The following is a 49,130-nucleotide window of genomic DNA, read 5'->3' on the forward strand; positions in this document are numbered from 1 at the left end:
CAGTAGATTTTTCACCTAAAAGATCTTTGGTTGCTGGAGGTGCAGATGGATTATTATTTGGTTTTCCTCCTGCAGAAGTAAATCCAGGCGCTATTGCAGACTCAGCATGGTCATCCTACGTGGTTTTACCTAGTGGTGTAGTAATTAATGCCCAAATGGTAGCAAATAGCACAGGAATCCACGATAGAATTCCTCATCCAGATGGTAATACAGCTGCTCAAGAAGATGATTTAAACAATCCAAATCTTGCCGCAGATCAAGCATCGGTAGTAATGCAACTTTTAGATGGATGGCAAGACGGAAAACCTTATTACTTTCATATCGTAACCGATACTTCAGACCCAGGTCCAGCTACTATTGAATTAGGAGTATTTGCTCCAAGATTAGCAGAGTTACCAACATTTGGATTATTTCCTGGAGGTTCTATGTTACCTTTCAGTCCAACAGCAAATGGAAGAACTACAGATACTGGTGACGGTTTTGGAGTACAAGGCTTAAATTCGGCTTCTTTAAGTGATCGACAGGTACAAGATCCAACAAATACTTTCCCTATTGATCCTAGTGATGAACGTTATGCTCCAATGTGGGATGCACATATTACTGAATTTACAGTTCCTGAATCAGAGCGCCCAATTCTAAGAAGTTTTGATCAAATAAATCAACTTTTAGCAGATGGCACTTTAATTCCTTTTAGAGGTAATGCTAATCCAACTCCTTTAGCAAACTCATTATCTGATTTACTAACTGCTACAGGAGCAATTATTAACTGCCCAGTAATTACACAACCTGAAGCAAGTGTAATAGGCACCCAAATCGGTTCTCCTCGAAATAATTAACACTAATAGTAATTAAGAAAAGGGCTTTTCTTAATTACTATTAGCATTTTGAAAAAGCTTAGTTACAATATCTGCAACTAAGCTTTTTCATCATTTATTCAGATCCAACTCCATCTGAATATTGCAACGAGCATAGGGAGTAGGATTACCTACAACTTTATTAAATCCTAATTTTTGGTACAAATTAATCGCTGGAGTTAATACAGTATTACTTTCTAAGTAAATCTTCTTAGCATTTTGAGACACAGCTTTTTCAATTATAGCTTTTCCTAATATCCAACCAATTCCTTTTCCTTTGGCTTCTGGAGAGACTGCCATCTTTGCCAGCTCAAAATCATATTCAGAATCAGTCATTTTTATCAAAGCGCATACACCTACAGGTTTTTTATTATATAAAGCAATTAAAATATGACCTCCTTGATCCAAAATATAACTTTTAGGATTTTCCAATGCTTTCAAGTCCATTTCTTCCATCTTAAAATAATGATTTATCCATTCTTCATTTAACCGTTTGAATACCTCTTTATATTTTTCTTCATAAGACACAATCTTTACTTTTCCAGACTCTCGTTTCTTCTTTTGCTCAACAACCCTTTTTAATAACGATTTATTGTCAAGTAAAAACTCAAATTCCCCAATCGCATTCCACATATTATGCTTTGTCTGATCCAATATATCATCAACTGCACTTTGTACATCAAAGCATTGATCCTCCATTCTTATGGCTAAACTCTTACCTTTGGTAGTAAGCATTATGTTATTCTTTCTTCCGTCATTTTCATCTTTCTTTTCAGAAACAATTCCATCCCTAGACATCTCTCGAACTATTTTGCTAACAGAAGGATGAGAATGCCCTATTTTCTTAGCAATAGCAGTAATCGACATCTCATTATTTTGCGACAAAACGTAAAATACTGGAAACCATTTTGGTTTTAAACCTACTCCGTACAACTCATAAACTTGTCTGGCATCTTCAGTGATTCTCTCACTTAGCATTCTCAATCGACTTCCTATTGCCATCGTGCCTATTGTATCAAAAAAATCCATATCTAAATCTATTTACGTAACCAATTACGTAAATGTATTGATTTATTTATTATTCTCAAAATGCGTTTCATTTTTCAATTAATAATATAGGGTACTTTTGATAGTTGATAATTCTGGATAACTTTTAGCGCTTCTAACCTATCATTTTACCTATTTTTGAAAATCGCTTCCACTGGAAGATGAAACTTTCTCGAAACTGATTTTTTATGTATTTAATTTTTGATACCGAAACTACAGGTCTACCTAAGCGTTGGGATGCTCCCATAAGTGATTCAGACAACTGGCCAAGATGTATCCAGATTGCCTGGCAGTTACATGATGAAATGGGAAACTGCATTGAACATCAGGATTACTTGGTAAAACCAGAAGGTTTTAATATTCCTTACGATGCTGAAAAAATTCATGGGATCTCTACAGCATTGGCAGATCAAGAAGGTATCACTTTAGCTGAAGTTTTAGAGAAATTTAATATTGCGTTATCCAAAACCAAATTCGTTGTAGGTCAGAATGTAGGTTTCGATGTTAACATTATGGGAGCTGAGTTTTATCGGCTTGGTATCCAAAATCAACTACAAGAACTACCTGTTCTTGACACTTGTACAGAAACCACTGCTAGTTTATGTCAGATTCCTGGAGGTCGTGGAGGAAAGTTTAAACTTCCAACGTTAACAGAACTACACGAATTTTTATTTGGAACTGCATTTGGAGAAGCCCATAACGCAACTGCCGATGTAGAAGCTACTACAAGATGTTTTCTGGAATTAATTCGTAAGCAGGTATTCACACAAGAAGAACTTGATGTATTACCTGATTATTTTCAGAATTTTAAGGAGGTTAACAAAGAACCTATTCAATTAATAGGACTTAAACACATAAACCTAAAAAAAGCCTCTCAAAAAATCCAAGAGGCATTAGATCAACAAGGTAGCTCTGATATTTCTCAGCAAGAAATCAAGGACAATATTGCAGCACTAGATGCTGTTAACTTTGCACATCTTCACAATCATACTCAGTTTTCAGTGCTACAATCAACAACGAGCATTCCTGATTTAGTAAAAGAAACAGCAAAGCATAAAATGACTGCAGTTGCGATGACCGATCATGCCAATATGATGGGTGCATTTCATTTTGTATCTGCAGTTACTAATCATAATAAAAGTGTAAAAGCAGCCAATCAAGAAGCTGTTGAAAATGGAGAGGAACCTACAGGAGTAGAAATAAAGCCTATCGTTGGTTGTGAATTCTTTGTTTGTGAAAACCATACGGATAAATCTAGAAAAGACAATGGTTATCAAATTGTATTACTCGCAAAAAATAAAAACGGGTATCATAACTTAGCAAAAATGTCTTCTATAGGTTTTGTAGATGGATTCTATTATCTACCAAGAATTGACAAAGAGGTTATCAAGCAGTATAAAGAAGATATCATTGTACTTACTGGTAATCTATATGGTGAAGTTCCTAGTAAAGTATTGAATATTGGTGAAAAACAGGCGGAGGAAGCTTTGTTATGGTGGAAAGAAGAGTTTGGAGATGACTTATACATCGAGATTATGCGTCATAATCAAGAAGATGAAAATCGTGTAAATCAAGTTTTGATAGACTTCTCCAGAAAACATAATATAAAAACCATCGCTTCGAATAACACCTATTATTGCGAGAAAAAAGATGCCAATGCACATGATATTCTTTTATGTGTAAAAGACGGAGAAAAACAAGCAACTCCAATAGGGAGAGGAAGAGGATATCGTTACGGATTACCTAATCAAGAATATTATTTTAAGTCTTCTGAGGAGATGAAAAATTTATTCAAAGATCTTCCCGAAGCCATTATCAATATACAAGAGGTAATTGATAAAATAGAACCTTTTGTGCTTGCTAGAGATGTTCTATTACCCGCCTTTGACATCCCAGAAGAATTTCAATCTGAAGAAGATAATATCGATGGTGGTAAAAGAGGAGAAAATGCATACCTAAGACATATAACATACAAAGGTGCTAAGATAAGATATGGAGAAATTACTCCCGAGATTGATGAACGATTAGATTTTGAGCTTAAAGTAATAGAAAACACAGGATATCCAGGATATTTCCTGATTGTGGAAGACTTTATTCGAGCGGCCAGAGATATGGGCGTTTCTGTAGGCCCTGGACGTGGATCTGCAGCTGGATCTGCGGTCGCGTATTGTCTATGGATTACCAATCTGGATCCTATTAAGTATGACTTGCTTTTTGAGAGATTCTTAAATCCAGATCGTGTAAGTATGCCTGATATTGATATCGATTTTGATGATGAAGGACGAGGACGAGTAATGGATTATGTAATCGAAAAGTATGGAGCTAATCAAGTAGCACAGATTATTACCTATGGAACCATGGCGGCAAAATCTTCTATTAGAGATACTGCGCGAGTATTGGATCTTCCACTTGGAGATGCGGATAGAATAGCAAAGCTAATTCCTAATATGTCCAAACTGGGTAAAATCTTTGGGGTAGACGAAGCTGTATTAAAGAAAAAGTTTAGAAGTGACGAATTAGAAAAAGTAAATGAATTACTCAATATTGCAGAAGGTAGCGATCTCGAAGCAGAAACACTGAATCAAGCCAGAGTACTGGAAGGCTCTGTTAGGAACACAGGTATACATGCTTGTGGAGTTATCATTACACCAGATGACATTACTAAATTTGTTCCTGTTGCGTTAGCAAAAGATTCTGACATGTACTGTACTCAGTTTGATAACTCGGTAGTAGAAAGTGCAGGTTTACTAAAAATGGATTTCCTGGGATTAAAGACGTTAACTTTGATCAAGGATACCGTTAAAATTGTAAAAGCAAAACATGGAGTAGAACTTGATCCAGAGAATTTTCCTTTAGATGATGAAGAAACCTATGCTTTATTCCAAAGAGGAGAAACAGTTGGGGTTTTCCAATATGAATCTCCTGGTATGCAAAAATACATGAAGGAATTAAAGCCTACTGTATTTGCAGATCTTATTGCAATGAATGCTTTATATCGACCAGGACCACTAGAATACATTCCGAGCTTTATTAATCGAAAACACGGTACAGAAGAAATAATATATGACCTTGAAGCCTGTGAAGAATATCTAAAAGAAACCTACGGAATCACGGTATATCAGGAGCAAGTGATGTTACTGTCTCAAAAACTTGCAGATTTCACTAAAGGTGAAGCCGATGTACTTCGTAAAGCGATGGGTAAAAAGCAGAAAGCTGTTCTGGATAAAATGAAACCTAAATTTATTGAGCAAGCTGCTGCCAAAGGTCATGCAGAAGATAAATTAGAAAAAATCTGGAAAGATTGGGAAGCTTTTGCAGCCTATGCCTTCAATAAATCTCACTCTACTTGTTATGCATGGATTGCTTACCAAACGGCATATCTAAAAGCTCATTATCCTGCAGAATATATGGCTGCCGTGCTTTCTAATAACATGAATGATATCAAACAGGTTACTTTCTTTATGGAAGAATGTAAACGTATGAAATTAGAAGTGTTAGGACCTGATGTTAATGAATCCTATAGAAAATTCTCGGTAAACAAAGATGGAGCCGTACGGTTTGGTATGGGCGCGATTAAAGGTGTTGGTACAGGAGCTGTAGCCACTATTGTCGAAAACAGAAAAGAAGATGGCCCATATAAATCCATTTTTGATATGGCGAAACGTATAGATTTACGTGCTGCCAATAAAAAAGCTTTTGAGAGCTTAGCACTAGCTGGCGGTTTTGATTCTTTTAAAGAAACTCATAGAGGTCAATATTTTTATCAAGATGGAGATAGTATTACATTTCTTGAAAAAGCCATGAAATATGGATCCAAATATCAAGAAAATGAAAACTCTTCTCAGGTAAGTTTATTTGGTGAAGCTAGCGATGTTCAGATTCCCGAGCCAATTGTTCCTCCTTGCGAAGAATGGGGAACGATGGAAAAACTTGCTCGAGAAAAAGAAGTTGTGGGGATTTATCTCTCTGGGCATCCACTTGATGACTTTAAATATGAAATGAAATATTTCTGTAATGGAACTTTGCTAAATTTTGCTGATTTAGAAAACAACCTGAATCGCGAGATATCATTTGGTGGTGTAATTACTGGAGTAGAACATCGAACTTCTAAAAACGGAAAAGGTTGGGCTACTTTTATTATTGAAGATTATAATACAGCTCATGAGTTTAGAATTTTTGGAGAAGATTATTTGAAACATAGGCCATTTTTAGTACAAAGTACGTTTGTCTATGCAAAAGCTTTTATTAAAGAAGGATGGGTAAACAGAGATACTGGCAAAAAAGGTGACCCAAGAATACAATTTAATAGTTTCCAATTATTACATGATGTGATGGAAACCTATGCTAGAAAACTAACTATACAATTAGATATCAATACACTATCTGACAAAAGAATTGATGACTTAAAAGAACTATTAACAGAACATTCTGGAAACCACACCTTAAACTTTGTGATCTTCGAAATGGCTGAAAAACTTAAATTACATATGCCAAGTAGAAAACAGAAAGTAAATATATCCCCAGAATTACTTGCAGCTCTTGAAAATGATTCTGTCTATTATAAACTTAATTAATAAAAAATACTAAAAGCCGGCATCAAGTTGTTGAATCACAACTTACGATGCCGACTTTGAAAAGAGGTGAATCTATCTTTTTTATTGACAAGCTCTTACTTTTACTTCAAGCACGTCTCTATAAGATTCAAAGCAATCTTCATAATCATGGACATGACCACCAATATTATCGACTAATTTGCTCTCATAACCACTATCTCCAAACCTATCTCTTTCTACATGGTAAAATATATCATAGGCTCCATTTGGCGGAGTAATTGCTGTTTTAGCTCCGTCGGTTGTATTAAATTTCCAATCAATTTTATCATAAGAGACATCGTTAGTAAGATTGTTCTTATACTCTATCCCAACTCTAAAATTATCTGCCAAATTATTTGTAAATATTATTTGATTGTGTGTAACACCTACCTTAGTACAATTTAAAGCTACATAATTTGTTGAATATCCCATTTTTGCTAAACTATTATCTTTTAAGAATCGTATGGTATATGCAATAGGAACTCCTGGATTATTTCTACTGTATGTTGCATTTTCACCTTTTATGATGGTTTGCAGGTCTCCAAAATTTTGTGCAGACACGGCTTCAGAAGCTACTGCAGCATTTCCTCCTATAGTAACGGTAGTAATATTAGATTCATTCAAGATTTCTTTATACTTTGCCTCTACGGTTCCAGAAGCACTGGTTACACCACTAGCATAGTTAAAAGCACCTGTTAATTGAGCCTCTGTTGCTTCTGCCGTAGTCTCCATTCTAAACATAATAATCCTACCGTAATTTACCGAATGTACATATGCTGGTGGTGTACTAGAATTAAATGCATTCTCAACTTGTGCTAATGATACATCCGCTCCAAATACAGCTGCTGGATTATTTGGTGTATCCATCGTTATTGTATAAAAAACTTGCTTAAATACCATGATAGCTACTCTTCTGGTCGAAGTGGTTTCATAATTAAATTGCGCAGATACATCTCCAGTCGCCCACTCTGTATTCATACCTACTTCTAAGCTCATTTGTTTAGAACTATACGAAGTGCTTGCAGCATAAGAAGAATTAGATGGGTTTGTGTATCCTTCGTCATAGGCATTGGCATTCCAATATTCTAATGCTTCATCAATTTTAGCTTGTACATTAGAATTTATTGGATCTTCTACTCTAATATTTCCTGCTTCACCAATACCTGGCAGATCTAAACGGATTGTCATTGGTGCCCTACCTAAGGTAAATGCTTCTGGCAAACCATCTCTCATAGATTCATTTCCAACCACTAATGCTCCTGGCCAAATGATTCCTCTAGTTGGTCGTAGAATTGCCACATCCTCAAAATTCGCTTTAAGATTATAATCTACACGAACACAGGTTGTTCTTTCGCCTTCTAAAGAGGTTACATCAGTAGTTGTTTCACCTGGCGTTTTCAATAATGCTTCTCCACCAGTTTCTTCAACACCCAATAACTGATTAGCATCATAATCAAGATTATTAATAAAATCATTAATAGTATTCGCTTCGGGATTAATTGGTTCTCCTGGAATAGGATCTTCATCCTTACTACAAGAGCTGCACGCAATACAAGAACATATTAAGCTAATTAATATAAACGCTTGGGGCATTTTTAAAATTGAAGTTTTCATGATTTATGTTTTTATTGATTCAACGAGTCAAAACTATCCGAAAAGTTGTGTAACCCCTAATTTTAGGTATGGACAAAGTATGGACAGCCTCTAAAAATCAATCAATTACATAAAACCACTTACCACATTCAATTACGCACTTACTTTAAATGTTTTCTTAGTATTTTCAATAGGTAGCAAGAATTAATAGTGGGGAAAAATCAATTTCAACAACCTTTTCACTTTAAAAAAGATCATTCCTAATCTGGACAACCCTCTATTATTATAGTAATTTATTAAGTAACTTAGATGGTAACTAAACGACCATTTTTATGAAATCTTCAGCTCTAATAAGTGTAGTTTTTCTTTTATTTTTTCCAAAAGTAGTCTTCACCCAAAATCAAAAAATGATTGACAGTCTTATTAAAGTTTATGATTCGCTGCCTGATAGTTATGAAAAAGTGATGACTTCTGCCAGATTGTATTATCAGGAAGTATATACAAACCCTCAAAAAGGCGAAAAACATGCGAGAAACTCGATTAGCATATCAAAGAATATAGATTATCCTTCTGGAGTAACTGTTGGTAATTATCATTTAGGTGTTTATTTCTATTTAATTCATCAACTCGACTCAGCAAAATTCTATTATAACAAAACATTAGATCTTGCAAAAGCATCAGAAGATCGTGTCATGATCTCTAAATCGTATTCTGAGCTTGCTCAAATTGCTCAGGATGAAGGAAATTTTGACAAAGCACTGGATCTTAGGGATTTTGCTAACGAAGAATTTAAAAAAGCAAATGATTATTTAAACTATGGCATAGGTATAGGAAGTAAAGCTATCATCTATAATGACAAAGGCGACTTCAAAACAGCTGTAGAACAGAGTTTATTAGCATTAAGAATATTAGACACGATCGATCGTGAGCCATATAGAAAAGCAGATATAAACTCCCAAATAGGAGATATTGAAGCAAGACGACACAATCTTCTTCAAGCAATACAATATTATCAGGATGCTTTAAAAATCTATACAGAAACTAATGATAACATTTATATAAGTAATACGCATATTAAAATTGGAGAATCTTACCAAAGTCTTGGCAAACTGGACAAAGCAAAAGAACATATCGAATTGGGTTTACATATAGCCATTAAGTATAATATAAAAGATAATATAATGAATTCTTATGCTGGGCTTGGAGAACTACTTGCGCAGGATGGAGATTACGAAAAAGCACAAGATTATTTAAAAAAGAGTCTGAAATTAAGTGTAGAAAATGAGTTTTCGACGAACCATATATCTATTCTTAATACAATGGGGTTTATCTTAACCAAAAAAGGAGACGGTAAAAAGGCGTTAGAATTTTTAGAAAATGCAATCCAAAAAGCAGATTCAATGGGAGCAAAAAACGAACTTAAAAACGCCTACCAACAAAGAGCAGATACCTATGAATTATTAAAAGACTACAAAAATTCCTTATCAGATACGAAACAATATATCCAGTTATCAGATAGTCTAGATAATGTCGCTAAATCTAAACAAATCGAAGAGCTAAAAATTACTTATGAGACTGAGAAAAAAGAAGCGGCAATTGCTTTACAAAAAGAAGAAATAAAAAATCTAAATCAACAGGTAGAAATCAGTAATCTTCGTAAAACGTTATATGCAGGAGGAATGATTTCATTTATTGCAGTTTCGGGATTGTTATTCTTTGGATTTAGACAGCGTATAAAAAAGAATAAAATAGCACGTGAAAAACAAGAAGAAATATACAAACGAGAAATTGAATTTAAAAAGAAAGAGCTTACTTCACAAACACTCCATTTAGTACAAAAAAATAGCTTTATTCAGGAATTAAAAGAAAACCTCGAACGCATTAAAAATTCTCCTGAGCTTTTTAAAGTAGAATTTAGACGTTTAGTGCTACTTCTAAAAAAAGAAAGTGCTGAAGACAAGGATTGGGAAGTGTTTAAATCATACTTTGCCGATGTACATAATAATTTTGATCATAAACTTAAGTCGATCTATGATCAAATATCTGAAAAAGAAATACGACTAGCCTCTTTCTTAAGAATGAACCTTACTACTAAGGAGATTGCAACCATGCTCAATGTTTTGCCTGATAGTGTTCTGAAATCAAAATATCGATTAAAAAAGAAACTAAACCTTGATAAAGAAACAGATTTATACCAATTCTTAAATACTTTATAAACTAGCCTGCTTTAAAATTATCTTATCTTGTAGAAAAACCCATATCATATAATATGCAAAAGAATACTTTATATACTATACTGATAAGTATTATCATTCTTGGCATCTTATCTTATTTCGTTTTACGGACAACAAAATCGAATACTGTTGAGTATATAGCTATTACTCCAATAGCAACTCATTCTAATGGAATGGAATTTATTGATTCTTCAACGTGCGTAGATTGTCATCAAAAAATAGTTGAGGAGCATTATAAAACCGCTCATTTCAATTCTTTCCAACCCGTAAACAAAAATACCATCAAAGGAAGTTTTCAAAAAGGTGAAAATACATTAATTCTGAATAAAGATGTTACTTTTCACTTCGTAGAAAAAGATAGTGCCTTTTATCAAGAACCTATATTTAATAATCAAAATACGCCTTTTTATTCAGCTAAGATGGATATTGCGGTAGGATCTGGGACCAAAGGACAATCATATCTGATGTGGAACAATAATCATTTATTGCAATTACAAGCTTCTTATTTCACTCCTACAGACAGTTGGATCAATAGTCCTGGCGCTCCAGATCAATTAGCTCCAGCTAGACCTGTATTAGAACGTTGCCTAGAATGCCACACTACCTTTGTACAAAATATTTCTGGTAATAAAAAAGGCAATCAGTTTCATAAAAAAAACATAGTATATGGGATTGATTGCCAACGTTGTCATGGACCTGTACAAGATCATGTGAAGTATCACAAACAACACCCTAAGGATAAAACAGCTAAACATATTATACAATACAGTTCCTTATCTCGTCAACAACGATTAGACGCTTGCGCCCTTTGCCATTCTGGTTTAAGAACAGAAACAACAGAGCGAGCTTTTTCTTATATGATCGGGGATACACTAAAAAAGTTTTCATTCCCTGATTATGATGAATCTAGTTTAGAAGAATTAGATGTACACGGAAATCAATATGGTTTATTGAAAGCTAGTAAATGTTTTACAAAGAGTAATGCTCTTGATTGCATCACTTGTCATGATCCACATAAAAAAGAAAGAGGAAATTTCTTATCATTTAATCAAAAATGTATGAATTGTCATGCTTCATTGAAAAAAACTGTACAATGTTCTGGAGACAAAAACAACATTGAGAAAATGAACAACAACTGCATACAATGTCATATGCCTTTGGTAAAAAGCAAAACAATGAAAATACAAATCCCTAAAGGAGATGAAATCTCAGTAGATGTAAGAACGCATTTAATAGGGATTTACAATAAAGAAGATCAGCATTAATCTTTTCTTGAAATTCTATTATTAAAAACTAAAAGATTAAAGCAATTGTTCTTTAACAGCATTATTTAATACTATATTTGGTATCAATAAATTTGATGACCCTATAGTCAAAACAAATATTCTGACTGTAAGCTTTAGAATAATTATTGACTAATTTTGTGAAATTAACATAAAACAAGAATTTTAAAAAATAGATAACTATGGCATTAGAAATAACAGATGCTACTTTTGATGAAGTAGTACTAAAAAGTGACAAACCAGTATTAGTAGATTTTTGGGCGGCATGGTGTGGTCCTTGTAGAATGGTAGGTCCAATTATTGAGCAAATCAGTGAAGAATATGATGGAAAAGCTGTGGTAGGTAAAGTTGATGTAGATGCTAATCAGGAATTTGCCGCAAAATATGGTGTGAGAAATATTCCAACAGTATTAGTTTTCCAAAACGGAGAAGTAGTTGGTCGTCAAGTAGGTGTTTCTCCTAAAAATGTATATGCAGAAGCTTTAGATTCATTAATCTAAAACTGCCTTAATAATTTCAAAAAACGGTTTGGCTTATAGTCAAACCGTTTTTTTATGAAATAAATTAGTTATCCGTATATTGTTTCCATTATTAATATATAATATAAATCTTTTTACAAAAGGACAGTTGGGGTTATGAATATCCAAAATGAAATTAATAAAACAGGAGGCTTTACCAATCTTGAACTTTTAGCTAAACAAGTAGTAGAAGGTTTTATTTCAGGAATGCACAAAAGTCCTTTTCATGGATTTTCTGCAGAATTTGCAGAGCACAAAGTCTATAACAATGGTGAGAGTACTAAACACATCGATTGGAAACTCTATGCCAAAACAGATAAACTTTTTACAAAAAGATATGAAGAAGAAACTAATCTAAGATGTCATATTATCATTGACAACTCATCTTCTATGCACTATCCAAAGGTACAAGAGCACCATCTGGGATCATTAAACAAAATTAGCTTTTCTGCACTGGCAACGGCATGTTTAATGAATATTCTAAAAAAACAAAGAGATGCTATTGGCCTTAGTATTTATAGTGATACATATGATTACTATACTCAGGAAAAAGGTAGTGAAAGACATCATCAGATGCTATTAAGTAAACTTAGTCAAATAGTTACCACTACTACCAAATCCAAGAATACAGACACCTATACTTTTTTACATCAGATAGCAGAAAAAATTCATCGCAGATCGCTAATTTTCTTGTTTACTGATATGCTACAAGCTACCTCAAGTCCAGAAAAATTGTTTGAAGCATTAAGACATCTTAAATATAATAAACACGAAGTAGTGCTCTTCCATACATTTGACAGTACTAAGGAATTAAACTTTGATTTTAATAATCGCCCTACTCGATTTGTGGATGTAGAAACTGGTGAGCATGTAAATCTGTATGCGGACAATATCAAAGAAAATTACCAAAAAGCTGTTTCCTCTTATTTTTATGATCTTAAATTGAAATGTTCTCAATACAGAATAAAATATGTAGAAGCAGATATCACTAAAGATTTTGACAAAATTCTTACCACCTATTTAGTTGAAAGGCAGAAATTTGTATAAAAGAATAAAAATTAAGTCAAAAAAAATCGAAAAAACATTTGTGAGTATTAAAATGAGGTGTATATTTGCATCCGCAATAAGGCAATGGTCTGGTAGTTCAGTTGGTTAGAATACCTGCCTGTCACGCAGGGGGTCGCGGGTTCGAGTCCCGTCCAGACCGCAAAATTGCAAAAGCTTCAACTACCATTGAAGCTTTTTTTTGCAATTAACAAAGTTGTGTTGTCCCACGCCTATTGCGTGGGTGGTTTAGTAGTAAACCGATGAGAAGCTTTTCCTGAAAACGGAGAGGCTTTTTTTAATTTACATATATCCCTTCTTCAATACTGTATCCTTAATTATGAGATTACAAAACTCAGCAGCTATTTGATCACCTCATTATACTTTTATTTCGACCACCAAATTATAAACCGCAAAAGGGATGTCCAAAATGATGTTATAACAGAATTGTAGTATTAAACCTACAAATATTTACAAAAACCCTCCTAAATATGTTAAAATGCATTTTTTCATAGATAAAATACACAAAAAGTTTGGTTGTTACGATTTTTATTGTATCTTTACAAAGTGAAAATGAGTTAGTGCTTTCATTATCCCCAAGATGAAAGTTTTTATAAAAAGTGAGTTTTAATTTTAGAATAAGCCCCTAAATTAAGATGATTTGTGTGAAGAAAAAGAGCGTGGAGACGCTCTTTTTTGTTTAATGCTATTTTTAGGATCAACGAGATCATTTTAGAACAACTCTCCCCAATATTCCCATACTTTGTTTACATACAAAATAACAAAAGCGATAGACACGATAAACTTTACAAAGGTCCCTGCAAGAAAACCTAGAAAAGAACCAAAAGCCGCTTTTAAAGCCTTAGAAGCATCATTACTGTCTTTAATAAGCTCTCCGATAAAGGCCCCAGCAAAAGGACCAATAATAATTCCAAATGGACCTAAAAAAAGTAACCCTAAAATAAGTCCTACCGAACTACCGATCATTCCATACTTTGTTCCTCCGAAACGTTTTGTTCCCCATGCAGGAACAATATAATCAAGAATCCACACGAATACTGCAATACCCAAAGTAACTCCTAAAAACGTCCAATTTTGTGGGATAACTTTGGTAAAGTGTAAGATTAATAACCCGATCCAAGAAGTCATAGGGCCTGGTAATACTGGAAGAAAACTTCCTACAATACCCACAAGGCACAAAATAAAACCAATAATTACTAAAGCTATATCCATAATTACTTAATTAGACTACACTTATTGCATTTTGTTACTAATTCTACAATATTAGTTAACACTCGTTTTTAATCAAACTTTATTTTTTTAACTAAAAAGTTAGTTAAAACGAAAAAATGTTTATATTTGCTATTCAACTAAATTCTTAGTTAAAAAATAAAATTGTCTAAGTAATAATATTGGGGTCGTCAATCTGAGTCTGTTTATCCTATATAAAATGATACTAATACACAGACTCAGTATTGACTAAAACTCTGATAATTTTTAACCAAAAAAAAGATATGCTTCAATACATTATTCAAACCGTATTATTTCAGCTAATATTTTTATTAGCCTATGATTTGTTTCATAAAAAAGATACTTTTTTTACTGTTAATAGAGTATATCTTTTAATTAGTTCATTACTCTCAATGATACTACCATTACTTAAAGTAAAAACTATTCAGGAAACCATCCCGGATAACTATGTAATTGATTTACCTACTGTTTTTATTGGAGAACGTGCCATAAGTAATAATACCATAGAAGTTGCTAATTCAGCTTTAACCCCAACCTTAGACATCAATTGGTGGATAGTGCTTTATACAATTGGTGTTTCGGTTATGATATTTCTGTTTATTAGAAAAGCCTTAATCATTCGATCTTTAAAGAAAAATTCTATCAAAGGGAGTATCAACAACTATCCAGTAAGAGTATTAAAGAACAGTAAAGATGCCTTTACTTTTTGGAACACCATATACGTCGGAGATCAACTATCTGATACTGAAAAAAATCAAATTCTGGTTCATGAGATTGTACATCTTAAACAAAAACACACCCTAGATCTTATTTGGTTTGAGATCATTAAGATCTTTTTCTGGTTTAACCCTATGGTGTATATCTATCATTCCAGAATAGTCACTTTACACGAGTATATTTCTGATGCGTCTGCAATCAAACTATTAGGAAAACAGGAATACTATGAACAATTACTTAATGCAAATTTTCAAACCAAAAATGTAAAGTTTGCTAATAACTTCTTCAATCATAAATTACTTAAAAAAAGAATCATCATGCTTCAAAAAACGAAATCAAAAGCTAATGCTAAACTTAAATATTTAGCAATAGTTCCGTTATTGGCTATTATGGTAACATTTACTGCTTTTTCGCAGAAAGCAATATCTCTTGCCAACATTTCGAGTGAAAAAATCAAAGAAGAAATACAGGAATTAACCAATAAATTTTCTAAAGCAGAAGAAAACGCTAGAATTCTTCAGAAAGAAAAATTAGCTGCTAGTACTGAGGTTGATAATACCAATAATGAAGAAACGAATACCAAGGTGGTAGAAAAAAAGTCGAATCCAGCGGTTATACAGAAACCTACTTCTATTCAAACAACAAAAGATTCTTTATCTAAGTCAGATCAAAAAATTGTAAAGAAACTTCTTGAGATCAAAGAAGATGTTATCAAAAACGGAAAAAGTTTTGCCAGCCGTGCTGTGTTATATTCTGAAGATCCAGGATCAAAAGGTAATGGAGGATACTATTTAGTAAATAAAGACGATCCTTTTCATGAGAGTTTCAAAAATGTTGTTTTCAGTCTTAAAGAAGGAGAGATATCTGATCCTTTTAGAACACCATTTGGATGGCACATTCTAACAGTAGAAAAAATACAGTCAGAAGGAGTCGGTATTCGACATATTCTTATGCTTTTGGAACCAGAAGATGTTCCTTTTGCAGCAGTAGATAAAGTACCGACTACCGAAAAATGTAAGGATCTTACAGATAAAGAGTTAATTAAAAAATGTGTATCTGATGAAATTAGTCAATTTGTAAATAGAAACTTTAATATCAAAATTGCAGAAGAAATTGGATTGTCAGGAATAAATAGAATTTACGTGCGATTTAAAATTAATACAGAAGGACAAATAGTAGATATCCAATCTCGTGCTCCTGCGCCAGAATTGGAATTAGAGGCCACAAGGGTAATAAAATTACTTCCTAAAATGAATCCTGGAGAGTCCAAAGGAGAAAAGGTTAATGTCTTGTATTCATTACCTATCGTATTTAAAATAGCACCAAAGTCTAAAGAAACTATAGAAAAGGAACAAGCAAGTGTTACAGAAAATGAAGTCTTGACCGAATCTTTGTCTTTTATGACGGGCCATGAGGTGAAAAACGGATATTATCTGGTTACTAATATTTTTAAACGCAAGAACTATTTTGAAAGAGGAATGGCTAACCTAAAAAAGAAAAAGCTTGACCCTAAGTTTTTTAGAAACCCAAAAGACAGATACATTTATGTGTATTTAGAAAGATATGATACTCTAGAAGAAGCAAAAAAGATGTTGTTTTCTGATTTCGACAATCGATACAAAGGAGACATGTATATCCTTAAAATTCAATAATCAAAGAAAATAATATTTAGACAAATGAAACAACTCACCAAAGCAGAAGAAGAAGTAATGCAACTATTATGGGAGCTTGGAGAAGGTAATGTAGCCGCTATTATAGATAAAATGCCAGAACCAAAACCAGCCTACAATACAATTTCTACGATCATTCGAATTCTGGAAAACAAAGAATTTGTTTCTCATCGCAAACAAGGCAAAGGGTATGTATACTTTCCTCTAGTTAAAAAAGAGGAGTATAGTAATCAATCATTAAACAAATTAATGAACAACTACTTTAATGGATCTTTTAGGAATATGGTCTCCTTTTTTGTTAAGAAAAATGATATGAATATTGAAGATTTGGAAACCATTCTTAAAGAGATTAACAAGAAAGATAATGGCAGCGTATAATCCGATAAAATTCCATTTTTTAATAATTATTTTATTAGTTTTTATAGAAACTGAAGCACAATCTTCAGCTTTAAAAACGGCAGATAATTTTTATGCACTTGGTAATTATTCGGAAGCGATTAAAAACTATGAAAAAATAATCCCGAAGGATCAATATATATTCTTACAAATAGCAAAGGCTCATAAAGCAAAAGGCACCTATCTTAACGCATTAACATATTATGAAAAAGCTGTTATTAGTAATCCTTCTTTAAGCTCTGCAAAACTTGAATACGCTAAATTATTGATGACTACCAATAAGATTCAGAAAGCTGATAGTGTATATTCAGAATTGGTCCTGCAACATGATAAAAATCCCAATTTTCAATATCGATTAGGGTTGGCAAAGAAAAAGCTTAAAGATTCTACCGCAATCACCTATTTTGAAGAAGCTTTTAGACTTGATAGTACACACCAAAAAAGCTGTTTTGAAGTTGCTATGTATTATCTCAAAAAAAGAAAATACAACAAGGTTTTCGATACCGCAAATAAAGGATTGGCATCTTATCCCGAAAATCCCGAATTGATCAATGTTCTTGGTCAAAATTACCTCTTGAGACAATATTATGAAGAAGCAATTCCTTATTTTGAGAAATTAATCTCATTAGGATATAGTAACGAATTTATACACGCTTCACTGGCCTTATGTTATCATAAAAACTACGATTATGAATTAGCGATTCCGCAATATCAAGAAGCGTTAAATTACAATGATAAAATCCCTATTAGATATACGCGATTAGCAGAAGCTTATACAGCGGTCAAAAATTACGAAATGGCTTTAGATAGCTATAGAGCTGCAATAGCCTTAAAAGATCTACCAATAGAAGAAGATTTATTAAACATTGCGATGATGTACAGACACCAAAAGCAATGGGAGAAGGCAATACAGCAAGCAAAAGTTGCACTTAAAGAAAACCCTAATTATGCTAGAGCACAGTATCAATTAGCTGCATTTGCCGATGCATACTATAAAGATCCACAAGTCAAATTAGATTACTACAACGTATTCATTAAGAAATTTGGTGAGGATACTAGTAAAAAGAATTATTTTAATTTCATTGTTAAAAGAAGAATCGCTCAACTTGAAGAAGAAATAGAAACCAGCAAAAAAAAAGCTGAAAAGAAATAATATTTTTCAAAAACCCATTCTTTTTTTACAACAACACACAAATCATTATTCCATACGTTGTTTTGAATAAAAAACTTTAATTTTATACCCTCTGAAAATACATACTATATTTTTGCAGTGCATAAAATTATCTATGATTAAGAAGATTTGTTATATATATGTTTTGATTTTCGCAACGTATTCTTGTGACAACATAGTTGTCAAAAAAGAGAGTAAGGAAACATTTATTGAAAAAAAATGGGCAGAAATTGACACTAATGACGTAGAACAACCTCCCTTATTTAAAGCATGCAAATTTGTATCAGAAGAAGAGCTAGAATCTTGCTTTAGAAATACAATTACACAACGAATTATGGGTCATTTATCAGATCAAACAATCGTTGTAAATGAAGCTATCAATGATACTGTTTGGATTCCTTTAATCATTACTAACAAAGGTAAAATAACATTGGATAATTTTACTTTGCCCGAAATTATTACTTCTCAAATTCCAGATTTCACATACTTAATAGAAGAAAGCATTGATAATCTCCCTAAAGTTGCACCTGCACATACGCGCGGTACTCCAGTAACTACGAGATATAAGCTACCTCTTGTAATTAGCATCGATTAGAACATATTTCTTGTCGTTAATTGTTTAGTTTTGTAAAAACTCATGGGTAATTGGAAAACGAAAAAATAATATTAGGTATTGACCCAGGAACCACAATTATGGGGTTTGGATTGATAAAAGTAGTTAAGAAAAAAATGTCCTTTCTACAACTTAATGAGTTGCAGTTGGGTAAATATGACGATCATTACCTAAAGCTTAAATTAATTTTTGAGAGAACCGTAGAACTGATAGACACCTACCATCCAGATGAAATTGCAATAGAAGCGCCATTTTTTGGTAAAAATGTACAATCTATGCTTAAACTTGGTCGCGCTCAAGGAGTGGCTATGGCTGCTGGATTAAGCAGAGAAGTTCCTATTACAGAGTATTCTCCAAAAAAAATAAAAATGGCCATTACTGGTAATGGTAATGCTAGTAAAGAGCAGGTAGCAAAAATGCTACAAAATCTTTTACAACTAAAAACATTACCGAAAAACTTAGATTCTACAGATGGATTAGCAGCAGCTGTTTGCCATTTCTACAATATGGGTCGAGCAGATATTGTTGGTAAAAGTTACACGGGTTGGGCAGCTTTTGTAAAGCAAAATGAAAAACGTGTAAAAAAGTAATTATTAATTATGATGTATGGTTCTTAGAATTAATAGCATACATCCAAACTCTAAAACCTAAAATTATCAGCGGTATCTATATACATATCCCATTTTGTAAACAAGCCTGTCATTATTGTGATTTTCACTTTTCTACTTCTATAAAAAAGAAAGATGAAATGGTTTTTGCAATATGTAATGAAATTAAATTACGCAGATCAGAAATTGATGATCATGAAGAGATAAAAACCATATATTTTGGAGGAGGAACACCTAGCATGTTATCCGTTTTTGCGTTAAAATTTATCATCGACACAGTTTATGAAAACTATCTTGTCTCTAACGATGCAGAAATAACGATAGAGGCCAATCCTGATGATCTTACCAAAGAAAAAATAGAAGCTCTTGCAGCTACTCAAGTAAATCGACTTAGTATCGGTATACAGTCATTTTTTGAGGAAGATTTGATCATGATGAATCGGGCTCATAATGCTGAGGAAGCAAAAAAATGCTTGTCTTACGCGAGCAAGTATTTCGAAAATATATCTGTTGATTTAATATATGGTATTCCGGAAATGTCTGCTGATCGATGGAAAAAAAATGTAACTACAGCTATAGAATCTGGAGTTCCGCATATTTCCAGCTATGCACTAACTGTAGAGCTCAATACTGCCCTATCGTCATTTATTGAAAAAGGAATCATAAAACCTGTTAAGGATGAATTAGCACAGCAACATTTCGAAATTCTTATAGAAATGATGCAAAAAGCAGGATTCGAACATTATGAATTCTCTAACTTCGGGAAAACTGGTTATTTCAGTAAAAATAATACTGCGTATTGGCAAGGCAAACGATATCTGGGAATTGGTCCTTCTGCACATTCTTATAATGGAAAAGAACGCAGTTGGAATATTAATAACAATCACAAATATCTCAAAGCACTACAACAAAATACACTTCCGCGAGAAATCGAAAAACTCACCATCACTGATCAATACAATGAATATGTAATGACAGGATTACGAACAATTTGGGGTATTTCTTTACAGAAAGTAGAAGAAAATTTTGGACGTACTTATAAGGAATACTTATTAAAACAATCCCAAAAACATATCGATGAACACTTATTATCTATGGATGGAGATATCCTAACAATTACTAAAAAAGGGAAGTTTTTAAGTGATGGGATTGCAAGTGATCTTTTCTTGCTAAATTTAGGGTAGTCTATTAGTCTTCAAATAATTTGGTTATGCACGAAAAATATGACCTTATAGGAACCAACTATAATACAACGCGTAAAGCTGATCCTTACATTTTTAGTCGTTTACTGAATCTTCTTAACCCGTCAAAAAATGGTATGTATTTAGATATTGGATGTGGAACAGGTAACTATACCAAAGAGTTTGATAAAAAAGGGTATCGTTTTATTGGGATAGACCCTTCTTTAGAAATGCTTAATAAAGCTAAAAAAGGAGACAATAAGGTGAAATGGGAAATTGGAAAAGCAGAAACACTAAACCTTCCTAATAATAGTATTGATGGGATTGTTGCGAGTTTAACACTTCATCATTGGTCTAGTCTGGATAAAGGTTTTGCGTCTCTACGCAAAGTATTAAGGTCTAATGGAAATCTTATAATCTTTACAGCTTCACCAAAACAAATGCAGGGATATTGGTTACATCATTATTTTCCAAAAATGTTACAAGATTCTATGATTCAAATGCCTTCGTTTGAAGAAATTAAAACGAATTTAAATAAGAATGGACTTACTATAGTGAACACCGAAAAATACTTTATCAAACCAGATTTAGAAGATCTTTTTTTATATTCGGGGAAACACAATCCTAAACTATACTTCGAATCAAAAGTAAGACACGGAATATCCTCTTTCTCATCTCTTTCTAATGCTTTAGAAGTAGAAAAAGGGTTAAAATCGTTAGAAAAAGACATCGCCTCTGGTAACATAAACGATATTATAAAAAACTATGAGAATACTGATGGAGATTATCTTTTTCTGGTAGTCAAAACAATAGATTAAAAATTTAATGATCGCAGAAATACAATATCAAAATACAACGTACAAGGTTGACTTATCTCAACCTATTGATTTATCTATCCCTTTGAGAGGTACAAAAGAGAATGTTAACGCCTGGTATATTACTCCTCCAAAAATAGAACCTGTTACTCAAGGAAATTGGATAGGTAAAGTTTCTGAAGGCGCTTCAACCAATTTCAATAACATTTATTTTAATCCTCACGGACATGGAACTCATACTGAATGTGTAGGTCACATTACTAAGGAGTTTCATAGTATCAATGCTGCTTTAACACAATTCTTTTTTGTTGCAGAAGTCATCACAATACTTCCAGAAAAACAAGGAGAAGACTATATAATAACCAAAGATTTAATAAAAGCTGTTGTCAAATCTAATCCAGAAGCATTAGTTATCCGAACACTTCCGAACACATCAGAAAAGCGGAGCAAGCAATATTCTCATACCAATTGGCCCTATTTGACAGCTGCAGCTGCTGTATACATCAGAGAGTTAGGAATAAAACACCTTTTAATAGATCTACCTTCTGTAGATAAAGAAAAAGACGAAGGCAAATTGTTAGCGCATAATGCATTTTGGAATCACCCCAATGACATCAGGTATGAAGCTACAATCACCGAAATGATTTTTGTGAAGGATCAGATTACAGACGGTAACTATATTTTAAATCTGCAAATTGCATCTTTCGAAAATGATGCTTCTCCAAGTAAACCAATTTTGTATAAAATCAAAGATTGATTATGAAAATTACGCTACAACTAGAAGAAATAGCGATGCTCGGATTAGGAATATACCTGTTTAGTTTATTGTCTTTCTCCTGGTGGTTATTTATTATCTTATTTCTGGTTCCTGATATTGGAATGTTAGGATATTTAATCGATACTAGAATAGGCGCACTTTGTTATAATATATTACATCATAAAGGCTTGGCGATTCTAATTTATTTTATTGGGTTGTATGTATCAAATGAAATTCTATTACTAGCTGGAGTTATTCTATTTTCTCATGCGGCCTTCGATCGGATTCTGGGTTATGGTTTAAAATTAGAAAAAGGGTTTAACTTTACACACCTCGGCGAGATCGGTAAAAAGAATTAATATGGAGTTATTATTTGTTGGATTATTAATGGGTGCAATTCTGGCATATTTCATTTTTGCTAGATTCAGTGCTGTTAAAAGAAAATCTGGTGTACAGGCACAATCCACAATCCTTATGGAAAAAATAAGAAGTGTTTGTAAATTGGTAACTGTAGAGGGTGATTTTGCAGAAATCTATCATTACGAAAGCGTAAAAGAAAAGTTTTTTAATATCATTAAAGGAAAGAAAAAAGCATTAATCCTTATTGATGCCAAAGCACATGTTGGTTTTGATCTTTCTAAAATAAAATTAGAAAGCGATATTAAAAACAAACGAATTATCTTAACTCATTTCCCTAAACCTAAATTATTAACTATAGAAACCGATTTTAAGTATTATGATAAAAAAGAAGGATGGTTAAATCCAATGACTTCTACTGACTTGACCGAAATAAATCAGGAAGCTAAACAATTTATAATAGATAAAATCCCTGATAGTGGATTAATAGAATCCGCAGGAAAAGAATTACTTACAGTAATCTCATTGATGGAAACTGTAGCCGAATCTATAGGATGGAGCTTAGACTATTCCTCTCTAGAATCAGATAACTATACTGATCAAAAGTTTTTAGAATAAAGCACATGAGTATCATTATTTCAACAGACAAAGAAAAACTGGATATTGACTTCATTCATCAATTCTTGACCAATGCATATTGGGCCAAAGGAAGAACTAAAAAAGAGGTTGTCACTACAATAGAACATTGTCTTAATTTTGGAGTCTATATAGATGATAAACAAATTGGTTTTGCCAGAGTTCTGACGGATTATACTGTTTTTGGATATCTGATGGACGTTTTTATTATTGACGAATATAGAAGGAATGGATACGCTAAAGAATTAATGAAAACCATAATGCAACATAAAGAACTTCAAAGAGTTCAACGATGGATGTTAGCAACTTCGGATGCTCACGGATTATATACACAGTTTGGGTTTGATGCTTTATCAGATCCCTCTAAGATAATGTGTAAGCTGATAAACAATTGAAAACGGCATGAATATAGAAGCATTTAGAGATTATTGCTTATCAAAAAAAGGAGTTACTGAAGAATTTCCTTTTGATAAAACGACACTGGTATTTAAAGTCATGGGAAAAATGTTTGCACTTACTGGATTAGACAATATTCCTTTTAGTGTAAACCTAAAATGTGATCCTGATAGGTCTCTAGAACTTCGAGAAATTCATTCAGAAATCCAACCAGGATACCACATGAGTAAAAAACATTGGAATACTGTTAACTTTTCTGGTAGTTTAGCTACTGATATGTTATGCGAATTGATTGATCACTCATATGGTTTAGTAGTAAGTGGTCTTACCAAAAAAGCAAAACAAGAATTAGAAAATTTATAGTTAACACTAATAATGAATACCAAGATTTTAGGATACCCAAACTCGTATTTAGAAGTACAGCTGGAGGAAGGAGAAGAATTTATTGTAGAAAAGGGAGGTATGATTTTAGCAAACGGTAGCTACGAATTAGAAACCAAAATTGAAGCAAAAACTGTTAATAATTGGGTTGCCAAGATTGTAGGAGGTAAAAGCTTGACATATAACATCTACAAAGCAAAAAGCGCCCTTACCATGTTATTTTCTCCTGGTAAAAATGCTGATCTTTTCGAAATCGATGTACAAGAAGAAGATTCAATTCTTATAGAAGCAGATGTACATTTCGGAAGAACCAAGAATCTAAACTTAGTACTTGCGAAACAAGGCTTTAAAAACACCTTAAATGATGGACTTAAGCTTAGAACTATTGGATCTGGAGCACTTTTTTTGATTGGATTTGGAAAGATTTTAAAACACAATATTGATTCAGACACTCCTATTTTAGTAGATCAAGATGCACTTATTGCGTATGATGAGCGTTTAGAAGTAAAGACAGTATCCAAAGGATTAAAGGAACTAGTCACTAGTGGTGAAGGATATCTCTTCGAAATAAAAGGAAAAGGAAGAATATGGTTACAAACTCGTGAAGAAGAAAGTAAGTCAGGCGGAGGTGGAATCATCAGCTCTATTCTCGATATATTTAGATAATAATTAAAACAATAAGGTTGATTAGTATGAACAACCCAAAAGAATTTTATAGATCACAAATCGATCTTCATAACATATCCCTAAAAAAGGTAAAAAAACAACTGGCTTTTTCCAGTACAATTCGAATAGTAACATTTCTGGCAATTATAGCAGGCGTTTATTTTGGATATCCTAATACCCAAATTATAATAGGAAGTATTGTCCTTGGGATTGTGGCGTTTATTGTATTGGTCAATCGCCATACAAACCTTTCTTATGTTAGAAACAAACTTCAGAAATTAATTGCTATTAACAAGCTAGAGCTTGATGTTTTTAATAATGATTATAGTAAACTGGCAACAGGAAAAAAGTTTATTGACCCTACGCATCCATACAGCCATGATATCGACTTGTTCGGTAATCGATCATTTTTTCAATATACTAACAGAACTACTACCCAAGAAGGGAAAAAAAACCTGGCTTCGATTTTAAGAAGTAATAACATTGATGATATACAGAAAAAACAAGATGCTATTAAAAACCTGTCCAAACTACCTAAATGGCGACAAGAATTTAGTGCTATAGCATCATTGGTTGATGTCACCGTTCCTATACCTACTATTCGAAAATGGTTACAAAATTATATCCCTGTTGTTCCTAAAATAATGAGTGTACTTCCTGCAATAGTATCTGGAATTTCTGTACTCATGCTCGTGCTATTATTTTTGAACATTATTAGCTTCAATATCTTTTTGATCTGGTTTTTCATCGGTTTAGGCATAACAGGATCTCAATTAAAAAAAATAAATACACTATACAATTCGGCCAACAAAGTAAAAGATACTTTCGAGCAGTATTATAAACTAGTACATCAAATAGAATGCAGTGAATTTGATGCTTCCTTGCTTAAGGAGAAACAACAAAATGTTATTAATCAAAAAGAAAAAGCTTCAGTCATACTTAAACAATTTGCAAGCATCCTTAATGCATTTGACCAACGAAACAATATGATGTTTGGGGTCTTGGCTAATGGTTTATTTCTTTGGGATATTATTCAATGCTACCGAATAGAGAAATGGATTGCTGCGCATCACAATAAAGTAGATCAATGGTTTGAGGTAATTGCATTTTTCGACTCGTATAATTCGTTAGGTAATTTTGCTTTTAATAATCCAACTTATGTATATCCTCAATTAACTAAAGAAAACACCATACTAGATGCCAAAGATTTAGGGCATCCTATGCTACAGACTAAGAAACGAGTAGATAATGATATCACCATTAAAAATGAGCAATTTTTCATCATTACAGGAGCGAATATGGCTGGCAAAAGTACGTTCCTAAGAACTGTCGCATTACAAATCGTAATGTCTAATATAGGGTTACCAGTTTGTGCAAAATCCTGTACCTACCGTCCAATTAAATTAATTACGAGTATGAGAACCTCAGATTCTTTAAGTGATGACGCCTCTTATTTCTTTTCAGAATTAACCCAACTAAAAAGAATTGTTGATGCACTGGAAAAAGATGATTACTTTATTATTCTTGATGAAATCCTAAAAGGAACAAATAGCAAAGATAAAGCAGCTGGATCCAGAAAATTTGTAGAAAAATTAGTCAAAGCACAAGCAACTGGAATCATTGCAACTCATGATTTAAGTCTATGCGAAATCGCTTCAGAATTAGATATGGTCAAAAACAGATTTTTTGACGCTCAGATTGTAAATGATGAGTTATATTTTGATTACAAATTTAAAGATGGAGTTTGTCAAAATATGAACGCTTCGTTTCTTTTAAACAAAATGGGAATCGTATAAAGTCTTTTTATATTCTGATGGTGTAACACCTTTGATTTCTTTGAATTTTCGATTAAAATTTGATAAGTTTTTAAATCCACTATTATAGGAGGCTTCCGATATAGTCATTTCAGGTTCTTTTGACAGTAACCTGCATATGTTTTCAATCCTAACTTCAATCAAAAACTGAAAAAAGGTCTTATTTGTCCTTTGTTTAAAATAACGACAAAAAGCATTTGGTGTCATATTAGCAAGATCTGCTACTTCCTTAAGAGAAAAATCACGGTTAAACTCGTTCATAACCAGTTGAAAAACTTTTGCCATACGTTTTCCTTCGTTATCTGTATAAGCTCTCCTTGAAATAAAAGAAGATATCGTCTCAACATCGGCAGCTTTCAGTAGCTTTAAAATCTTCAAAAAAACCGTAAAACGATCAAACCTTGTTTGTTTCTTTAGAATCTTTAAAAACTGTTTTTTAAGTTTTTCTTTTTCAGATAGCACTCTGATTCCATATATAGAATTCCTAAAAAACTCCGATAAGTCTTCAAACTCTGGCAGCTCAAAAAACATCTTACCAAAAGATTCTTTAGTAAAAAAAAGAGAAATCATATAAGATTCTTTTTCTGAAACCGCACTCTTTAGTACATGCGGAACATTGCTGCCAAAAACCAAAATATCGTCTGGCTTATAATCTGTTATGGTATCACCTACAATTAAACTTCCTTCTCCAGAAATAATAATAGAAACTTGTATTTCCTCATGTTGATGGAATTTATCATATAAGACAATTTCCTTATCTTCTTGAACAATTAACGTATCTGTTGTAGATTTCGGTATTTTAAATGGTAATACTTTCATGTAAAGCAATATATACCTCAATATTAATCATAATTACATAAATTGATGCAATATGGGGTAATATAGTATTAGTATTCGATAATTTTCAGATATAGCTACGTTTAAATTGATAATATATTTGACTCAAAATTAAAAAGGATGAACATAGAATGGAAAGGCGTTATGCCAGCAGTTACTACAAAGTTTACAAATGAGGACACTTTAGACCTGGAAATGTTTAAAGTAAATATTCAAGCACAGCTTGATGCAGGTGTTCATGGTATCATTTTAGGAGGTACCTTGGGTGAAGCTAGTACATTAAGTAATAATGAAAAAAGTATACTGGTACGTACTACTGTTGATTTTGTTGAAAACAAGGTTCCTGTGATTATAAATATTGCAGAACAAAGTACAAAAGGAGCAATAGAAGCTGCTCGCAAAGCTAAAGAAGACGGTGCAAGCGGATTGATGATGCTTCCTCCTATGCGTTATAAAGCAGGAGATCTAGAAACAGTGACTTATTTTAAGGAAGTTGCAAAAAGTACAGATTTACCCATTATGATCTACAATAATCCTGTAGATTATAAAATTGAGGTAACTTTAGATATGTTTGAAGAACTCATAAAGTGTGATAATATTCAAGCCATAAAAGAATCTACCAGAGATATCTCTAATATAACTAGGTTAAAAAATCGTTTTGGAGATCGATTAAAAATTCTTTCGGGAGTAGATACTTTGGCTTTAGAAAGTTTGCTAATGGGTGCAGATGGCTGGGTAGCTGGTCTAGTATGTGCTTTCCCAGCAGAAACAGTTGCAATTTATGAATTACAAAAAGCAGGAAGAATCCAAGAAGCCATAGCAATTTATCGTTGGTTCTTACCATTGCTAGAATTGGATATAAACCCTAAATTAGTCCAAAACATAAAGCTTGCAGAAGTAGCAACAGGTATAGGTACCGAAAATGTACGAGCACCTCGATTACCACTATCAGGAGAAGAGCGTAAAAACGTATTAGAGATTATCGAAAATGGGTTAAAAGCAAGACCTTCTCTACCTGAATACAGATCATTAGCTTATTAACGAATTCAATACATCATTACTCATGATAACTGGTAAAAACTATATAGGAAATCAGCTTTCTGCAAAAGGGGCAACAACATACACAACCTTTAATCCAAAGCTGAATCTCGAAAACTCACATACTTTTTTTGAAGCCTCCACAGAAGAAATAGAAAAAACTGTGCTATTGGCTTCTAAAGCTTTTGAATCGTTTAAAAAAGTTTCTGGTCCTAAAAAAGCTGAATTTCTTAATGCTATTGCCGATGAAATTTTGGCATTGGATCAAACACTTGTTGAAACTTATATGTCCGAGACAGGTTTACCAGAAGGCAGAGCAAAAGGAGAACGTGGTAGAACTATTGGGCAATTAAGAATGTTTGCCGAACTAGTTGAAACTGGATCTTGGGTAGAAGCTACTATTGATACAGCTGATTTAGATAGACAACCTATTCCAAAACAAGATATTCGTAAAATGCTGGTTCCCTTAGGTCCTGTAGTGGTATTTGGAGCTAGTAATTTTCCATTAGCTTATTCTACTGCTGGAGGAGATACAGCTGCTGCATTAGCAGCAGGATGTCCAGTGATTGTAAAATCACATCCCATGCATGCAGGAACAGGAGAATTAGTATCGTCTGCCATTATAAAAGCAGCTCAAAAAACTGGAATGCCGAATGGTGTTTTTTCTAATCTTAATAGTTCTGGAATCGAAGTTGGTGTTCAATTAGTAAACCATCCTAAGGTAAAAGCTGTTGGTTTTACTGGCAGTATCAAAGGTGGTAGAGCACTTTTTGATCTAGCATCTAAACGTCCAGAACCAATTCCTGTATTTGCAGAAATGGGCAGCATTAATCCAGTAGTACTCTTGCCAAAAGCAACTGAATCAAAGGGAGAAGATCTCGCCAAAACATACGCTCAATCTATCACATTGGGGACTGGACAATTTTGTACCAATCCAGGATTAATTTTAGGAATAAAAGGAGCAGCATTAGATACTTTTGTTCAGGTGCTGTCTGATGAGATTCTAAAGATAGAACCATCGTGTATGCTACATCCTAATATCATCGGTAATTATGACAAAAATAAAGCAACTGCATTACAGCAAAACGGCTTAACAATTACTGCTGATTATAACAATGATATAGCTACTAATCATGCTAGACAAACAGTAACAACCGTAGAAGGAAAAACATTTTTAGAAAACACAACCTTACATCAAGAAGTATTTGGTCCGTTTTCTATGGTAGTACAATGTAAAGATGCAGATGAATTAGAAACGGTGATCTCTCAATTAGAAGGACAACTCACAGGAACAATCCTAGCAGAAAACGGAGAAGCTGCGGCATATACTCCTATTATCGAAGCACTTCAAAATCGTGTCGGGAGAATTATATTTAATGGCGTTCCTACAGGAGTAGAAGTGTGTGCTGCAATGCTTCATGGTGGTCCATATCCAGCATCAACAGATAGTAGATTCACTGCAGTAGGTATTCACTCTATTAAACGTTGGGTGCGACCATTTAGTTATCAAAGTTGGCCGAATGATTTGTTACCTGATGCGCTTAAAAACGAAAACTCTTTAGGAATTTTGCGTCTAGTGAATGGAAAGCAAACACAGGATAAAATCTAAAAAATGCCCAGAACAACTTATAAATGTATTGATGCACACACCTGCGGAAACCCTGTTAGAGTAGTCACTTCGGGACACCCTAATCTAAAGGGAGATTCTATGAGTGAAAAGCGACAACATTTTTTGCAAGAATATGATTGGATTAGGACAGGATTAATGTACGAACCTCGTGGTCATGATATGATGAGTGGTAGTTTCTTATTCGAACCTCATAATCCTGAAAATGATTTTGCTATTCTATTTATAGAAACGTCTGGCTGTTTACCAATGTGTGGCCATGGAACAATTGGCACAATTACTATTGCCATTGAAGAAGGATTAATACAACCTAAAGTTCCTGGTAACATTAGAATGGAAGCTCCTGCTGGATTGGTAGAAATAGCATATCAACAAAGTGGTAATAAAGTAGACTGGGTAAAACTGAAAAATGTAACATCATATCTCGCCGAAGAAAATCTGACAATTGATTGCCCAGAATTAGGTGAGATTAATTTTGATGTCGCCTATGGCGGTAATTATTATGCGATTGTGGATCCTCAAAAAAACTTTAGCGGTATTCAAGATTTTACCGCTTCTCAATTGATCCAATATTCTCAGGTTATTCGAAACAGTATCAATAAAAAATATCCTGATTATTTTATTCATCCTGAGAACGAAACGATAAGAGATGTTAGCCACATTCTTTGGACTGGTGATCCGATCGATCCAACCTCATCTGGAAGAAATGCTGTGTTTTACGGAGATAAAGCCATAGATCGTTCTCCTTGCGGCACAGGTACCTCAGCAAGAATGGCACAATTATATGCCAAAGGAAAATTAAAAAAGGGAGAAGAATTTATACATGAAAGTTATATAGGTTCTAAATTTATTGGGCGAATAGAGGAAGAAACAAAATTAATCGGTAAAAAAGCTATTATTCCAAGTGTACAAGGATGGGCAAAAGTTTATGGATACAACACCATCATCATTGACGATCAGGATGATCCATATGCTCATGGGTTTCAAGTGATTTAATTTGGACTATTTTAATTAAAAAAATGAAAGAAGTTGTCATCATCGGTGGCGGAATAATAGGAATTTGTTCCGCATATTATTTACAGAAAGAAGGTCATAATGTAACTATTATAGATCAGTCATCTATGGATTCTGGAGCCTCTTATGTCAATGCTGGATACCTAACTCCAAGTCATATTATTCCTTTGGCGGCACCTGGTGTTATGAAAAAAGGATTGGCGTGGATGTTTAACCCAAAAAGCCCGCTGTTTATTAAACCTCGTTTAAACTCTCATTTCTTGCAATGGTCTTGGGCCTTTAACAAATCTTGTTCTTCAGAAAATGTAACTCGTAATATTTCTTCTATTAAAGATATAAACTTATTGAGTAGAGATCTTTATTCTGAAATTAAGGAACAGGAGGATTTTAAATTCCATTTAGAGCAAAAAGGATTGTTAATGCTTTGTCAAACCGACAAGATGTTGGAAGAAGAGATTCATACTGGAAAAATAGCTCAAAATGAAGGTCTGCCCGTTAAAAACCTCTCTTTTTCAGAATTAAAACAAATGGAACCGAACATACAACTCAATGCCAAAGGTGCAGTATTGTATGAATGCGATGGGCACACTACTCCACATCTATTTATGGAGGAAATGAAAGCATACCTCTTGAAAAAAGGGGTAACTTTTCTAAAAAACGAAAAAATTATTGATCTTACATTTGATCAAGAAAAGATTACTAGTATTAAAAGTTCCACCAAAACGTATACTGCGGATGAATTTATATTAGCTGCTGGTTCTTGGTCCAACCTATTAAGTAAAAAAATAGGGCTTAAGTTGCTTTTAGAAGCTGGCAAGGGGTATCGAATCAATTCTGAAAGAGATTTAGGAATTACCATGCCTACAATTCTTGCAGAAGCCAAAGTTGCAGTTACACCAATGCAAGGATTTACTCGTTTTGCAGGAACCATGGAGATTGCGGGTATAAATCACAAAATTAACCCTATACGAGTACAAGCAATTGCCGATGCAGCCAATCGTTATTATCCGGATATAGAAATTTCTGCAGACGAAAAAAATAATGCTGCTTGTGGACTAAGACCAGTTTCCCCAGATGGGATGGCTTATATAGGTAAATCCAAGAAATGTGAAAATTTAACTATTGTTACTGGACATGCAATGATGGGATGGAGTATGGGACCTGCTACAGGAAAACTAGTTTCAGAAATTATTTCAGATAAAAAACCATCCTTAAACTTAGATGTATATCATCCTGATCGAAAGTTTTAAAATCTAATATTAATCCCAGCATACATTTCGACAAACTCGATATGACCATGCTGGGATAACAAATAACACTTATAGAATTCCTGTTTGTCTTTTATAAAAAGCATCTTGTTGCTTCTGCATTAATTCTCTGGCAATTTTTTTCTTATATTGATATAGCTCATCTTCTTCGGCGATATCACCATATACCCGATCATTTACGGTGTGATCCGTTGCTAATAGAATTTTGCGTTGATCAGCTTTCTGCGCCGTCCATGTTTTTACCTCTCCTTCTACATCTTCTATTTTAAAATCATATTCTCCTTTTGGTGACAGTAGCTTTGCTAAAATCGGAGAAGTTTCTATCGCCAAAAACAATAAAAAGATAAAAAACGAAGGAAGCCAAGGCAATTCGTTAAGCGCATTCACTCTTGCCATTAATCCGTCAAAATTATCAATTATAGGTTGAGAATCCGTTACTTGCTTATCATATGCTACTGCTAATTCGGTTTTTTGTACTTCTAAACCTGTAATTTTTTCCGCATTCGTTTTTTTGAGCTCCACGAGTTCGGCCAACATAGCATCATGTTTTTCTCTTTTTTCCTTGTACACTGGACCTTTCCCTACAATCTCTGTTCCTTTTCTTCCTTCTGCTTCTGCAATATAGGTTTCATATAACTCATTTACTTCAGTTTCTTTAGTACTAATCTCTTCTTTTAATGCTACTATTTCTGCATCAATACCATTAATAATTGGAGCATACTGTGTAGCTATTTGTTCTTGATTAGCAAGTGTTAAATCATTCTTTTGTTCCAGAAGTACTTGGTCGATTTCCTTTTCAAAAATCTTTAGTTCTAAGGGTTTAGAAATAACGATAGCTATTATTATTGCCAAAACAATTCTAGGAGATGCCTGCAATAACTCATCTAAAAAATTGTCTTTTTTCTTAATTGTAGAGACAATAAATCGATCCAGATTAAAGATCAACAATCCCCATACTAGCCCAAAGAAAACTGCAGTAAAGTAGTTATCAAATACTGTATATAACGCGTAACTAGCTGCTAAAAACGCCATAAGCGCTGTAAAAAATACAGTTGCACCAATACCTGCATACTTGTTTTGCTCTCCGTTAGAACTATCCGCCAGTATATCGGCATCAGCTCCAGAGCACATAATAAAAAATCGTTTTAACATAATCTAAGGGTGTTTTTTGATTGACAATAGACTTATAACGCTGATTTCTAAATAAATGTTGCGCAAAAACCCCACCAAGGTGAGGTTTTAGATAATTCTTATAATTTATGATAATCAAAGAATATGATCAATCTTTGATAATTACTTTTGATTTCCCATTTTTTGTAGATGCATCGATAGAAAATTTAGTGTCGGATCCTTCAACAAGTTTGAGTGCTTTTTTAGCAGAAATTTGTTTTCCGTTATAATAAAACTCTGCATCTTTTTTAGCCATACTTTCTATTAATTTTTCGGGGGAATGGTTCTTTTCCATCCTCATTGCTTGGCGTTCTGCTTTTCTAGCCTGCATTTCTGCTTCTAATGCAATTTTCTTTGCCGCTCTCTCGGCTTTATGAGCCTGCATTTCAGCCTTTCTCATTGCCACTCTAGCTTCCATCTCTGCTTTTAATGCAATTTTCCTAACGTCCATTTCGGCCTTGCGCCTTTGTTTTTCTGCTTTTCTGGATTGCAATTCCGCTTTTTTCATTTCTTTTTCTGATCTTTCTCTTGCCTTATGCCTTGCCTCTCGTGCTATTGCCCTTGCTTTTTCTGCTACTTCTCTACTTTCCTCAGCACTACGTCTTGCTGTGCCTGCAGCGATCTCCTTTTCCATTCTAGCTTCTTCTGCCAAAAGCCTGGATTCTTCTCTTTGTATATTTGCTCTTTCCCTTTCAATTTCCGCTCTTTCCCGCTCAATTTCTGCTCTTTCTCTCGCTAATGTAGCTTCAACACGCTCGATATAAGCTTCCTTTTCTTCATCACTTAAATTCGATTTTTCAGAAAACCTTACTTCGGCATAGTTTCCTTTATGTATTGATGACCCTTCCTCGTTATTTGGCGGTGGAGGTGGCGGTGGAATACTACTCTTTTCTCCTTTTTTTACTTTCGGAGCTTCTGGAGCTGGAGGAGGAGGAGGAGGAGGAGGAGGAATATTACTTTTTTCACCCTTTTTTACTTTTGGTGCCTTAGGAGCTGGAGGTGGTGGCGGTATATTAGGAAATTGTTCAACTCCTTTGCGCTGTTCGGGAGTCATATTTTTATAGATGTATTCCATTCTATCCAATTCATTTTTCTGAATTATGACACTCTGGTTACTTTTTATCCTTTTATTAATGTTCTTCGCCCATTGATTATATTCTTTAAGCATTTCAGTTGTAACTCCATCTTGAAAATTATCTTTGATAGCGTTCAAATAATCGTCTTCCTCCTTTTTTTCTCCTTTTAAAACCATAATTGAAGGCTCCTCAATACTAGGATTAGTTTCAACTGGTGCTGTAATTTCTTCAACTGGGAGTGCTACCTCTCTTGCTATTATCTCATTATTAAAAGATAATATGCATAATAATAAAATAGGTACTAATGCAGCTATTTTAAGCGCTGTTCTACTCTTAGAAAATTCTTTTGTCATCATCTGTAATCGTTTTTTTGTTAATGAATAATTAATAGGGCTCGATAATACAGCTTGATTAAGGCTGTTAGGGTAATTAAGGAGTAAATCAAAGTAATTTTGTATCGAACATTGTTGTTTCAATACATTTTGGTCTGCAAGGAATTCATGATTTAATTTCACCGATCTTTTGATCAAAATAAATACTGGATTAAACCAAAAAAACACTTGCAAAACCTCTACAAACAGTATGTCTAGTGTATGTTTTTGTGCTACATGTGTTTTTTCATGTAGTAACACTTCTTCAGGAATATTTCTCTGTTTAAATTCTTTTTTAGAGACAAAGATGTACTTAAGAAAAGTATGTGGTACTATAGCACTACTTAATAATACATTGATATGTGAAGATTCTATTAATCTTTCATTAGCACGAATCTTTTTAGAAATATCATAAATATTACGCATAAACCTAATACCAAAAACTAGCACCCCAATTCCATAAATGCTCCATAAAAAAATCGGTAAGTAATTGGTTGGTTCTTCTATTATCTTGGTAGTAGATCCAATTGTCATCGGGTTTACCGTTTCCTGAATTAACTGTGGTTCGGCAACAACTTCTATCTGATAAGTAAGTGTAATCAGTGGAATTATTAGAGCAAAAATTACACTAAACAAAAGATAAAACCTTTTCACAAAGTGAATGTTTTCTTTTTCCAGAAACAACTTATAAAATGCCCATAGAAGCATTAAACAAAGTGAAGATTTTATTAGGTACATTATCATTTTTGTTTCTTTAAAAGTTCTTGATCTACTATCTTTTTAAGCTCTTCTAATTCTGAAGTTGATAAATTCGTTTCAGAAGTAAAGAAAGACGCAAACTGTGATGCCGAGTCATTAAAGAAATTCTTAATCAAACCATTTACATGTTTAGAGAAATAATCTGTCTTCTTTACCAAGGGATAATACTCCCTTGATTTACCGTATAAGGTATAATTAACAAATCCTTTATCCTTCATTCTTTTCAGCAATGTAGCAACGGTGGTAGTCGCAGGCTTAGGTTCTGGAAAAGCATCAAGTAGGTCTTTCATAAACCCTTTCTCTAATTTCCATAGGTATTTCATTAATTGTTCTTCGGCTTTGGATAACTGCATTACTCTACATTGTTAGAATTAACTCTACAAATGTAGAGTTAATTTTTGTAAATACAAAAAAACTACCTAAAAAAACCTATCAAAAGACTATAAAAGGCTTTAGATATCAGTTCTTTTAAGGTAGTTTTATTAACAGAAACAGAGCACTAATGGCTATTTATTACTGCTTCACAACAGGTAGTACGATATTTGTACTAGCCGATCTTACTTTTACAAAATAAGTTCCATTGTTTGTTATTTCATTTCCGAAAGAAACAGTTCTTGGGTTATTAGTATATGTTTTTTCAAAAATAGATTGCCCCAATATATTGTACATTGTAATTGAGAATGTTTCTTTTTTAAGTTTAGATACATCCAGAGTAAAACTTTCTTTGAATGGATTAGGATATACTTTAAGATCAAGATTAAAATCATTGCTTTTAGTTGTAGACGGTCTTTGGGTTAACAAGCTTTGTCCAGCAGTAGTATTATACGCATAATCCGTTATAGTAAATGATGCGCCATCACTAGATACAGTTGCATAAAACCATCCATAATGAGTCGCACCACTTACTTTAAATGTAAATCCTATATAACCAGATTTACCGTTCCAATCCGTATATGAAGAAGAGCTTATAACAAAACTATTGGTGTTTTCTACAAAATTACTGGAAGGACCTATTTCTATTCCTTCTCCAAGTACAGTAACCTGATCAGTAGTACCATCACAAACCACATCTTTACCATAATTCACTAACCTAAGTGTATTACCAGAAAGCCAAGGGCCAAAATATCTTTCATCTCCTATTTCTATCTGGAAAGGGTTCCAAGAGCTTGTAGCACTTGTAGTATTATCGTCAATATCTACATATACAACAGTTCCACTAGTTGCACAAGGAGTACAGGAAGATCCTCCACAATCAACACCTGTTTCATCCCCATTCTGGATACCATCGGTACACGTAGGCTCCACAGCACACGGTTCACAAGACGAACCTCCACAATCTATACCCGTTTCATCTCCATTTTGGATTCCATCTGTACAAGTAGGGACTGAATTGCCTGTTATAGTTACAGTATAATCTTCTGTTTCGCCATAATTATGATTTGTTTTACATACTTCGGGTACACTTGTGGTATTATTGAAATATTCCATTATAACACGCATTCTCGTATCACCTGTTTTTGCAGTATTCGGAATCGAAAAAGTACCCGTAACTGGAGTATCCTGAGAAGATGTTTTGATAAATACTTGCTCACCTGCATCCGCAAAATCTCCATCCTGGTTATAATCAATCCACACTCCATATGCCTCATTATAAGGACCAGCTCCTCCCCAATTAGGAGTAATTGATATTGTTACAGAACTTCCTTGTGCCAAATTTGTTGATGCTGAAGTATGATCTCCATATCCATTTGTAGAACGAGTAGTACTATTATTTATAGATCCTACACTAATATTACTAATGTATTCTCCAGAAGTACGCGTTGATTTGTCTTCGCAATATGTTACATCTGTTTGACACGGTTCACAAGATGATCCTCCACAATCGACACCTGTTTCATCTCCATTCTGAATACCATCGGTACAGGTTGGTTCTACGACACACGGTTCACAAGACGAACCTCCACAATCTATACCCGTTTCATCTCCATTCTGGATTCCATCTGTACAAGTAGAACCTGAATTGCCTGTTATATTTACCGTATAATCTTCTGTTTCGCCATAATTATGATTTGTTTTACATACTTCAGGTACACTTGTGGTATTATTGAAATATTCCATTATAACGCGCATTCTCGTATCACCTGTTTTTGCTGTATTCGGAATCGTAAAAGTACCTGTAACTGGTGTATTCTGAGAAGGTGTTTTGGTAAATACTTGTTCACCCGCATCCGCAAAATCTCCATCCTGATTATAATCAATCCACACTCCATATGCCTCATTATAAGGACCAGCTCCTCCCCAATTAGGAGTAATTGATATTGTTACAGAGCTTCCTTGTGCCAAATTTGTAGATACTGAAGTATGATCTCCATATCCATTTGCAGAACGAGTAGTACTATTATTTATAGATCCTACACTAATATTACTAATGTATTCTCCAGAAGTACGAGTCGATTTGTCTTCACAATATGTTACATCTGTTTGACAAGGTTCACAAGATGATCCTCCACAATCGACACCTGTTTCATCGCCGTTCTGAATACCATCGGTACAGGTAGGAGTTACTACTTCTTCCCTGGTTACAGTGATCGAATTGCTAGAAATCTCAAAGTTTACTGAAGCTAATCCGCTATCTGCTACATTCTTTCCTATTACTATTAAGTCTCCGTTATAAGAAATACCGTATACTTTACATATTCCAGCAACTGCTCCTTCAAAATCGTGAGATATAGTTTCTATAGTTAAAATCTTACCTGCTTCGTCTGTTATTAAGTAAGCATAGCTTGCTTCTGATTGATTTACTTTCTTAAAAGTAATAAGATCTGCTACTCCATCACCTGTTATCGTAGTAATTTCTGTTTTATCATCACTTGTTGAAATTGTTCCTCCATCAACGGCAATTGCACAAGGAGCACAAGATGATCCACCACAATCCACACCAGTTTCATCTCCATTTTGTATGCCATCGCTACAAGTATTGCTTGCTCCATTGAATTTTACTTCAAAGTTTATTGTTTCTATTCTTGAGTTTCCTGCACTACTACAATCATAATTATGAGTAATGGTAGCGGTATAAATACCTGCATGTATACCAGTACTTGCTACATCCGTAATTATAACTTCTTTGCGATTTGCCGTAAAACCATCAGGACCAATCCAGCTAACCGTTCCTTCAAAAGAGTTCTCAGGGAATCTAAGTCTAATCTTATCTCCTTCATCAACTGATACGGCGTTATTAACTGACGTTGTATAACCATTATTATTCACCTGATATTCTATAGCGTTATTTAAGTCTTCAACACCAACTTTAAGAAAAATATTAGTAGTAGAATAACATCCTTTTCCTGTGTATTCTATTTTATACATTCCCTCATCTGATTTCTGTATGTTATTAAAAACCCATGCTGATTTAAAATCAGGATCAGGATTCGTGTTCACAGTCCCATCTGGGTACGTTATTCTAATATCTTCAGGGCCAAAAGAATTATGGGTTCCTAATCCTATATTATCTCCAACGCAAGCAAATAAAGTTTCTTTTTGACTCCAAGTACCTGCACTATCTCTTACCCAGCTATCCATATCTTCATACTTAGGCCTAAGTTCAATCTTTGCAGAACCAGCACAGGTTGCAGGATCGTTCCAAGTAATTGTATATGTACCGTAATCTTGAGCAGTAATACTCGCGAATTCGAATCCTGTTGCTACATCAGGAGTGTCATCAAAAAATCCATTTGGTCCAGTAAGCGTAACATTCTCTAAACCTACATTGCCCATTCCTAAATGCACTTTATCTCCTATACAAGCTTCTACAAAAGATCGTTTCTTCCAGTCATTATTCAGTGCAGTCCAAGCTGCGATATCTTTTCCTATGATTAACGTTACTTCTGTAGTATATGTAATACCACATTTCTCATATCTTATTGTATATGTTCCAGCATTAGCAGCCGTTACATTATCAAAAGCCCAAACTCCATTATTACTAGGTACAGTATGTAAATTTCCATTAGGTAAAATCAATGATCTGGTACCATCCTCTGGTAAATTAGTTTGTGTGGTTATGCTTATATTCGCTCCTTCACAAACTATTATTTCGTCCTGATTTGAATAATCATTAGTAGTATTATCTATTTGTATCCAAGGCTGCACTTTATAGCCTACATACAGATTAACCGCAGCGAAACCTATATTTCCAGTAGCATCAGCATATCTTATTAAGTAGACTCCTTCATCACTTTTCTGTACATTATTAAAATCCCAAAAAGTAGTTCCATCGGGCGTTGTGTCAACTAAACCATCAGGCTTCATGATAGAAACGTTACTAGTTCCCACATTCTGCATCCCAATTTTAATATTAGTTCCTGGACACACTGTCATCTGTCCTGCATTTTCTATCCAAGTTACACCATCATTCATTCTAGGTATAACTTCTAAACTTCCACCAACACCAGTAGCTATTAAATTAGCATTCTGCCAAAGTGGTAAACGTGTTGAATGGTTAAGAGCTGCGTACATTCTATCCGTTTGTCCTTTGGTGAACATTTTTGCACATCCTCCAGAAGCATCGTATCCCATGTAGTTCTCATAGTTGATTAACGAATCTCCACAATCTGTCGCTCCTACAACACATTCGTCATCTGCAGATGCAACATCTTCCTGAGGTGTATCCTCAACAAAATCTTGATTAAAACTAGCACATCCTCCTTCAAAAGTATGTATTAGGTTTAGCCAATGTCCAAACTCATGAGTTAATAATGATGCAAATTCATCATCTGTATTTCCTTTGAGATATCGTCCATTATAAACTACTCTTGCAAATTTTAAATCTGAATCTCTTTTACTTGGATACCATGCAATACCTGAATTATAATCTTTTCCATTATCAAGTATATCCGCTGCAATATATACGTTCATGTATTTATAATTGTCCCAAGCATCCCTAGATACTATAGGACTATCAACTAATCCTTGCCCAGCAGCTACGGCATGTTCAACGATTCCTGTTGTAGGATTTCCGTTAGGGTCAATTTTTGCTAATTTAAAAACAATATTAGTAGTAGACTTTCTGGATTCAAATAACGGATCTACTGTATTAAAATCTGGATTTAAACCTTGAAAATCCTCATTAACCATTTGTAAAGAATTAATGATTGTTTCATCGCTAACAGTTGTTCCATTTTGCGTTCTTCCATATACATGGAAAACTACAGGAATAATTATTTCTCCAAAATTCGCTGATTTTTCAAAAGAATTTCTTGTATACTCCTTAGAGTATTCATTGAATTTCATAAACTCTTGATATTCTTTTGGATTCTCTTTAAAAAAAGTTTTCATTGCCTTAGAAGTCAAACAGGATCTTTCTTGTGCTTGTACTATGGCCATAATTAGTAGTAAAACCGTAGTTATTTTAATTCTTAAATTCATAGCATGTTTGTGTTAAATTTTCTTTCAATTGTTAAGTTTTTGTGAAATTAAGAATACTCCTACATCGAAAACTGTATCATGATACCCAAACCAAATACTATTTTATCTATTTTCACTTTTACCTTATTAAAAGCACATTACAAAGCCGCATGTCTTAAAAAAACCACTAACAAATCTTCCTTACTAAAAAAAACAAACCATCCTAAAAAAGGATGGTTTTATAATTGACGAAGTATTTTCTATTATTCTTATTTCTTCATTACTCTTTTGATCATAATATCATCCAATGTGCTGATCTTTATAAAATAGACCCCAGCAGAAGGGAATTCTTCTCCAAGCATTATTTTTTCTGGATTATTCTGATATTTTTTTCTTGTTATTTCTTTTCCATGTATATCATAGATACCAATGACTAGCTTACCTTCTCCAAAAAGTCTTGTATCAATTTCAAAATTGTCCTCAAAAGGATTAGGATATACTTTTACTGCTACTTCTTTACTTATATTATAATCGATTCCCAGTCCTTTATTACTCAACGTATAAATTATAGTATTCGCCTGAGTTTGGTATGCATAATCCAATATGGTATACGATAATCCATCTGCCGCAACAGTGATATGAAACCATCCATAGTGTGTGTTTCCATTAATTTTAAATGTAAACCCTATATAACCAGTTTTTCCATTCCAATCCGTATATGAAGATTCGCTTACAATATAACTATGGGATTCTGCAACAAAATTACTGTTCGCGTCGATACCAACATTTTCTCCAATAAAGGCTACATTATTAGTATTTCCATTACAAACGATGTCTTTATCATAGGTTACTAAACGAACCGAACCATTTGTATACCAGGCTCCATAATCGCGATTATCTCCTGTTTCGATCCTAAAAAACCCCCAAGTATCTGATGCACTAACTGTTTCATCTGCAATATCAACATAGATAACTCCGTCATTTGTATTACAAGGAGCACATGAACCACCACAGTCAATACCTGTTTCATCACCATTCTGAATACCATCTGTACATGTTGGGGTCGCCACATTATCAATCCTTACAGTATAATCTTCTACTTCTCCAATATAAGTGTCTATACCGCATGGAGTGATTTTAGATTCAGAACCATAACCAACTCGTACTCTCATTCTCAAGTTAACATTGGTTACTGTTCCTGCTGGCGGCACAACATTAGCTGTATATGGACCTGCTGCGTATCTAGCATATACTCTTTCACCTGAATCGGTAAAATCTCCATTATTATTCCAATCAATCCAAACTCCAACAGCATTATATGTCCAATGATCATTATTCAATTTAATGATTAAAGCCGTTTGTTCTCCTATTGTAAGATTTGTAGAGAGGTTTGGATAATTAGAATATGGGGTATGGGTTGTGGTATTATCTATATCACCGAATTTTACATTGGTAATGTGCAGTGTGTTTTGCGTTGTAGATGCGGTACAGTATGTTACTGTAGCGCAAGGTTCGCAGGAACCTCCGCAATCTATTCCTGTCTCGTCTCCATTCTGTATTCCATCATTACAACTAGGCTCTGTATTATCATCAATCCTGGTAATTGTAATCCAATTACCTGAAATATCATAGACGCCAGTTGCTAATCCACTGTCTGCTATATTTTTTCCACTAACATTTAAATTGCCGTCATAAGAAATTCCATAGACTCTACAAATTCCTGCTGTTGCTCCTTCAAAATCGTGAGAAGTAATTTCTGTTGCTAAGATAGTACCGATATCATCTGTGATAAGATATCGATAACTCGCTTCGGATTGACTTGTGTTTTTAAATGTTATAACATCTGGCTGACCATCTCCTGTAACCGTTGTAATATCGGTTCTGTCATCATCTGAAGATACTGATCCACCATCAACTTCTATTGGGCAAGCGGGACAAGAACTACCTCCACAGTCAATTCCTGTTTCATCTCCATTCTGTATACCATCATCACAGGTTGGATCCGTACCTCCGCCGCCATCATATACTTTACTTCCTGCTTTGATGGAACCAAAAGGCTCTGTACTATACGCATAATCTAATAATGTTTCTTCACTACCATTAGCGTTTACACGAACTCTAAACCAACCATAATTGGTTTTTCCTGGATATAATTCCATTTGAAATCCTATATAAGCAGTTTGACCATCCCACAATCTATGGCCAGAACTTCTTACTACGTGTAGATCTGGGTAATCTCCTCCATTCACCCAATTGCTTGTAGAAGATATTACAGCATCCTGAGGTAAAGGTGTCACATTTCTTGTATTAGATTGGCAAACTAATGCCTGTGTATACGTTTCTAATTTTAATTCATTATTTTCAAAAAAGACTCCGTATCTATTTTCTCCAATGATAGTAAAAGGCTCCCAGACATTTCCTGAGTTTACTGTAAGATCAGTATTATCTACATATATAATTTTATATGGGTCATAAAACGTAAATTGATAGGAAACCTTATCGGAAACCAATGTTCCAGTACCCGCTGAAATTGCAGCATTCCTGAAAGTTATCGTTCCTATCGTGTTATTAATTTCTGCATGATTGTTGGTTCTACCAGTAAAACGAACTCTCAGTTTTGTATTATTCAATACGGTTATAGAGACATTATATCCTTGTGGTAAGTTTGAGGTAAAGTGCGTTCCCTCTGTCATAGTCCCTGAACTTAAGGCAAAACTACCTTCTGTAATTGTTATTTCATTGGTATCACTAAATACTGTTCCATCATTGGATAATGCTTCTTCTACTATCGTATTTGATACTACTAGAGAAGCTCCATTTTCATCCACTCCAGTAGCGGCCAAATTGCCTGATTGCCAAAGTGGTCTTCTTGTAGGATGCTCTAATGCTGCCAACATTCTATCTACCTGACCTCTTGTATACATCTTAGCACAACCTCTGGTAGAATCGTATCCCATATAATTTTCATAATTAATAAGATTACCACAATCGCTTGCTCCCACTACGCAACCATCATCTCCAGAGTTAGTATCTTCTTTGGGAGTATCGCTAACATAGTCTCCATTTGCATCATTACAACCTCCTTCAAATGTGTGAATAAGATTTAACCAATGTCCAAATTCATGAGTTAATACTGACGCAAATTCTTTATCCGTATTTCCGTGTAAATATTGCCCATTATAAACAACTCTCGCAATATCCTGATTGGACATGGTTGTATTTGGATACCAAGCTACTCCAGAATTATTAGATACTCCATCTCCATATAAATCTCCTGTGATGTATACATTCATGTACTTATAGTTATCCCAACCATCTCTAGCAACTATAGGGCTGCTGTAATTACCCATTCCAGAAGCTTCAGGATGAAAAATAACTCCATTGGTACTGCCTCCATTGGGGTCTATTTTTGCTAATGCAAATCGGATACTTAATGTAGCTTTTCGTCCATCAAAAATAGGATCTACAGTATTCCAATCATCATTTAGCCCATTAAAATCTTTATTTAAAACATCTATTGCTGTTTTTATTTTTTGATATGTTATCGTTTTTCCATGTTGGACTTCTCCATATACATGAAATACTACAGGAATCACATATGTCTCTCCTGCCTTTTGAGAAAACACTTTGCTTTGAACATAATTTCTTGAGAATTCATTGAATTTTTCAAACTCTACCTTGGACTTAGGATCATTAGAAAAAACATATTGATTAGCGTCGTTTGTTTTACATCGTATAGCGTCAATTTCTCCTACTTGACCTGAAAGAAACGTGACATAACAAAACGATAAAACCGTTAAAAAAAAAGTTTTTGTTTTCATAACTAGTTGAATTTGTGTTTTAGTTATCTGAAAATTAAAACTATCGAAGGTTTTTCTTGAATAGTATACTACCTAGATGTTATACTATAATATCTAATTTGCTGTTTTTTAATAAATTGTGATGATCTAATCCAACTTCTCACTTAAAAGCATAAAAAAACTGCCTGATTCTAAGAACCAAGCAGTTTTATAAAAATTATATTTTGTACTAAAGATTACTTTGTGTGTAATTCCTTAAAATACTTATAGAACAAAGGAATCGTTTCTATACCTCTTAGATAATTAAAAATACCAAAATGTTCATTGGGCGAATGGATTGCATCGCTATCCAATCCAAACCCCATTAATATGGTCTTACTTTTCAGTTCTTTTTCGAATAGTGAAACAATAGGAATACTTCCTCCACTTCGTTGTGGAATAGGAGTTTTACCAAATGTATCCTGATATGCCATACTTGCGGCTTTATATCCTATATTATCTATTGGAGTTACATAACCTTGTCCTCCATGATGAGGTGTTACTTTTACAGTAACCGCATCTGGAGCAATACTTTCGAAATGGTTCTTGAACAATTCTGTAATTTCTTTCCAATCTTGATTTGGTACCAAGCGCATAGAAATTTTTGCATAGGCTTTACTAGCAATTACAGTTTTAGCTCCTTCTCCAGTATATCCACCCCAAATTCCGTTTATATCTAGCGTGGGGCGAATTGAATTACGCTCATTAGTTGTATATCCTTCTTCTCCATATACAGCATCGATATCTAATGATTTTTTATATGCATCTAAAGAAAATGGTGCTTTAGCCATTTCTGCACGTTCTTCTTTAGAAAGTTCTTCTACCTTATCATAAAAACCTGGAATCGTAATATGATTATTTTCATCGTGCAATGAAGCTATCATTTTAGTTAGGATATTAATTGGGTTTGCAACAGCACCTCCATACAATCCACTATGCAAATCCCTGTTGGGACCCGTAACTTCTACTTCTACATAACTTAATCCTCTAAGTCCCGTTGTGATTGAAGGAACATCCTTTGCAATCATGCCAGTATCACTAATTAAGATTACATCATTAGCCAGCTTGTCTTGATTTCTTTCTACAAACCAACTTAAGCTATTACTTCCTACTTCTTCCTCTCCTTCGATCATAAACTTCACATTGCAAGGAAGCTGGTTTGTTGTTGTCATAAATTCCAACGCTTTTACGTGCATGTACATTTGTCCTTTATCATCACAAGAACCTCTGGCAAAAATAGCTCCATCTGGATGTAATTCAGTTTTTTTGATAATAGGTTCAAAAGGAGGACTATCCCATAAGTCTATCGGATCTGGTGGTTGTACATCATAATGACCATATACTAAGACTGTTGGCAGATCAGCATCTAGAATTTTTTCTCCGTATACAATAGGATATCCTGGAGTTTCACATATTTCTACATGATCACAACCTGCATGCTCCAAGCTTTTTTTAATTTCATCTGCAGTTTTAATTACATCTTTTTCGTAGGCAGAATCTGCACTAATAGATGGTATTTTAAGGAGTTCTATAAGCTCGTTAATAAAACGATCTTTATGTTCCTGAACATAGGATTTAGTATTTTGCATTGGATTGAGTTAATTTTTGCCTAAAAGTAGTAAAAATGAAGTAATTTAATCTTTATCCTATCAACTAAGATCGTGATCATAATGGCTGGAAATTACCAACAAGAAGATATCATACAAAAAATTTTTAGTTTCTTAGAATTGTTACCAATTCCTACTCAGTTTTCTAAAATAAATACGGAGACTTTTTTACCAGGAATAAAAATTGATAAAGGTGTGTTATTGGTAGATCCAGACAAACTTGTACATCCTGGAGATATCCTACATGAAGCAGGACACATTGCAGTTTCTCGTCCAGAGGAAAGAATGCATTTACAGAATAACGTGATTGAAAATAATGAATCCAAAAGTGGTGAAGAACTAGTTGCCATGTTATGGTCCTATGCTGCAATTATGGATATGGGGCTTTCTCCAGAAATAGTATTTCATAAGGAAGGATACAAAGGAGAAAGTGAGTGGATTCTTGATCAATATCGTAGTCAGAACTTTATAGGATTGCCTTTATTACAATGGATGGGACTAACATATACCGACACAGAAACATTACAATTTCCTAAGATGAAAAAATGGCTGCGAACATAAATTACATTTTTTATAAAAAAATAAAGTAAGTTCTTTGAGTTTTACACTTATTATGTATATTTGCACTCGCTTTTACGGATAGTCCTAAGTTTTGTAAAAGTTTTAATGCGGGCGTGGTGGAATTGGTAGACACGCTAGACTTAGGATCTAGTGCCGCGAGGTGTGGGAGTTCGAGTCTCCCCGCCCGCACAGCTTAAGAAAGCCGAGATGTATGTCTCGGCTTTTTTGTTTAAGGGTCATACATAGGTCATACTTTTTTACTGAATCAATCTCAATTGTTGTGGATCAAGACCAATTGTTGTGTTTATGCAAATATTCTTGTTAATCTAAAGAGGAAGAATTCTACATTTATACAAATATTCTGGTTAACCTAAAAATTACTCTTAAAGGAAATTTTATTCTTAATGAAAATTCAATTCCTATTAAATAATATCTTATATATTTAGCCTTTCGCAAAAATGATAAGACTCAGCTTTAAAATGTATAATTCCCCACTTTATAATTAAATTAAACTACTTAAACGTAGTTTAATTATGGTTTTTACATAAATTTACATTTACTACTTAACACTTCTTTATTTCATAACTATTTTTATGTAAGTTTATACCCTTACCCCGCTATATTAAACTTCGATTAAGCTGTTTTAAAACATATGATTCATCAAGACCATTACATTAATATACCTTCTCTTTCGAAGATTAAGGTGTCTAATTATTCCCTGTTTAAAAAGGATTGGAAATATAAATTTAGCAAAGGAACTAATGTGTTTATAGGAGCAAATGGGTTAGGAAAAACTACTTCAACTAGCCTTATAATCTATGCCATAGTTGGTTACACGGCTAATATTGACAGTTCAGAATTCAAGATAGATAACGACTATTTTTCATCTAGAAGTGACAATAAAAACTCAGAAGATGCAGAGATTGAAATAAGTTTCAAGATAAAAGAGCATTTATTTCTAATAAGACGCAAACTTTACTTGGACAATAAATCATTTTATTCCTTAGATGGAAAAGAGAAAGATATCAACTTATACGAAGATGATCTTGTTAAATTATCAAAACTAAGTATATCAGATTTAGCTTTCATACTTGAGAAGTTTTTAATCCGAGAAGAAGAGGGTAATTATTTATTATGGAATTTCAGGGATCAGTCTAAACTATTACAGTTACTAATCAACCCTGTTGGGTTTAAAAAGGTATATGAGGAAAAATCCTTAGAACTTTCCAAATTAACATCTGAAATCAATAGAAAAAGAGACACCGATATTCAAGCATATAACAAAAGAATTGATGAAATACAGGATTTAAGAAATAAAGATAAATATACTGATAACCGAGAAAAGGTGTTGGAAAAAATAAGTACTCTCCACAAAACTCTAGAAAAGAAAAACACACAAAAGAAGAAAAAATTAGAGCAATATAAAGAAACACTGAAAGTCTTTTCGGGATTAAAGCAAAATATAGAAAAAATCAACTTTGATATTGAAATAAAAAGTGAAGAAATCCTTAGTATGGAACAAACCTTCTACGAAACAGTTTATTCCGATAAAAAAGTTTTGAACACAATACATAAAATGAGAAATTATGGAATATGTGCTTATTGTGATAGTAGATTAAAACCTAATATTAAATCTAAAATTCTTGAAAAAATGGATAATGGAAATTGTCCTGTATGCGAAGAAAAAGTTTCGAACAGAAAACATAAAGATGACACAAGTAACTCAATAAATTATGTTCAGACTTTAGAGTCAGAAATCAAAACCTTAATAGCAAGAAAAATAAAAATAGAGGAACAAAAAGAACCAAATAGTAATAAAATCCAGTTACTTGATTCAGACATAAAGATGGAAATTCTTGCCAAACTGACCCACTTAATCCTGCGAAAGTGACCCATTGAATCCTATTTAAAGTGACCTGGGTATTCCTGTTTAAATTGACCCACCCCTAAAAAGAGCGTGTATTAAATA

General features: G+C 33.7%; 36 protein-coding genes and 2 tRNA genes (1 of these 38 cut by a window edge). 28 read left to right on the plus strand and 10 right to left on the minus strand.

Annotated features, from left to right (window positions below; genetic code table 11):
* Window positions 1-836, plus strand: the 3' portion of a protein-coding gene (locus QBK95_RS20360; RefSeq protein ID WP_280936396.1) for a hypothetical protein. 475 nt of this gene lie to the left of the window's left edge; the window shows 836 of its 1,311 coding nt (coding positions 476-1,311); the start codon falls outside the window, past its left edge; its stop codon occupies window positions 834-836.
* 90 nt (window positions 837-926) lie between these two features.
* Here the strand turns inward: QBK95_RS20360 and QBK95_RS20365 are convergent, their stop codons facing one another.
* Window positions 927-1,883: a bifunctional helix-turn-helix transcriptional regulator/GNAT family N-acetyltransferase gene (locus tag QBK95_RS20365; protein ID WP_280936397.1), complete on the minus strand. Its 957-nt coding sequence runs from the start codon at window positions 1,881-1,883 to the stop codon at window positions 927-929.
* Window positions 1,884-2,089: 206 nt separating this feature from the next.
* On the opposite strand from QBK95_RS20365, the gene dnaE reads away from it, so the two are divergent.
* The gene (gene dnaE / locus QBK95_RS20370; protein WP_280936398.1) at window positions 2,090-6,475 is read left to right on the plus strand and encodes a DNA polymerase III subunit alpha; all 4,386 of its coding nucleotides are present in this window, start codon (window positions 2,090-2,092) and stop codon (window positions 6,473-6,475) included.
* An 81-nt stretch (window positions 6,476-6,556) separates the two neighbouring features.
* On the opposite strand, the gene QBK95_RS20375 is transcribed toward dnaE, so the two are convergent.
* Entirely contained in the window at window positions 6,557-8,107 is a 1,551-nt protein-coding gene (locus QBK95_RS20375) for a thiol-activated cytolysin family protein (RefSeq protein ID WP_280936399.1), read from the minus strand.
* A 311-nt stretch (window positions 8,108-8,418) separates the two neighbouring features.
* On the opposite strand from QBK95_RS20375, the gene QBK95_RS20380 reads away from it, so the two are divergent.
* The 5 genes from QBK95_RS20380 to QBK95_RS20400 all read left to right on the plus strand — a co-directional run bounded on the left by QBK95_RS20380 (window position 8,419) and on the right by QBK95_RS20400 (window position 13,328).
* The gene (locus QBK95_RS20380; RefSeq protein ID WP_280936400.1) at window positions 8,419-10,302 is read left to right on the plus strand and encodes a tetratricopeptide repeat protein; all 1,884 of its coding nucleotides are present in this window, start codon (window positions 8,419-8,421) and stop codon (window positions 10,300-10,302) included.
* A gap of 53 nt (window positions 10,303-10,355) precedes the next feature.
* The gene (locus QBK95_RS20385; RefSeq protein ID WP_280936401.1) at window positions 10,356-11,585 is read left to right on the plus strand and encodes a multiheme c-type cytochrome; all 1,230 of its coding nucleotides are present in this window, start codon (window positions 10,356-10,358) and stop codon (window positions 11,583-11,585) included.
* A 200-nt stretch (window positions 11,586-11,785) separates the two neighbouring features.
* The gene (gene trxA / locus QBK95_RS20390) at window positions 11,786-12,103 is read left to right on the plus strand and encodes a thioredoxin (RefSeq protein WP_027394894.1); all 318 of its coding nucleotides are present in this window, start codon (window positions 11,786-11,788) and stop codon (window positions 12,101-12,103) included.
* A 135-nt stretch (window positions 12,104-12,238) separates the two neighbouring features.
* Window positions 12,239-13,168 (plus strand): DUF58 domain-containing protein, encoded by a 930-nt coding sequence (locus tag QBK95_RS20395; RefSeq protein WP_280936402.1) that lies wholly within the window; start codon window positions 12,239-12,241, stop codon window positions 13,166-13,168.
* Between the two features lie 86 nt (window positions 13,169-13,254).
* A tRNA-Asp gene (locus tag QBK95_RS20400) sits at window positions 13,255-13,328 on the plus strand.
* Window positions 13,329-13,897: 569 nt separating this feature from the next.
* Here QBK95_RS20400 and QBK95_RS20405 read toward each other — a convergent pair.
* Window positions 13,898-14,398, minus strand: coding sequence for a DUF456 domain-containing protein (locus tag QBK95_RS20405; RefSeq protein WP_280936403.1), 501 nt, complete (start codon window positions 14,396-14,398; stop codon window positions 13,898-13,900).
* Window positions 14,399-14,679: 281 nt separating this feature from the next.
* Here QBK95_RS20405 and QBK95_RS20410 point away from each other — a divergent pair, with 281 nt between their 5' ends.
* From QBK95_RS20410 to QBK95_RS20475, 14 genes are all read left to right on the plus strand, one after another.
* A complete protein-coding gene (locus QBK95_RS20410) occupies window positions 14,680-16,785 on the plus strand; it encodes a peptidylprolyl isomerase (RefSeq protein ID WP_280936404.1) in 2,106 nt (701 codons plus the stop codon).
* A 24-nt stretch (window positions 16,786-16,809) separates the two neighbouring features.
* Window positions 16,810-17,181, plus strand: a complete 372-nt coding sequence (locus QBK95_RS20415) for a BlaI/MecI/CopY family transcriptional regulator (protein WP_280936405.1) — start codon at window positions 16,810-16,812, stop codon at window positions 17,179-17,181.
* Window positions 17,168-18,352 (plus strand): tetratricopeptide repeat protein, encoded by a 1,185-nt coding sequence (locus tag QBK95_RS20420; protein ID WP_280936406.1) that lies wholly within the window; start codon window positions 17,168-17,170, stop codon window positions 18,350-18,352. The genes QBK95_RS20415 and QBK95_RS20420 overlap by 14 nt, the downstream gene beginning before the upstream one ends.
* A 133-nt stretch (window positions 18,353-18,485) precedes the next feature.
* On the plus strand, window positions 18,486-18,965 hold the full coding sequence (locus tag QBK95_RS20425) for a hypothetical protein (RefSeq protein WP_280936407.1): 480 nt from the start codon (window positions 18,486-18,488) through the stop codon (window positions 18,963-18,965).
* A 50-nt stretch (window positions 18,966-19,015) separates the two neighbouring features.
* Window positions 19,016-19,573 (plus strand): crossover junction endodeoxyribonuclease RuvC, encoded by a 558-nt coding sequence (gene ruvC / locus QBK95_RS20430; RefSeq protein WP_280936408.1) that lies wholly within the window; start codon window positions 19,016-19,018, stop codon window positions 19,571-19,573.
* A gap of 65 nt (window positions 19,574-19,638) precedes the next feature.
* A complete protein-coding gene (gene hemW / locus QBK95_RS20435) occupies window positions 19,639-20,775 on the plus strand; it encodes a radical SAM family heme chaperone HemW (protein WP_280936437.1) in 1,137 nt (378 codons plus the stop codon).
* Window positions 20,776-20,801: 26 nt separating this feature from the next.
* Window positions 20,802-21,590 (plus strand): class I SAM-dependent methyltransferase, encoded by a 789-nt coding sequence (locus QBK95_RS20440; protein WP_280936409.1) that lies wholly within the window; start codon window positions 20,802-20,804, stop codon window positions 21,588-21,590.
* Window positions 21,591-21,597: 7 nt separating this feature from the next.
* Window positions 21,598-22,344, plus strand: a complete 747-nt coding sequence (locus QBK95_RS20445) for a cyclase family protein (protein ID WP_280936410.1) — start codon at window positions 21,598-21,600, stop codon at window positions 22,342-22,344.
* A 2-nt stretch (window positions 22,345-22,346) separates the two neighbouring features.
* The gene (locus QBK95_RS20450; protein ID WP_280936411.1) at window positions 22,347-22,703 is read left to right on the plus strand and encodes a DUF4260 domain-containing protein; all 357 of its coding nucleotides are present in this window, start codon (window positions 22,347-22,349) and stop codon (window positions 22,701-22,703) included.
* A 1-nt stretch (window position 22,704) separates the two neighbouring features.
* The gene (locus QBK95_RS20455; protein WP_280936412.1) at window positions 22,705-23,319 is read left to right on the plus strand and encodes a DUF4230 domain-containing protein; all 615 of its coding nucleotides are present in this window, start codon (window positions 22,705-22,707) and stop codon (window positions 23,317-23,319) included.
* A gap of 5 nt (window positions 23,320-23,324) precedes the next feature.
* Window positions 23,325-23,732: a GNAT family N-acetyltransferase gene (locus QBK95_RS20460; protein ID WP_280936413.1), complete on the plus strand. Its 408-nt coding sequence runs from the start codon at window positions 23,325-23,327 to the stop codon at window positions 23,730-23,732.
* A 7-nt stretch (window positions 23,733-23,739) separates the two neighbouring features.
* Complete coding sequence (locus tag QBK95_RS20465) at window positions 23,740-24,096, plus strand: MmcQ/YjbR family DNA-binding protein (protein ID WP_280936414.1); 357 nt, start codon at window positions 23,740-23,742, stop codon at window positions 24,094-24,096.
* A 12-nt stretch (window positions 24,097-24,108) separates the two neighbouring features.
* Window positions 24,109-24,780 (plus strand): TIGR00266 family protein, encoded by a 672-nt coding sequence (locus QBK95_RS20470; RefSeq protein WP_280936415.1) that lies wholly within the window; start codon window positions 24,109-24,111, stop codon window positions 24,778-24,780.
* 26 nt (window positions 24,781-24,806) lie between these two features.
* Window positions 24,807-26,576 carry a MutS-related protein gene (locus QBK95_RS20475; protein ID WP_280936416.1) on the plus strand — a complete coding sequence of 590 codons (1,770 nt, stop codon included), beginning with the start codon at window positions 24,807-24,809 and terminating at the stop codon, window positions 26,574-26,576.
* Here QBK95_RS20475 and QBK95_RS20480 read toward each other — a convergent pair.
* Window positions 26,553-27,413, minus strand: coding sequence for an AraC family transcriptional regulator (locus QBK95_RS20480; RefSeq protein ID WP_280936417.1), 861 nt, complete (start codon window positions 27,411-27,413; stop codon window positions 26,553-26,555). The two genes, QBK95_RS20475 and QBK95_RS20480, sit on opposite strands and share 24 nt — an antisense overlap.
* Window positions 27,414-27,551: 138 nt before the next feature.
* On the opposite strand from QBK95_RS20480, the gene QBK95_RS20485 reads away from it, so the two are divergent.
* From QBK95_RS20485 to QBK95_RS20500, 4 genes are read left to right on the plus strand one after another with little or no spacing between them, the layout of a single operon-like run.
* Window positions 27,552-28,472, plus strand: coding sequence for a dihydrodipicolinate synthase family protein (locus QBK95_RS20485; RefSeq protein ID WP_280936418.1), 921 nt, complete (start codon window positions 27,552-27,554; stop codon window positions 28,470-28,472).
* Window positions 28,473-28,494: 22 nt separating this feature from the next.
* Window positions 28,495-30,078, plus strand: coding sequence for an aldehyde dehydrogenase (NADP(+)) (locus QBK95_RS20490; RefSeq protein ID WP_280936419.1), 1,584 nt, complete (start codon window positions 28,495-28,497; stop codon window positions 30,076-30,078).
* Between the two features lie 3 nt (window positions 30,079-30,081).
* On the plus strand, window positions 30,082-31,092 hold the full coding sequence (locus QBK95_RS20495; RefSeq protein ID WP_280936420.1) for a 4-hydroxyproline epimerase: 1,011 nt from the start codon (window positions 30,082-30,084) through the stop codon (window positions 31,090-31,092).
* Between the two features lie 23 nt (window positions 31,093-31,115).
* Complete coding sequence (locus QBK95_RS20500) at window positions 31,116-32,360, plus strand: NAD(P)/FAD-dependent oxidoreductase (protein WP_280936421.1); 1,245 nt, start codon at window positions 31,116-31,118, stop codon at window positions 32,358-32,360.
* A gap of 69 nt (window positions 32,361-32,429) precedes the next feature.
* On the opposite strand, the gene QBK95_RS20505 is transcribed toward QBK95_RS20500, so the two are convergent.
* The 6 genes from QBK95_RS20505 to QBK95_RS20530 all read right to left on the minus strand — a co-directional run bounded on the left by QBK95_RS20505 (window position 32,430) and on the right by QBK95_RS20530 (window position 46,582).
* Window positions 32,430-33,530: a DUF4407 domain-containing protein gene (locus tag QBK95_RS20505; RefSeq protein ID WP_280936422.1), complete on the minus strand. Its 1,101-nt coding sequence runs from the start codon at window positions 33,528-33,530 to the stop codon at window positions 32,430-32,432.
* A 127-nt stretch (window positions 33,531-33,657) separates the two neighbouring features.
* Entirely contained in the window at window positions 33,658-35,649 is a 1,992-nt protein-coding gene (locus QBK95_RS20510; RefSeq protein ID WP_280936423.1) for a M56 family metallopeptidase, read from the minus strand.
* Between the two features lie 86 nt (window positions 35,650-35,735).
* Window positions 35,736-36,107, minus strand: coding sequence for a BlaI/MecI/CopY family transcriptional regulator (locus QBK95_RS20515; RefSeq protein ID WP_280936424.1), 372 nt, complete (start codon window positions 36,105-36,107; stop codon window positions 35,736-35,738).
* Window positions 36,108-36,267: 160 nt separating this feature from the next.
* On the minus strand, window positions 36,268-41,175 hold the full coding sequence (locus QBK95_RS20520) for a M43 family zinc metalloprotease (protein WP_280936425.1): 4,908 nt from the start codon (window positions 41,173-41,175) through the stop codon (window positions 36,268-36,270).
* Between the two features lie 248 nt (window positions 41,176-41,423).
* Window positions 41,424-44,975, minus strand: coding sequence for a M43 family zinc metalloprotease (locus tag QBK95_RS20525; protein ID WP_280936426.1), 3,552 nt, complete (start codon window positions 44,973-44,975; stop codon window positions 41,424-41,426).
* A gap of 215 nt (window positions 44,976-45,190) precedes the next feature.
* The gene (locus QBK95_RS20530) at window positions 45,191-46,582 is read right to left on the minus strand and encodes a dipeptidase (RefSeq protein WP_280936427.1); all 1,392 of its coding nucleotides are present in this window, start codon (window positions 46,580-46,582) and stop codon (window positions 45,191-45,193) included.
* Window positions 46,583-46,663: 81 nt separating this feature from the next.
* Between QBK95_RS20530 and QBK95_RS20535 the strand changes: the two genes are divergently transcribed.
* The 3 genes from QBK95_RS20535 (at window position 46,664) to QBK95_RS20545 (ending at window position 49,052) form a co-directional block, all read left to right on the plus strand.
* On the plus strand, window positions 46,664-47,161 hold the full coding sequence (locus QBK95_RS20535; protein WP_280936428.1) for a hypothetical protein: 498 nt from the start codon (window positions 46,664-46,666) through the stop codon (window positions 47,159-47,161).
* Window positions 47,162-47,268: 107 nt separating this feature from the next.
* Window positions 47,269-47,350, plus strand: a tRNA-Leu gene (locus QBK95_RS20540).
* 463 nt (window positions 47,351-47,813) lie between these two features.
* The gene (locus tag QBK95_RS20545) at window positions 47,814-49,052 is read left to right on the plus strand and encodes an AAA family ATPase (RefSeq protein WP_280936429.1); all 1,239 of its coding nucleotides are present in this window, start codon (window positions 47,814-47,816) and stop codon (window positions 49,050-49,052) included.
* Window positions 49,053-49,130 lie beyond the last annotated feature (78 nt).

Source organism: Aquimarina mycalae, assembly GCF_029906345.1.
GTDB lineage: Bacteria > Bacteroidota > Bacteroidia > Flavobacteriales > Flavobacteriaceae > Aquimarina.

Coding starts and splice junctions, on each gene's coding strand:
- QBK95_RS20365 (WP_280936397.1), bottom strand. CDS start 1,883: ATGGATTTTTTTGATACAATAGGCACGATGGCAATAGGAAGTCGATTG.
- dnaE (WP_280936398.1), top strand. CDS start 2,090: ATGTATTTAATTTTTGATACCGAAACTACAGGTCTACCTAAGCGTTGG.
- QBK95_RS20375 (WP_280936399.1), bottom strand. CDS start 8,107: ATGAAAACTTCAATTTTAAAAATGCCCCAAGCGTTTATATTAATTAGC.
- QBK95_RS20380 (WP_280936400.1), top strand. CDS start 8,419: ATGAAATCTTCAGCTCTAATAAGTGTAGTTTTTCTTTTATTTTTTCCA.
- QBK95_RS20385 (WP_280936401.1), top strand. CDS start 10,356: ATGCAAAAGAATACTTTATATACTATACTGATAAGTATTATCATTCTT.
- trxA (WP_027394894.1), top strand. CDS start 11,786: ATGGCATTAGAAATAACAGATGCTACTTTTGATGAAGTAGTACTAAAA.
- QBK95_RS20395 (WP_280936402.1), top strand. CDS start 12,239: ATGAATATCCAAAATGAAATTAATAAAACAGGAGGCTTTACCAATCTT.
- QBK95_RS20405 (WP_280936403.1), bottom strand. CDS start 14,398: ATGGATATAGCTTTAGTAATTATTGGTTTTATTTTGTGCCTTGTGGGT.
- QBK95_RS20410 (WP_280936404.1), top strand. CDS start 14,680: ATGCTTCAATACATTATTCAAACCGTATTATTTCAGCTAATATTTTTA.
- QBK95_RS20415 (WP_280936405.1), top strand. CDS start 16,810: ATGAAACAACTCACCAAAGCAGAAGAAGAAGTAATGCAACTATTATGG.
- QBK95_RS20420 (WP_280936406.1), top strand. CDS start 17,168: ATGGCAGCGTATAATCCGATAAAATTCCATTTTTTAATAATTATTTTA.
- QBK95_RS20425 (WP_280936407.1), top strand. CDS start 18,486: ATGATTAAGAAGATTTGTTATATATATGTTTTGATTTTCGCAACGTAT.
- QBK95_RS20440 (WP_280936409.1), top strand. CDS start 20,802: ATGCACGAAAAATATGACCTTATAGGAACCAACTATAATACAACGCGT.
- QBK95_RS20445 (WP_280936410.1), top strand. CDS start 21,598: ATGATCGCAGAAATACAATATCAAAATACAACGTACAAGGTTGACTTA.
- QBK95_RS20450 (WP_280936411.1), top strand. CDS start 22,347: ATGAAAATTACGCTACAACTAGAAGAAATAGCGATGCTCGGATTAGGA.
- QBK95_RS20455 (WP_280936412.1), top strand. CDS start 22,705: ATGGAGTTATTATTTGTTGGATTATTAATGGGTGCAATTCTGGCATAT.
- QBK95_RS20460 (WP_280936413.1), top strand. CDS start 23,325: ATGAGTATCATTATTTCAACAGACAAAGAAAAACTGGATATTGACTTC.
- QBK95_RS20465 (WP_280936414.1), top strand. CDS start 23,740: ATGAATATAGAAGCATTTAGAGATTATTGCTTATCAAAAAAAGGAGTT.
- QBK95_RS20470 (WP_280936415.1), top strand. CDS start 24,109: ATGAATACCAAGATTTTAGGATACCCAAACTCGTATTTAGAAGTACAG.
- QBK95_RS20475 (WP_280936416.1), top strand. CDS start 24,807: ATGAACAACCCAAAAGAATTTTATAGATCACAAATCGATCTTCATAAC.
- QBK95_RS20480 (WP_280936417.1), bottom strand. CDS start 27,413: ATGAAAGTATTACCATTTAAAATACCGAAATCTACAACAGATACGTTA.
- QBK95_RS20485 (WP_280936418.1), top strand. CDS start 27,552: ATGAACATAGAATGGAAAGGCGTTATGCCAGCAGTTACTACAAAGTTT.
- QBK95_RS20490 (WP_280936419.1), top strand. CDS start 28,495: ATGATAACTGGTAAAAACTATATAGGAAATCAGCTTTCTGCAAAAGGG.
- QBK95_RS20495 (WP_280936420.1), top strand. CDS start 30,082: ATGCCCAGAACAACTTATAAATGTATTGATGCACACACCTGCGGAAAC.
- QBK95_RS20500 (WP_280936421.1), top strand. CDS start 31,116: ATGAAAGAAGTTGTCATCATCGGTGGCGGAATAATAGGAATTTGTTCC.
- QBK95_RS20505 (WP_280936422.1), bottom strand. CDS start 33,530: ATGTTAAAACGATTTTTTATTATGTGCTCTGGAGCTGATGCCGATATA.
- QBK95_RS20515 (WP_280936424.1), bottom strand. CDS start 36,107: ATGCAGTTATCCAAAGCCGAAGAACAATTAATGAAATACCTATGGAAA.
- QBK95_RS20520 (WP_280936425.1), bottom strand. CDS start 41,175: ATGAATTTAAGAATTAAAATAACTACGGTTTTACTACTAATTATGGCC.
- QBK95_RS20525 (WP_280936426.1), bottom strand. CDS start 44,975: ATGAAAACAAAAACTTTTTTTTTAACGGTTTTATCGTTTTGTTATGTC.
- QBK95_RS20530 (WP_280936427.1), bottom strand. CDS start 46,582: ATGCAAAATACTAAATCCTATGTTCAGGAACATAAAGATCGTTTTATT.
- QBK95_RS20535 (WP_280936428.1), top strand. CDS start 46,664: ATGGCTGGAAATTACCAACAAGAAGATATCATACAAAAAATTTTTAGT.
- QBK95_RS20545 (WP_280936429.1), top strand. CDS start 47,814: ATGATTCATCAAGACCATTACATTAATATACCTTCTCTTTCGAAGATT.